This window comes from Streptomyces sp. NPDC002088, from assembly GCF_040296605.1.
In the GTDB taxonomy this organism is placed as follows: Bacteria; Actinomycetota; Actinomycetes; order Streptomycetales; family Streptomycetaceae; genus Streptomyces.
Genome location: NZ_JBEOXO010000009.1, coordinates 113,770 through 170,963 on the forward strand (window position 1 = coordinate 113,770; position 57,194 = coordinate 170,963).

Sequence of the window (57,194 nt, forward strand, 5' to 3'; positions counted from 1 at the left end):
CTTCCCGGTGCAGCACCGCGCGGACGGGCCGCGGTTCGTTTCGGGGTTGGGGGTGACGCGCTGAGGGGGCGCGGTCCGTTCCGGGGCCCCGGGAGTTGTCCACGGGCCGAGCGGTACCGCCGTACCCGCTACGCCGTCTGCTGCGACCCCGCCGCCGTGACCTCCCGTACCCACGGCGTCTTCGCGTCGACGAGGCTGACCTTCTGGACGTCCCAGCTGCCGTAGCGCGGGTTGAGGTTCACGTGGAGTTCCTTGGACGCCTCGGACAGGGCCTTCCAGAAGGCGGGCTGGTCGGTGGCGGTACCGAGGTGGGTGGCGAGCTTCTGGGCCTCCAGCTGGAGGCGGAGGTTGTCGTCGAGGCGCGTCGGCGGGATGTTGTACTGCTGCAGCCAGGCCGCCTCCAGCCCCTCGGCGCCGCCCGCCTGCTGCTCCAGGCCGGCCCGCCTCTGCTGGACCTCGTTGCGGGTGACGCTGACGCCCGCGTCCTGGGCGGCCCGCCGGAGCACCTGGTCCAGGACCATCCCTTGCAGGGTGTCGCGGGTGAGGGTGCCGGAGGTGGCGATGGCGCGCGCGTACTGCGCGTCGTCCGGCACCGCCGCACGCTGCGCCGAGCGCACCTCCTGCACCCTGCTCTCCAGCTGCGAGACGGTGATGCGCTCGCTGCCGACGACAGCCGCGGCGCCGGGATGCGCATCGTTTCCGCAGGCGGTGAGGAAGGGAGCCGCGGCGGCGATCGCGGCGGAGAGGACGAGCGCGGTGCGACGGCGGCGGTGCAAGGGAACCTCCCGAGGAGATTGTGCGACGGTGCACAAAGTCTTGCGGTGATCGATGGTAGGCAGTGGTCAGGCTCTGGCCAACCCATTCGACCAACGATTCGCAAGCACTTCGGGCACCGCCGCGCGCCCGGCGGAAACCGTCAGCCCGTGATGGCCACCGGCCCGTCCCACGCGTCCCGGTCCACGGTGATCGTGTAACCGCCGCGGGTCTCCTTGCTGTTGACCATGTACTGGTGGCCCCGGCTGTGGTTCGTGAACTGGGTCGAGCCGAACGGCCAGTCGGCGGTGGTGGTGTTCTGCTTGTCCCACAGCGCGTACCAGAGGTTGCCCGGCAGGTCCGTCTTGTTGGTGGCGTTGGCGATCGCCTTCGCGCTGGAGCTGGTGAAGCCGTAGTAGCCGCTGCGGTACGTCTTGGCGCGCAGGGCCTTGTCGAAGGCGCGCACATACGTCAGCACGGCGTCGTTGCACGCCTTGTTCGTGATGTCGTACGACTCCATGTCGAGGTAGACCGGGCTGCCGGCCTTCATCCCGAGGGCGGAGGCCTTGGCGACCGCGTCGGCGGCGTCGCTCGCGCCGAGGGAGGCGGCGGTGGAGGCGCTGATCTTCTCGGGGCTGGAGCCGGTCTGGCACGGCGGCTGGGCGCCCACGTAGAGGGGGATGAGCTTCCAGCCGCCGGTGCTGACGGACTTCACCCAGGACGCGGTGAGGTTGGGCTGGGAGCAGCCGCGGTTCTTACCGCCGATGTAGACGGCTGCGGCGCCGTAGAAGCCGTCGGTGTGCCAGGCCTTCATCGCGGACAGGGAGGGCGCGGCGCAGGTGTCGAAGGCGCGGCCCGTGTACGTCTTCTGCGCGGGCCAGGTCGTGGCGGCCATCGAGGTCTGCGCGGCGATGCCGGCCCCGGCGACGACAGCGGCTCCGGCCACCCCCCACGTGATGTATCTGCGCTTCCTCGACTGACGATGGTTGGACATGTGTGACCCCACCCCTGGTTCTGCACTATGCGATACGCGATGTGCGATGCGATATGCGGTAACGGGCGCGCGTGGCGCGAAACGGATCGCAAGCTAACCGGATGCGCTCTGCTGTTCGGGAAAAACGACCCCTAGAAGATCACAAGATTCTCTCAGGGCACAGCAAAATCTAGCCGCGCACCTGCCCCAGCCACTGCAGCGTCCGGCGGATCTCGGCCGCGAGCGGGTGTCCGGGGCCCTGCAGCCGCTCCACGTCGTGCAGCAGCCGGGCCAGCGTGTCGTGGGCGGCGGCGCGGTCGCCGAGCGCCAGCAGCAGGTGGCCGATGCGGCGGCGGACGTCGAAGGAGAGCTCCGGGTCGCCGGCGACGTACTGGTTCTCGTAGTACGGCAGCAGCGCGCGGTACTCGGCGAGCGCCGCCGCCGGTTCGCCCAGCTGCTCCAGGCACTGGGCGGCCTCGTAGCGGTAGCGCAGGGACTGCGGGTCGGCCTGGCCGGCCTCGGCGGCGCGTTCGTCGGCGAGGCGGCGCAGTTCGGGCAGCGCGCGCCGGTACTGGCCGTCGTCCATGAGCGTGGCCGCGTACTGCTTGCGCAGGGTGCGTACGACCGGGGAGTGCTCGCCGTGCTGCTGCGCGGCGGCGGGCAGGATCGCGCCGAGGATGTCGACGGCCTGGGTGATGCGGCCCTCGCCGAGGAGGCGCTTGACGTCGTCGACGGCGCCGGCGACGTCGGGCTGCTCGGCGACCGGTGCGACGGGGGCGGGCTGGGGCGCGGGCGTGCGCGCGCGGTCCGGCCAGGGGGCGTGCGGGCGCAGGAAGGGGCGCGTGGGGTCGAGTGGCGCCCCGGTGGGTGTCCCGCGCGTGGGCAGGAGCGGCGCCAGGTGCTCGTAGACCTCCTGCGCGGAGGCGGGGCGGTGCTGCGGGTCCTTCGCGAGCAGGCGCAGGACCAGGCTCTCGAGCGCCTCCGGGACCTCGGGGCGCAGTCGGCGCACGGACAGCGGCGGCTCGTACAGGTGCCGGTGCAGCACGCCGAGCGCCGTCGAGCCGGCGAACGGCACGTCGCCGCTGAGGAGTTCGTGCAGCAGCACACCGAGGGCGTACAGGTCGGTGTACGGGCCGACCGCACCGCCCATCGCCTGCTCCGGCGCCATGTACGCGGGCGAGCCGATGGGGGTGCCGGTGTGCGTGAGGCGGGTGGTGTCGGCGTCCATGACGGAGGCGACGCCCAGGTCGAGGACGGTGACCGTGCCGTCCTGCTTCACCATCACGTTGCGCGGCTTGAGGTCGCGGTGGACGATCGGCACGGCGTGCACGGCGCTCAGCACGGCGCACAGTTGCGCGGCGACCGCGACCGCCCACTGCCAGGGGTACGGGTCGTGTTCGGCGAGGTGGTCGGAGAGGTCGGCGCCGTCGACGTACTGCATGACGAGGAACAGTTCCTCGCCCTCGCTGCCCGCGTCGTGCACGGTGACCAGACCGGGGTGGTCGACCTGCGCGGTCACCCGGCACTCGCGCACGAACCGGCGGCGCAGTTCGTCCGCCTCCTGGCCGGCGACCTTGTCGGGGCGCAGCAGCTTCACCGCCACACGCCGGTCGAGTCGCTGGTCGTAGGCCGTCCAGACCTGGCCCATGCCGCCCTGCCCGATGAGCGTGGCCAGTTCGTACCGGCCGGCGACGACGCGTCCTGTCGCCACGGTCACCTTCCGCCCTCGTAATTGCCGTCCCTGGGGTCCTCGCGCTTGCGCAGATAGTCACTGAGCTCGTCGAGCTCGGCGCGCACCTGGTCGATACGGGCGGGCGCGGGGCGCTGCGGCGGCGGGGACTGCGGCACGGGGGGCTGCGGCACGGGCATGTCCGGTATGTACGCCTGCACCGTGGGGGGTTGGGGCAGGTGCGGCTGCGGTATGGGGGTGCCCGCGTACGGCGGTGTGGGCGGTGTGGGCTGCGGGTAGCCGTACGGTCCGTGGGCGGTCTGCGCGTGGGGCGGTACGTAGCCCGCGAACTGCTGCCCGTACCGCCTGGCGTTGTGGAACCGGATGTCGGTGGCCAGGAAGTAGGCGGCGCTGCCGGCGCCGAGGATCAGGACCACGGCCAGCGCGACATCGCTCCTGGTGTCGCTCTCCGGCACCGTGCCGACGACCGCGAGCGCGGCGACGGACAGCGGAAGGGACAGCCAAGCCGCCGTCCAGTCGAACCACCGCCCGCGCAGAATCGCGACCCGGAACAGCGGAACACAGGCGAGCAGACCGCACGACAGGATGCCGGCGGCGGCGAACAGTACACGCAGGGTGATGACGGTACCCGTGCTGCGGGTGGGCGGCGCCGCGCCGTGGCCGTACATGACTGCTCCTGGGCCTGGGTTCGATGTCGGAGTTCGAGCGTATAGGCCGACACGGACAAGCGGTCCCGGGTTGTGCTGAACCGTTGTCATGCTGATCACTTCGTACGACGCCGCAGGTGGCGTCGGGGACGGGTCGGGGCCCGAACCGGGGACGGGTCGGGGCCCGAACCGGGGACGGGTCGGGGCCCGAACCGGGGCTCAGCCCGGCGCCACCGTCCCGTCCGTCAGCCCGTCGTACATCCCGCGCACGAGCTGGTCCCCGAGCCGGCCCGCGAGCCTGATCGCCCGCTCGAACTCGTCGAGTGCGCGGAACCGCGCGCCGTAGCGCCGCTGTTCCTCCAGCGGGAGCCGGGGCAGTTGCAGCCGGCGCACGTCGAGGCGGGTGGCGGTGGACGCGTAGCTGCTTGCCTGGCGGTTGTTGGCGGTGCCGCGCAGGAACCCGGCGAGGAACCACGGGTCGAGCGCCGCGGGATCGGGGCGCAGGAGCACGAGGTTGCGCCCCAGGGCGGCGCCCCCGGTCGCGTCGTCGATCACGCGCGCCACCGAGCCGCCGCCGAGCACCGGCACGACCACGTCGCCCGCCTGCGTCAGCACGGCCTCCTCGTCGCTCTCGGGCAGCGTCCCCGAAGGGTCCGTTCCGGCGAGCACGTCGTGGTCGGTGAGGACGGGCACGCGCGCGTGGCCGCCGTTTCCGCCCGTGCGCATCACCAGGGCGCCTCCGCGCGCGAGTTCGCCGATGGTGGTGAGCGGCCAGCGGGTTGGCTGCGCGGTCACGGCGGGGGGCGGGGTGAGGCCGGTGGTCAGGTGCAGGGTCTCGCCGAGGCGCTCGCGCACGGCCATGAGCTGCTCGGCGCCGTCGGCCGCCGTCGGGGGCGGGAGGTGGCGGGCCGGTGCGAGGTCGACGTCGTCGTCGAGGAGTTCGATGACGGGCACGGAACGCGCCAGGCCCGGCCGCTCCTGGAGGGTGCCGGCCCGGTCGTAGCCGCGCCAGGCGTCGAGCACGGCGTCCTTGACGCCCTGCCAGTCGGGCCCGCCGCGCCCCTCTCCGGCGAACTGCCCGGCGTCGGCGAGCAGCACCTCGGGCTGCGCGGGCGCCTTCTCGGGCCGGCGCAGCACCCACAGGTGCAGCGGGATGTTGTACGGGGGTGCCGCACCGACCGGCAGGGCGATGACGGCGCGCAGCGCGCCGCGGCGCAGCAGGTCGGCGCGGATACGGCGCCCGGAGCGGCGGGAGGCGGCGGCGGGCGGCATGAGGAGGACGGCGGTGCCGCCGTCCCTGAGCCGGGCGAGCGCGTGCTGCACCCAGGCCAGTTCGGACTCGGCGCGAGCCGGGAAGCCGTACTCCCAGCGGGGGTCGTAGGCGAGTTCGTCGTGGCCCCAGTTGCGCTCGTTGAACGGGGGGTGGCACAGGACGGTGTCGGCGCGCAGCTGCGGGTAGGCGTCGGCGCGCAGGGTGTCGCCGACGGCGCCGCGCACGGTGGCCCGGCCCTGCAGGGCGAGCCGGAGCGCGGTGAGCGCGGCGAGTTCAGGGGCACTGTCCTGGGCGTAGACCTCCTGGTCGGGGCGCGCGTCGAGGGCGCACAGCAGGGCGCCGGTGCCGCAGGCGGGATCGAGGACGGTGCGGGCGGGTCCGGCGAGGTCGGCCATGAGGCGGGCGAGCTCGGTGGGGGTGAGCGTGTACTGGCGCGGGTTGGCGTCGAGGTGCCGGCCGAGCAGGAACTCGAAGGTCTGGCGGGCGCCCGACTGGGCGGCGAGCTCGGCCGCGCCGCGCAGGAGGGGGGCGGAAGGGAGGAGCTGGGGGCCTGTGGGGAGGTGAACTGCGGGGGCGGTGGGTGCGGTGGGGGCGGTGGGTGCGATGTTGAGAGCCGCCTGGGCGTGGGCGGGCGCCGGAGCACTGACAGGCCCCGGACCGCTGACAGGCACCGGGACGCCGACAGGCACCGATGTGTTCACAGGAACCGGCGTGTCCACGAGGGGTCCGCTGTGAACACCGGCATCGGCTGCGACAGGTGTGTGCAGAGCGGCTGACCCCGCTTGAGCGGCATTCGGAGTGTTCACAGCGGCCGGGCGGTTCACAGCCGGTGCCGCCGCTGCGGATGCTCCGGCGTGAACACCCCGGCCACCACGCGCCGAGCCGAACCGTGGCGTGATCACCTGCTCCAGCGCGGCCGGCAGCATCGCGGCGAGGCGCTCGTCGGAGCCGGCGCTCACCTCCAGCCAGACCGTCGGCCGGTCATGGATGAGCAGCAGTACACAGCCGGCGTGGGCGAGTGCGGTGACCGGCCCCTCGGGGTGGCCCGCAAGCTGCTGCCAGACGCGTTCCCGCAAGGGCACTTCAGCGAGTTTTCCCTGGTGGCGCAGCCAGGCCTCGACCTCGGCGAGCGCGAAGGACGGGCTGGTCTCGGTGCCGCCGACGGGCTTGGGGAAGTCGGCGTGCCGGCGGCGCCAGTTGCTCACGGCCGCGCGGCCGACGCCGGCGAGCCGTGCGATTCCGGCGGCGGTCACCTCTGTCGCGTTGTCCTGCACTCGCCCCGCTCCCCTCGTCCCGACTCGTCCCCTGTGGCGTCGAGCATACCGACGCGTGCAAGAGCTACCCATTCACGACGTGTACCCAAGACACCCTGTGAACCGTGTTGACTCGGTTCACATGCTCTGGTCTTATTGACCCAGCGAACGAGCGGCCGCCAGGGGGGTAGCCGCCACGCCAGGGGAGGGAACAGCCATGGGCATGAAGGGCAAGGTCGCGCTGGGCGCCGTCGTGGGGGTCGTCGTCATCGGTGTCGTCTCGGCGAACGCCGGGGACAACGGCGACGGCGGTACGGCCGACGCCGCCGACAAGGGCTCTTCGGCGTCCGCGGCGCAGCAGCCCGGCGGCAAGAAGGACACCGGCAAGGCCGAGGCGGCCGAGGAGAAGAAGACCGCGTTCGCGGGGGACGGCGAGTTCCAGGTCGGTTCGGACGTCAAGCCCGGCACCTACCGCACCACCGGCAACAGCGACGGCATGTGCTACTGGGAACGCGCCAAGGACGCCTCGGGCGAGATGGACTCGCTGCTGGCCAACGACAACGTCACCGGCACCAGCTACGTCACGATCAAGGCCACCGACAAGCTCTTCAAGTCCAGCGACTGCAAGGACTGGGAGGCCGTCGACACCACGGCCAAGGGCTCCCCCGCCACCACGATGGACGGCGACGGCGGCATGTTCAGAGTCGGCGCGGACATCGCCCCCGGCACCTACAAGTCCACCGGCAACACCGACGACTCCTGCTACTGGGAGCGCACCAAGGACGCCGACCACGGCCTGGACTCGATCATCGCGAACAACAACGTCAGCGGTACGGGCGTCGTCACGATCAGCGCCAAGGACGCCTACTTCAAGACGTCCGGCTGCGGGGACTGGAAGAAGACCGGCTGACCGGTCGTCGCCGTGCGAGGCGCGGCGTCACCACACGACGCCCGCCCGCCGCCTCGGGCCGCGCCCAACAGCACCGCACCCCACCGCACCGCATCTCGTCCCACCACGTCCCACCACGTCCCATCACGTCCCACCAAGGAACTCCCATGCGTCGCACCGCACTCGCCGCCCTCTGCCTCGTCACCGCAGCCACCGCGGGACTCACCGGCTGCCTGTCCGGCCAGGACAAGGCGGACGACAAACCGGGCAAGGCCAACGCGTCCAACGCCTCCGACACCTCCCAGTCCGCCAAGCCGAAGGATCCGTTCGCCGGGCTGACCGGCGGGGAGATCGCCGACCGGGCCCTCAAGGCCACCACCGGCGCCTCCTCACTCCGTATGAAGGGCGATATCGCCGACGACGAGAGCGACGGCACGATCCGGATCGACATGGCCCTGAACAAGCAGAGCGAGTGCGCCGGCACCATGAGCATGGGCGGCCAGGGCAACGCCGACCTGATCAAGACCGGCGACACCGTGTACATGAAGTACGACGAGGCGTTCCTGCGCGCCCAGAGCGAGGGCGAGCCGAAGTCGGACACCGACGCGGCCGTGGCCCTGCTCGCCGGGAAGTGGACCAAGATGGCCGCGAAGGGTCAGGACGCCAAGGACATCGCGGGCTTCTGCGACCTGGACTCGGTGCTCGGCGGCGCGGAGGACGTGAACTCGGACGCGACCCGCGGGCAGACCACCACCGTCGACGGCACACCCGCGATCGTGCTGCACGAGAAGGACGGCAAGGACCGGTACACGCTGTACGTGGCCACCGAGGGCGAGCCGTATCTGCTGCGGATCGACAGCACGACCGCCAAGGACCCGGGGACCCTCACCTTCAGCGACTACGACAAGCCGGTCCCGGCGCAGAAGCCCACGGGCGAGATCCTGGACCTGGACGCGCTCGGCGGCTGACCGGCGCCCCGGGCAGCCGAAGCCCCGCTCAAATGGCGTGCCGCATCCACACGTTGGGCTCGACGTACACCGCGTAGCCGAGCTCCGGCTCGCAGTGCACCGGCACCAGTGCCCCGGGCACCTCGATGTCGCCCCGGGCGTCGAAGGGCAGGCCGGTCCAGGCGCGCCACTCCGCCAGCGAGCCGGACACGGTCATCGACGCCGGCGCCACGGCATGGATCGTGGCGCCGGCCCGGGCGTGGACGCGCAGCCACGGGTCGTGCGGCAGTCCGTCGGCGCGCACGCGGTTCGCGTACTCCTCGATCGGTGTGTGCGGTTCCAGGTGTTTGGCGCTGGGCCGGACGGGGGCGACGACCTCGCGGAAGCCGCGCGTCTGGGCGTTGTCGCGCATCGCGGAGAGCATGAGTGCGGACAGGCCGCGGCCCTGGACGTGCGGGGCGACGACGATCGAGATCGCGCTGACCGTGTCGGGCCGGACGCCGCGGCGCAGGTCGGAGAAGGCCCAGATGAGCACCTGGTCCCAGCCCCGCGGGAAAGCCGATTTCATCCGGCCGCCCGGCCGACGGTCAGTCCGCGTGGAATCGCGCCGGTGCCTCCGTCGGATTGCCCCCCGTGGGGAGTTCCTGGTCCGGGCAGCCGGAGAGCACCTTCTCCATCGCGGCCTTCTCGGCGGCGGTCACCCACAGCTCGTACTTCTTCTTCACGGCGACCTGCGCGGCGACGTACGCGCACCGGTATCCCTTGTTCGGCGGCAGCCAGGTCGCCGTGTCGCCGTCGCCCTTGCCGCGGTTGGTGCTCGCGTCGACGGCGAGGAGATTGAGGGGGTCGTTGGCGAGGGCGATGCGCTTGCTCGGGTCCCAGTACTTCGCGCCCTTCTGCCAGGCGTCCGAGAGGGCGACGACGTGGTCTATGTCGACCTGGCTGCGGCCGCGCCGATAGGTCACGTCCTTACCGGAGTACGGATCCGGCTCGAGGACGCCGGAGGTCACCTTGCAGGTCCCGCCGGTGAACCGGACCTCCTTCAGGTCCCGTTTCAGGATGTCGTCCCGGGTGTCGCAGCTGTTGGAGTCGGTGTCCGCCCAGGCGGTACCGAACCGGTCCCGGTCGTACCCCGTCTTCGGCGCCCGCCCCTTGACGGTCAGTGACTCGGCCGCGGTGAGCGCGGCGCCGCCGCCCGCGGTCTGTTCGGGCCCCGCGGAGCCCGTGGTCTGTTCCGTGCACCCGGCCACGGCGAGCACCGTCACGACGGCGATCGCCGCCCCACCCCTCAGACGCGCCACGGTGCGTCCCTCCCCTTGTTCCCCGGTTCCGCCCCGCACGGACAGTTTTCCCCGTGCGGGGCCGTGCACACCGTAACCGCCAAGAGGACTAGACCAATACCCCGGGGCTATCTGGGCATTTTGCGCAAGTCGGGCGTATCGTCGGTGGAGAGTGTCTCCCTGGAAGGAGCTCTGGATGGGCATCTTCGACAGGTTCAGGAAGAGCAGCCAGGCGCAGGACAAGGCCAAGCAGCTGTCCGACGCCGCGGAGCGGGAGGTCAACGAGAAAACGGGCGGCAAGTACGAGCGCCAGGTCGACGACGCGCAGCAGAAGATCGAAGGCGCACTCGGAATCGACCGCGACCGGCCGGACCAGCGGTAACACCGGCGGCAGGACCAGCGGCAGGGCCACCCGATCCGTGGAGGGTCACGGCCCGCCGGGCCGGCCGAACCGCCCCGGAACTGCAGCCGTCCGCACAGACCCTGTCTGTGCGGACGGCTTCCGCGTTCCCGCACTCGTACGCTTCAGCGCTCCCGCATGCCTCCGCGTTCCCGCGCGCCGCCCGTGCGCTGCCCGCGCGCGGGCGGACGTCACGACCCCAGGATCGACGCCAGGAACTCTCCGACCCATCCGAGCAGTTCCCGCCCGACCAGCGGCTTCCCGCCGACCTTCGCGGTCTTCGGGCGGGGTACCAGGATCTGGTGGACGGCCGGCTTGATGACGGTGCCGGGGTACAGCCGCTTGAGGCGCAGTTCCTGCGACTCGCGCAACTCCACCGGCGCGAAGCGGATGTTGTTGCCCTGGAGCACGATCTCGCCGACGCCGCACGCGCGCGCGAGCATGCGCAGGCCCGCCACCAGGAGCAGGTTCTCCACGGGCTCGGGCAACTTGCCGTAGCGGTCGACGAGTTCCTCGCGGACCGCCTTGACGTCCGCCTCCGAGTTGGCGGAGGCGATCGCGCGGTACGCCTGCAGGCGCAGCCGCTCGCCCGGCGCGTAGTCGTGCGGGACGTGGGCGTCGACGGGCAGCTCGATCTTGACCTCGAGCGGCGGCTCCTCCTCGATCCCGCCCGTCTCCAGCTGCCGCCGGTAATCGGCCACCGCCTCGCCGACCATCCGCACGTACAGGTCGAAGCCGACGCCCGCGATATGGCCGGACTGCTCGCCGCCGAGAAGGTTTCCGGCGCCGCGGATCTCCAGGTCCTTCATCGCCACGTACATGCCCGCGCCCATCTCCGTGTGCTGGGCGATCGTCGCCAGCCGCTCGTGGGCCGTCTCCGTCAGCGGCTTCTCCGGCGGGTACAGGAAGTACGAGTAACCGCGCTCACGGCCACGGCCCACCCGGCCGCGCAGCTGGTGCAGCTGGGACAGGCCGAAGGTGTCGCCGCGCTCCACGATCAGCGTGTTGGCGTTGGAGATGTCGATGCCGGACTCGACGATCGTCGTCGAGACGAGCACGTCGAACTTCTTCTCCCAGAAGTCGACGACGACCTGCTCCAGCGCCTGCTCCGACATCTGGCCGTGGGCGGTGGCGATGCGCGCCTCGGGCACGATCTCGCGCAGCCGGGCCGCCGCGCGGTCGATCGACTCGACCCGGTTGTGGATGTAGAAGACCTGGCCCTCGCGCAGCAGTTCGCGGCGGATCGCGGCGCCGATCTGCTTCTCCTCGTACGGGCCGACGAAGGTGAGCACCGGGTGGCGCTCCTCCGGCGGGGTGGTGATCGTCGACATCTCGCGGATGCCGGTGACCGCCATCTCCAGGGTGCGCGGGATCGGGGTCGCGGACATCGTCAGCACGTCGACGTTCGCGCGCAGCTTCTTCAGCTGCTCCTTGTGCTCGACGCCGAAGCGCTGTTCCTCGTCGACGATGACCAGACCGAGGTCCTTGAACTTCGTCTCCGACGAGAACAGCCGGTGGGTGCCGATGACGACGTCCACCGAGCCCTCCCGCAGGCCCTCCAGGGCGGCCTTCGCCTCCGTGTCCGTCTGGAAGCGGGACAGGGCACGGACGTTCACCGGGAACTGCGAGTACCGCTCGCTGAACGTGCCGAAGTGCTGCTGCACCAGCAGCGTCGTCGGCACGAGGACGGCCACCTGCTTGCCGTCCTGGACGGCCTTGAAGGCGGCGCGGACGGCGATCTCCGTCTTGCCGTAGCCGACGTCGCCGCAGATCAGGCGGTCCATCGGGACCGTCTTCTCCATGTCGTCCTTGACCTCGGCGATGGTGGTGAGCTGGTCGGGGGTCTCCGCGTACGGGAAGGCGTCCTCCAGCTCGCGCTGCCAGGGGGTGTCGGTGCCGAAGGCGTGGCCGGGCGCGGCCATGCGCGCGCTGTACAGCTTGATCAGGTCGGCGGCGATCTCCTTGACCGCCTTCTTCGCGCGTGCCTTCGTCTTGGTCCAGTCGGCGCCGCCGAGCCGGTGCAGGGTGGGCGCCTCACCGCCGACGTACTTGGTGATCTGCTCCAGCTGGTCGGTGGGGATGTAGAGGCGGTCGCCGGGCTGGCCGCGCTTGGCGGGGGCGTACTCCACCACCAGGTACTCGCGGGTGGCGCCCTGCACGGTGCGCTGCACCATCTCGATGTAGCGGCCGACGCCGTGCTGCTCGTGGACGATGTAGTCGCCCGCCTCCAGGGTCAGCGGGTCGATGGTCTTCCTGCGGCGCGCGGGCATGCGGGCGCCGTCCTTGCCGGCCGCCTTCTGGCCGGACAGGTCGGTCTCCGTCAGCACGGCCAGCTTCAGCTCCGGGTCGACGAAGCCGTAGTCGATCGAGCCGCAGGCGACGTGCACGACGGACGGGGAGATCTCGTCGAGTTCCGCGTCGAGGCGGGCCGCGACGCCCTCCCCGCCGAGCACCTCGACCGTACGGGCGGCCGGGCCGTGGGCCTCGGTGACGAAGACCGTGCGCCAGCCGTCGGCGAGCCAGCCCTTGGTGTCGGCGAGGGCCCTGGCCGTGTCCCCGCGGTACGTCTCGGGCGCGTGCATGCCGAGCTTGAGGGTGTCGGCATCCGACTCGTCGTCCGCCGCGAACGGCGACACCGACCACCACATCGTCTCCAGCTCGCGGGCCCGGTCGCGGACGTCCGCGATGGACCACAGGGAGGCCGCGCCGACGTCGATGGGCGCCTCGCCGCCGCCGGCGGTGGCCGCCCAGGAGGCCTGGAGGAACTCCTGCGAGGTCGCCACGAGGTCGGCGGCACGCGTGCGGACCCGCTCCGGGTCGCACACCACGGCCATGGCGCCCTTCGGCAGGACGTCCAGGAGCAGTTCCATGTCGTCGACGAGGACGGGGGCGAGGGACTCCATGCCCTCGACCGCGATGCCCTCGGCGATCTTGCCGAGGAGTTCGCCGAGCTCGGGGTGCTCTTCGGCGAGGGCACGCGCGCGTGCGCGTACGTCGTCCGTGAGCAGCAGCTCGCGGCACGGCGGGGCCCACAGGCCGTGTTCGGCGACCTCCAGGGAGCGCTGGTCGGCGACCTTGAAGTAGCGGATCTCCTCGACGTCGTCGCCCCAGAACTCGATGCGCAGAGGGTGTTCCTCGGTGGGCGGGAAGACGTCCAGGATGCCGCCGCGGACGGCGAACTCGCCGCGCTTCTCGACCAGCTCGACGCGGGAGTACGCGGCGGCGGCCAAGGCTTCCACGACCTCGTTCAGATCAGCCGTCTGACCGGTCCGCAGCGCCACCGGCTCCAGGTCGCCCAGGCCCTTGACCTGCGGCTGGAGCACCGAGCGCACCGGGGCTACGACGACGGAGACCGGGCCGGTCTCGGGGTCGTCGGCGCGCGGGTGGGCGAGGCGGCGCAGGACGGCGAGGCGGCGGCCCACGGTGTCGCTGCGCGGGCTGAGCCGCTCGTGCGGGAGCGTCTCCCAGGACGGGTACTCCGCGATGCCGTCCGGCGGCAGCAGGGAGCGCAGGGCGGCCGCCAGGTCCTCCGCCTCGCGTCCGGTCGCCGTCACCGCCAGCACGGTGCGGCCGGTCTCGCGGGCGAGCGCGGCGATGGCGAGGGGGCGGGCGGCCGGAGGACCGACGAGGTCGACATGCATCCGGTTGCCGTCGGCAGCCGCCTTGATCGCTTCCGCGAGGGCAGTGTCCTTGACCAGGGCGTCGAGCAGACCGTGCAGGCTCATGGAGGGGCGCTTTCCGTCCGGGGTGGGCAACACGAAGGGCCCGACGCGTGTGACGGGCCGGGGGTGTCCAGAGTACGACGGTGTGGCGCTGTGTGCCGGGGCTGTGGATAACCGTGCCGGTGCCGGACGCCGGGTGAGTGAAACGTGCCCGGCGCCGAGGAGTCCCCCAGGACTCCTCGGCGCCGGGCCGTCCCCCGCAACCCCCCTATGTGGTGGCCACTCAGCCGCTGCTCCGTCGCTACTCCGTCGCGATCGCGTTCAGCACGTTCATGCGCCCCGCCCGGAACGCCGGCACGAGCGCCGCGAACAGGCCCACGAAGGCCGAGCCGATGAAGACACCGGTGATCGTCGGCCACGGGATGTCCAGGACGTTCAGGCCCTGCAGAGCCAGCAGCTTCTGGGCGGTCGCCCCCCAGCCCATACCCAGCCCCAGGCCCAGCAGGGCGCCGAAGAGGGCGATGACGACGGACTCCATGCGGATCATGCGGCGCAGCTGGCGGCGCGAGAGGCCGATCGCCCGCATGAGACCGATCTCCCGGGTCCGCTCGACCACGGACAGGGCGAGGGTGTTCACCACACCCAGGACCGCGACGATGATCGCGAGCGCCAGCAGGCCGTAGATCATGTTCAGCAGCTGGCCGATCTGGTCCTTCAGGGCCTGCTTGTAGTCGCTCTGGTCACGGACGGTGTACTGCGGGTAGTCGTGCAGCGCCGACTTCAGCGACTTGTACGCGGCGTCTTGCCGGCCCTCCTTCGCCGTGGCGAAGACCAGCTCGTCGAGCGGCATCTTCTCGGCGGACACGTACTTCGCGACCGTCGAGATGGAGGCGTACATCGCACCCTTGTCGATGACGACGTCGTCGCTGGTGATCGCGCGGACCGTGAGCGACGCGGTGGTGCCGTCCTTGAAGGCGACGTCGACCTTCGAGCCCAGCTTGATGCCGTGGTCCTTGGCGAAGCCCTCGAAGACGGACATCGAGTCGGGGCGGTAGGCGTCCGAGAGGTTGCCCGCCACCGTCTTGGTGCGGAGGTCCGTCGCGTAGGTCGGGTCGGCCGCGTTGATGGTCTCCTTCGCCGACGTCTTGCCGTCCGGGGTCCTCAGGTCGGCGTCCAGCACCTTGTACTCCGTGACGCTCTCCAGCCCCGGCGTCGACTTCACCGCCTGCACGGCCTGCGGGGTGATCTGCTGACCGTTGTCGTTCTGGATGATGAAGTCCGTACCCACGGTCTTGTCGAGCTCGTCCGTGGCGGAGGCGACCATCGAGGAGCCGACCACCGACAGGCACGCCACCAGCGCGAGGCCGATCATCAGGGCGGCGCCCGTGGCCCCCGTACGGCGCGGGTTGCGCAGGGCGTTGCGCTCGGCCATGCGGCCGACGGGGCCGAAGGCCCGCAGGAGTACGGCGCCCAGGACGCGCACCACGCCACTCGCGAGCAGCGGGCCGATCACGACGAAGCCGAGCAGGGACAGCACCACGCCGAGGCCGAGCCAGAGCGAGCCTTCCTTGGCCTTGTCGGCCGCGGCCGCGAGGTAGAGGGCGTAGCCGCCGGCGCCGGTGAGCACCGTGCCCAGCAGGGCCCGTACCCGGCCCGCCCTGGCGTCGGCGGGGGCGCCCGCGTCGCGCAGCGCGGCCATCGGGGAGACCTTGCCGGCGCGCCGAGCGGGGAGGTAGGCGGCCAGGACCGTGACCACCACGCCGAGCAGGAGGCCGATCGCGGGGGTCGTCCAGGCGACGGTCAGGTCGTCCGTCGACAGGTTCATGCCCATCTGGCCCATGAGCTTCATCAGGCCGATCGCGATGCCGACGCCCGCGCCGACGCCGAGCACGGAGCCGACGACACCGAGCAGCAGCGCCTCGACCAGCACCGAGCGGTTGACCTGCTTGCGGCTGGAGCCGATCGCCCGCATGAGGCCGATCTCGCGGGTGCGCTGGGCGACCAGCATCGAGAAGGTGTTGATGATCAGGAAGATGCCGACGAGGAAGGCGATCCCGGCGAAGCCGAGCATCGCGTACTTCATGACGTTCATGAACTCGCCGACGCTCTTCTGGTTGGCGTCGGCGGTCTCCTTGGCGGTCTGCACCTTGTAGGCGCCGCCGAGCTCGGCCGTCACGTTCTTCTTCAGCTGGGCGTCGCTGACCCCGGCGGCGGCGGTGACGTTGACGTTCGTGTAGACGCCGGTCTGCCCGACGAGCGCCGCCTGGGCGGTCTTCGTGTCCAGGTAGAAGATCGCGGCACCGGGGTTGGTGACGGTGAAGGCGGCGACGCCGGAGATCTTCGCGGTGTGCGTGCCGACCGCGCTGATCACGCCGATCTCGTCACCGAGCTTCAGATGGTGCTTGTCGGCGGTGTCCGCGTCGACCATGACCTGGCCGGAGCCCTCGGGCGCCGTACCGGACGTGATCTTCATGGTGCGGGCGTCGTTGCTGTTCCAGCTGCCGACGATGGTCGGGGCGCCGCTGGACGGCGAGAGGTTGTCCTTGTCGGCGTCGACGACGGTGACGGCGCTCGAGAAGACGGTCCCCTCCGCCGACTTCACGCCCTGCGCCTGGCGCACCTTGCCCAGCACGGAGGCCGGCACGACCGGCGGCTTGCCGTTGGCGGAGGTCGTCTCACCGCTGTCGGAGGCGCTCTTCGCGCTGACCGTCACGTCGGAGGAGGTGGCGGCGAACAGCTTGTCGAACGTGGTGTTCATCGTGTCGGTGAAGACGAGAGTGCCGCAGACGAACGCCACCGACAGCAGGACGGCGACGGCCGACAGGGCCATGCGCCCCTTGTGCGCGAAGAAGTTGCGCATCGAGGTCTTCAGGACGGTCATGACGTGCGCCCCCGGGCGTCGAAGTCCTTCATGCGGTCGAGGACGGTGTCGGCGGTCGGCTTGTACATCTCGTCGACGATCCGGCCGTCGGCGAGGTACAGCACACGGTCGGCGTACGAGGCGGCCACCGGGTCGTGCGTGACCATCACGATCGTCTGGCCCAGCTCGTCCACGGAGCGGCGCAGGAAGCCCAGCACCTCCGCACCCGCACGGGAGTCGAGGTTTCCGGTCGGCTCGTCACCGAAGATGATCTCGGGGCGGGCGGCCAGGGCGCGGGCCACGGCGACGCGCTGCTGCTGGCCGCCGGAGAGCTGGGTGGGCCGGTGCTTGAGCCGCCCGGCGAGACCGACGGTCTCCACGACCCGGTCCAGCCACGCCTTGTCCGGCTTCCGCCCGGCGATGTCCATGGGCAGGGTGATGTTCTCGAGGGCGTTGAGCGTCGGCAGCAGGTTGAACGCCTGGAAGATGAAGCCGATCCGGTCCCGGCGCAGCTGCGTGAGCTTCTTGTCCTTCAGGCCGGTGATCTCGGTCTCGTCCAGGTGGATCTGCCCGCTCGTCACGGTGTCGAGCCCGGCGAGGCAGTGCATCAGCGTGGACTTGCCGGAACCCGAAGGGCCCATGATCGCGGTGAACTGACCGCGTGCGATGTCCACGTCGACGTGGTCGAGGGCGACGACACGGGTCTCCCCGGACCCGTACGCCTTGACGACCTGCCGCGCCCGCGCGGCAACGGCCGTTCGCCCGCCAGTACCCCCGTGCCTGGTGATGGTCACAGCCGATGTCACGGTATATCTCCTATGTCGGTCAGCAGTTGGGACGCACCGATCCCTGAGGGGCCGTGTGCGATGGGTCCGTGCGCGCTGGTTCCTGCGTGTGCGCCTCGGTACGTCACTCAGTCTGTCGGCGGGAGAGGGTGCACCGCGCTGGTGCTCGGCACCCTCTTTCCGGGGGGTTAACCCCACCCTCCGGCGGTGGCGGTGGGGCGCCCCGACGGCGTAAAGCCAGATTAAGGACAGCGCGGGGCCCGTCTCCTCCTCCGGCGGTACGAACCCTCCCCGAGCCTTAGTACGGAGATACCCCTAGGGGTGGTCCACCGTCAGGTGGAGATGCCCTCGGGGGTCCGCTCCACCCGTCGGCGCGATCACTCTCCGCCCTGCCGCCGCGTCAGGTTCAAGTGGGAAGCTGTCGTACGGGATAGCTGCAAGGGGCACGGGGAGGGCATCCGGTGGGCGATACGGGCAGCACGGGCAGTGCAGGCGGTACGGGTAGTACGGGCGGTACGGCGCCCGCGATACGCGACACCGCACAGCGCACCGCCACCGGGAGACGGGGCGCGGTGGTCGCCGCGCTCATGCTCTCCATGGCACTGGCGGCCCTCGACTCCACCATCGTCTCCACGGCCGTACCGCAGATCGTCGGCGACCTCGGTGGCTTCTCCGTCTTCTCCTGGCTGTTCTCCGGCTATCTGCTCGCGGTGACGGTCACCCTCCCGGTCTACGGCAAGCTCTCCGACACCTTCGGCCGCAAGCCGGTGCTGGTGGCCGGCGCGGCCGTCTTCCTGCTGGGCTCCCTGCTGTGCGCACTCGCCTGGAACATGGGAGCGCTGATCGCCTTCCGTATCCTGCAGGGCCTGGGCGGCGGGGCGTTGCAGGGCACGGTGCAGACCCTCGCGGCCGACCTCTATCCGCTGGAGGAGCGTCCGAAGATCCAGTCCAAGCTCTCCACCGTGTGGGCGGTGTCGGCGGTCGCGGGCCCGGGTCTCGGCGGGGTGCTGGCGGCGTACGCCGACTGGCGCTGGATCTTCCTCGTCAACCTGCCCATCGGCGCCGTGGCGCTATGGCTGATCGTCCGTCATCTGCACGAGCCGCAGCGGGAGCGGCACGCACGCGCGCGTGTCGACTGGGCGGGCGCGCTGGCGGTGTTCGCGTGCGGCGGCGTACTGCTGGCTGCGCTGGTGCAGGGCGGGGTGGCCTGGCCATGGCTGTCGGCGCCGTCGATCGCCCTGTTCGGTACGGGACTCGCCCTGGTCGGCCTGGTCGTGGTGATCGAACGCCGGGCGGCCGAGCCCATCATCCCGGGGTGGGTGTGGCGCCGCCGTACGATCGCGGCGGTGAACCTCGCGCTGGGCGCGCTGGGCCTGCTGATGGTGGCGCCGAGCGTCTTCCTGCCCACGTACGCGCAGTCGGTGCTGGGCCTGGCACCGGTCGCCGCCGGATTCGTGCTCTCCGTATGGACGTTGAGCTGGCCGCTGTCGGCCGCGCTCAGCCAGCACGTCTACCGGCGGATCGGATTCCGCAACACCTCGATGCTGGGCATCGGCGCGGCGACCCTGATCCTGCTCGCGTTCCCCTTCCTGCCCTACCCCGGCGCGGCCTGGCAACCGACCCTGCTGATGCTGCTGCTCGGCGCCGCGCTGGGACTCTTCCAGCTCCCCCTCATCGTCGGCGTGCAGTCGACGGTCGGCTGGGCGGAACGCGGCACGACCACCGCCTCCGTCCTCTTCTGCCGGCAGACGGGCCAGACGATCGGCGCGTCGGTCTTCGGCGCGGTCGCCAACGGGGTGCTGGCGGCACGTCTGGGCGGCGCGGGCGACCTGGACTCCGTCACCCGGGGCCTGGACGGAGGTACGGCGCCGGAGGCCACACGGCGGGCCATCGCGGACGCCGTGCACGCGGTGTACCTCGGCGCGTCCTGCGCCGCCGCGCTCGCCTTCCTGGTGCTGCTGTTCGTGGCACCGCGCCGCTTTCCGGTACTGCACGGCTCCGGCGACTGAGCCCCACCAGGGTCAACGCGGGTAACACCCCAGGTCGGCCCAGCAAGCGCATACCGACCGCTCAGTTTGGTGAAAAGCCCGCGCACAGGAAACGGCCCGAGTAGCGTGCGTGACCCGCACCCCCCATCTCCCTGCGGTCCGCCGCCACGGACCCGAGCCACGCAAGGAGCCCGGGATGACCCACGACCCGTTCTCGTCGTACCCGTACCCACACCCGCGCCCGCGTCCACAGCACCAGCCGTCTCCCGCCACCTACCCGTGGCAGCCGCCACCGGCGCCCGCCCCACGCCGCCGGCCGCGCCGCGAGGCGCTCGGACACCACAGCGACCTGCGGATCCTGCGCGGCGCCTACCGCCGGCAACGGCGCGTGGCCACGCTCACCGCACTCGGCTACTTCACGCTCTTCCTGCTGCTGTCCGCCCTGGCACCGTCGTTCATGACGAGCACGGTGGCCGACGGCCTGCCCGCGGGCCTGCTGCTCGCCCTGCTCCAGCTCCCCGTCACCTGCCTGGCGATCGCGCTCTACGAACACACCGCCCGCCGCCACGTCGACCCCCTCGCGGACCGCATCCGCAAACTCGCCGAGCTGGACGCCAAGCGGGGAGCCGGCCGATGACCGAGTTCAGCGGCAGCGCCCAGAACATGTCCCTGATCGCCTTCACGGTCGTAGCCACCATCACCCTGCTGCTGTGCGTGATGACCGGCCCGGACAACGACGACCTCGACGAGTTCTACACCGGCTACGGCTCCCTCTCCCCCATGCGCAACGGCCTCGCGATCGCCGGCGACTACATCTCCGCGGCGACCGTACTGGGCACCGGCGGAGTGATCGCCCTGTGCGGCTACGACGGGATCGTGCTCGCGCTGAGCACGGCACTGTCGCTGATGCTGCTGATGTTCCTGCTGGCCGAACCCCTGCGCAACGCGGGCCGGTTCACCATGGGTGACGCGCTCGCCCGCCGGATGCCCGGACGGGCCGTACGGATGGCGGCGTGCGGGGTGACCCTCGCCGCGCTGCTGCCGATGATGCTGGTGCAGCTCGCCGGCACCGGCCAGCTGCTCGCCTTCATGCTCGGCTTCTCCGGCGACTCGCTGAAGACGGCCTGCGTCCTGGGACTGGGCGCGCTGATGATCAGCTACGCGGCGATCGGCGGCATGAAGGGCACCGCCCTGATCCAGATCCTGAAGATCGTGATGCTGCTCGGCTCGGGCGCCGTGGTGTCCGTACTGATCCTGCACCGCTTCGACTGGAACCCGGGAGCACTGTTCGACACGGCGGCGAAGCAGAGCGGGGTCGGTGCCGCCTTCCTGCACTCCGGGCTGGAGTTCGCGGGCGGCCCGTACCCCCGCGTCGACATGATCACGTCCCAGTTGTCGGTGGTACTGGGCTGCGCCTGCCTGCCCCACATCACCATGCGCATGTACACCGCCTCCAGCGCCCGCCAGGTGCGCCGTTCGATGTCCTGGGCGGTGTCGGGCGTGGCCCTGTTCGTCCTCGTCATCACCGTCGTCGGCTTCGGCGCGACCGCGCTGATCGGCCGTGCGGTGATCGCGCAGGCGGACCCGCAGGGCAACACGGCCTACCTGCTGGGCTCGCGCGCGGCCTTCGGCCCCGGCCTCTCGACAGCGGAGACACTGCTGTTCACGACCGTCACCACGGCGATCTTCCTGACGGTGCTCGCCTCCGTCGCCGGGATGATCCTCGCCTGCGCCAACTCCCTCGCCCACGACGTGTTCGCGGCCCGCGTACGGGAGATGACACCCCGCCGCGAAATGCTGCTGGCCCGCGTCTCGGCCCTGGCGGTCGGCGTCCCGGCGGTCCTGCTGGCCACCCAGGTCCAGCACCGCAGCCTCCAGCCCCTGGTCACCCTCTCCTTCTGCCTGGGTGCCTCGGCCATCGCCCCCGCCCTGGTCTACAGCCTCTTCTGGCGCCGCTACACCCGAACCGGCCTGCTGTGCACCCTCATCGGCGGCTCGCTCTCGGTCCTGCTGCTGATGCCCGGCACGAACCTGGTCTCGGGCTCGCCCGTATCCGCCTTCCCCGAGGCCGACTTCAACTGGCTGCCGTTCACCACGACCGGCCTGGTCACCATCCCGCTGGGCTTCGCCCTCGGCTGGCTGGGCACGGTCGCCTCGGGCCGCCGACAGGCGCAGGAGCAGCGCCGGCAGTACGAGGCGGTGGAGGGCTGGATTCTGGCGGGGGCGGTGCGCAGGAACGGGTGAGGGGGAGGTGAGGGGGCGAGGCGAGGTGAGGGGCCGAGGTGAGCGCGTGAGCTGAGGGTGTGGATCCGCGGGCGGGGAAGGGGCTTCGGTGCTATTCCACCGATGCCCGGCCTGTCAGGTCGGCGAGGCTGCTGCGCACATGATCCATGTGGGCGCGTACGTCGTCCCACCGCTCCCCGTGATCGCGCAGCACCTGTTCCGTCTCCCGCGCGATCCGGTCCGCCTGCGCTTGGGCCTGAACCAGCAACTCGGCCGCGCGCGCCTGCGCGTCCTCCTGCAGGCCGTGCACCGACTCGGCGTCGGCGAGCGCCTGCTTCGCCTCGACGACGGCGGCCTCGGCGCGCGCGACCAGGTGGGCGTGGTGCGCGTCGAGCGCGTCCGCGCGTTCGACCGCCTCGCGCTCCGCCTCGGCCCACCGCTCGGCGTGCTCCTTCGTCTGTTCGGCGAGCTTCCCGGAGGTGCGCTGGCGCATCTCGCGCAGTGCGGACAGGACCTCGCCGCGGGACTCCTTCACCTCACGCCGGGTGGTGATCCGGATCTCGTCGACTTCGGCGCGTGCCGCGAGCAGCCGCTGGCGGGCGCGTTCTTCGGCTTCCGCGCGGAGCTCGTCCGCGTATTCCTGCGCCGCCTGGCGCACGCCCAGGGCGTGCGCTTCGGCGTGCGTGATGTGCTGCTGCGCTTCGCTCCGGGCGCGCTCCCGCACGGCCGCCGCCTCTTCCTGCGCGAGCTGGAACAGGCGCCGCGCGCGCTCCCCCAGCGCCTCGTACGTCTGCGGAGCGAGCCGCGCGAGCGTCTCGCGCACCGCGGCCGCCTCCGCCTCCATCTCCTTGGCGAGCACGGTGAGACGGGCGGCACGCTCCCAGGCGGCGTCGCGGTTGTGCGAGAGCGCTTCCGCGTACGCCTCGACCTGTTCGGGGCGGTAGCCGCGCCCCCGGACGGTCACAAAGCCGTGCGGCGACACCGATCCGCTGCTCATCCTGGAGCCCCTCTCCACCAAGCACACACGGAATGATGATTTCGCGCATATCTTGATGTATCGGGCGCAAGTGTTCATAACGCGACACTCCGCAGGCACGTCACGGCCGGAAAGGGTTCACAGCCGAAAGGGTCGGCCCCGGTCCATTCACCGGGGCCGACCCTTTCGATTACTTCATCCGCTTTCGGCTTGGCTGTTGCTCTACGGCTTGGTCAGAGCAGGCCGTCCCACATCTGCTCCAGCAGCACCGACCACCAGCTCTCCGGGGAACCGAGCGCCGCCGGGTCCAGCGAGGCCAGCTGGGCCTGGAAGTCGACGGTCCAGCGGCCCGCCTGCTCCTGGTTCAGGCCGAAGCGCAGTCGCCACATCCGGCCGAGCAGCGCCAGACTGCGCGTGAACTCCGGCAGCCCGGTGTTCACGAACTGCGGCGGCAGCGACGCACCACCCGGCCCCGCCTCCACGGGCACGGCGACGATGTTCGCCGTGCCGTACTGCACACAGATCGCCTTGCCGAAGTCGCTGCCCATCACCAGGTACGAGCCCGCGTCCGGCGCGGGCTGCACACCGCGCTCCTGCGCCAGCTCCGCCAGCGTCGGCACCGGCCGGCCCGGCTGGGCCTGCGCCCAGAAGAACGGGCCCATGTCCAACGGCAGACCCGCCACCACCAGCGTGTGCGCCACGACCGGCGGCACGCCCTGCCGGGACACCGCGGCCCGCTCGAACCGGAACACCCCCGGCCCGAACGCCGCCGCCAGCTCCTGGGCGATCCCCTCCGGCGCGATCGGCGGCGCCGCCTGCACCGGCGGCAACGGAGCACGCACCGGCGCCAGGCGCGCGGGACCGTCCGCCACCTGGTGCAACTCGCCCTGGTGCGCCAGCAACTGCCGCATGCCCTGCTGCCGGCTCGCGTGATCCGTGCCGTACGGCGCGATGCTCGCGATCCGCGCCTGCGGCCACTGCTCCCGGATCATCCGCGCGCAGTACGCACCCGGCAGCTCGCACGACTCCAGCTCCGTGTGCAGTTCGAGCACCTGGCCCGGCGGCACGTTCATGCCTCGCAGCTCGTGGAAGATCTGCCACTCCGGGTGCGGCGTACCCGGCGCCGAACGCCGGATCAGCTGCTGCTCGGAACCGTCCTGCGCGCGGTAGCGCAGCACGGCCTGATAGCCCGGTCCGACCGTCGGCTGGGCAGCGACCGGCGGCGCCGGCTGACCGGGAGGCGGCGGCATCGTGCCAGGCGGCATCGCGCCGGGCGGCATCGCGCCGGGCGGCATTGACTGGGGAGCGCCCGGAGCCATACCGGGGGCGCCAGGAACACCGGGGGCACCGGGAGCCTGCGGCGGCGGGAACGAGCCGGGGGCACCAGGGGCCTGCGGCGGCGGGAACGTGCCAGGGGCACCCACTGGGGGCGCGGCCAGCACGGTCTCAGCCTGATGCACAGCACCACGCGCGTCCCCTGAGGAGCCTTGCCCGCCGGGGGCGCCCGGGACACCTGGGGCGCCCGGAGCCGCCGGTGCGCCGGGGCCGTCCGGCGTGCCCGGGAGACCCGGTGCGCCGGGAGCGCCGGGAGCGCCGTGCAGGTTGGGTGCACCCGGGGCGCCAGGTGGATTGGGGACGCCCGGCGCGGGCGGCATGCCAGGGGCACCCGGAGGCTGCGGAGCGCCCGGACCGACCGGAGGCTGCGGAGCGCCCGGACCGCCCGCGCCGAGCCGACCGGGATCGGCCAGCATCGTGGCGGCGTGGTGAACACCGCCCGGAGGCGTACCGCCGGGCGGGTTCGGCGCACCGGGCGGATTCGGGGCGCCGGGCGGATTCGGGGCTCCAGGCGGGTTCGGTGCGGGCGGGACCCCCGGGGCGCCCGGAGGCTGCGGACCGCCCACCGCACCAGGACCCTCGGGCCCGTCGGGGCCGAGCGCCGACACCAGCTGCGTAGGCACATAGCCGCCGGCAGGCGTCGCCGGAGCACCGGGCGCGGACTGCGGTGCGGGAGGAGGCATGCTGCCCGGCCTCGCACCCGGCACCCCCGGAACGCCCGGCGGAGGCGGCGGCGCACCCGCGCCCCCCGCGCGCCGCGGCGGTGCCGCCTTGCTGGTCGCGGCGTCGGCGATGTCCCCGGCGTTCGGCGGAAGCTGCCGCCCCGGCGCCCCCGGACCGGCCGGCGGCTGGGGCGAGCCCTGCGGATAGCCGTAGGAGGACGCCCCCGGCGCGGGCACGCCCTGCGGCGGACCAGCCGGGGCACCCGGAGCACCGGGCCCCTGCGGGTACCCGTACAACGGAGCACCGGGCGGCGGAGGCGGCGTACCGCCCGGCACCGGCCCCGGCGCGGGAGCACCCGGAGGGGGCGTACCCGGGACAGGCTGCTGCCCCTGCGGATACCCATACGCCACAGCCGGCGGAGGAGGAGGCGGAGGCGGCGTACCGCCCGGCACGGACGCACCCGGAGCGGCCGACCCTTGCGGGTATCCGTACGACGCACCCGGACCACCCGGCGCAGACGCGCCCGGAACAGGCGTACCCGGGGCGGGCTGCTGCCCCTGCGGATACCCGTACGACGCACCCGGACCACCCGGCGCAGGCGCCATACCGCCCGGCGTACCGGGTGCCCCCGGCGTGGACGAGGCGTCGAGAGCCGGTGCCACCGCCGTCGGCGGGAGCTGGCTGCCGCCCGACATCAGCGCCGTCTTGGCGTCCGGCGGCACCGCGGACGGCGTGCTGTCGTCGGCGTCACTCAGCGGCGGCGCGAACACGGTCGCGGGCAGCGGTACGGAACGGTCGTCCCCGGAGTCCCCGTTGGTGTCCGTCCCCGCCCAGGGCGTCGCCCCCGCGGGCACACCCGGCGCTCCGGCACGCGTTCCCGCGCCGTCACCACTCTCCGCCCCCGCGGAAGGCCACGACACGCCACCACCGGACGCGCCGCCCTGCGAGTCCCGCAAGTCCCGCCCGCCCGGCGCACTCGCCCCACCGTGCGCCCCCGACGGACCGGACGCGCCAGATGCACCACCAGATGTACCCGATGCACCAGGCGCACCTGGCGCACCTGGCGCACCGGCGTGCGTCTCCGGAAGCGAACCCCCACCCCCGGACACTGCACCCTCGCCCCGCCGGTCCGGACTACCCAGCTTGTCCGCCGCCTCCTGCAACCACTCCGGCGGACTCAACAAGAACGACGTCTGATTCAGATCCACCCGCGCCGCAGGCGGCACCGCGTCGGCCACCGCGTCCTCGGCACGGCCGTACTCCTCCTCGTACCGGCGGATCACCTCACCCACCGGCAGCGCCGGCCACAACGTGGCCTCCCCGCTGTCCCGCGCGATCACCAGCCGCTGCGCACCCCCGTCCGAACGCGGCCCGTCCGCACGGTCCTCGGCCCACACCACGAACCCGAGCTCGAACTCCCGTACCCGCACCTCACGATGCAAATACGCCGGAACATCCCCGTTGACCCACTCTTCCGCGCGCTCCTGCGCCTGCGCGAACGTCACCATCGCCGAAGTCACTCCCCCACCGAAGCCGCAGACCCGGACTGGGCGGCAGACGCAGACGCAGACGGACCCGCAGCGGACGCCGCCGGCACCACACGCGCGAACCCGCCGTCCACCATCAGGTTCGCCACCGTCTCCAACTCCGGCGGATTACCCGCCAGCCGCGACAGAAAGACGTCGAAGTCCTCACCGCACGGCAGCAGCAACCGCTCCACCCGCTCCGCCGGCGCCCACGTCGGATCCACGTCCCGCACGTCGTCGTACGCGCAGAACCACACCGAACCGATCCGGTCGCCCTTCACCTTCACGGCCAGCAACCCACCCTGGACGAAACCGACACCCAGGTAATCCTTCGTCAAATGGTCACGCAGGCACTTGTTCACATACACCAGGTCATTGACCGCCGCCTCGTCCCGCACCGTGAAGAACGGCTGGTCGATCAACAGCCCCAACTCGGCATCCAACGCCGCACCCACGGGCGCACAACCACCCGCCGCCTTCAAGAACGACCGATACGCACCCGGCAGCCGGTACCCCAGGTCCTCCTCGACCCCCTGCACCTGCTCCTCCGACACCGCCACACCCGACTTCGGCAGCCCGAAATGCGCGGGCCGCGTCTCCTGCAACGGCCGCGTCCCCCGCTTCCCCTGATCCACCGCCGTCGTCGCGATCCCACCGTGATGCCGCAGCAACGCCTTCACCTCGACCGGAACCAACTCCAGCCGCCGCGAACCCACCACGTGATGCCACGCCCAGCCATGCGGAGTGGCCACATCCGCCACCGTGTCCCACAAGTCGTGCCCCGACGCCGCCAACGCCGCGTTCGCCGACACATAGTCCGTCAACCGCAACTCGTCGACCCCGAAACCCTCCGGCGGCTCCGCGATCTCCGCAACCGCACGCGCATACGGCGAGAAGTCCGGATAACCGTGCTCGTCAACCCGCACCCCTCTCGGGTGACGCGCAGCCCGCACCGGATCCGGAAAGTGCACGACCTGCCCGGCATAGGCCGCGTTCGGCGGCGCGGCTTGCCCGAGCCGACCTGTCGTCATGGCGGTTGCCCCCTGCGGCACTCTGTACGGCCCCCAGCGCCCGGTTCCGCTTCCGCTCCCCGGCACACCACGGCCCGTATCGGACTGTCTCCTACGGTCTCCCACGCGCGTTGACCGCGCGCAGCACGGTGCCGACAGCCTATGCGGTACGACGACACCGGTCACCGGGCCTCCACTTCCGTGACCAGCCGTCACCCCGCCGTGACAGCCCGCCCAAACCGGGCGTGTCGCACCGCCCCAGCTTCCGCACCCGCCACGCGATTTGGCACCCTGGGTCCGCCGGGGGGATGCTCGGGAGGGGATGACGATCATGAACGCGACGCAAACGGGACCGCACACCGGGCCCCACACCGCCACATCCGGAGACCCCCGGGTCGGCTGGAGTGCCACCGAAACACCCCACGCCCCCACCCTCCGCCACCGCCGCGACGGCATACTCCCCACCATCGCCGCCGCCCTCTCCGTCCACGGCGCCACCCTCACCGGCACCGCCGCCCGCGGCGACCAGCCCCCCGCCCTGCACCCCCTCGTCCAGGACTTCCTCGACACCCTCACCAGCGCCCAACGCGACCGCTTCACCGGCCGCTGCGCCGAAGCACTCCTCATCTCCCGCCACATCGCCGCCGCCGACGCCACCCGCAGCAAACGCGCCGCCCGCAAACCGATGACCAACGGCGAAGCCCGCAAAATCCTCAAACAGGCCAAACTCACCGCCCGCCGCATCCGCGAGGACGGCGACCCCCTCCACGGCAGCTTCGCCACCCCCTGCCGCGCCTGCACCGCCCTCAGCGCCCACTTCGGCGTACGCATCGTCGACCCCACGGCAACCGCCGACTGACCCCCCACCCCCGCACCAACCCATGAACCCGACGAACGCAGGGCAGATGCACCCCGACCGCACCACGAGCACACGCTTCCCCGCACCCGTCGACGCCGCCCTGCGCGCCGCCGGCTGGCAACCCGGACGCTGGGACATCAGACAAGCCGAGATCTGGGCCGACGCCCTGCGCGAACACACCTCACCCGCCGGACACCGCCACACCGTGTTCCCCGCCGCCGTCGAGGCCTGGGCCGAATTCGGCGGCCTGCACATCACGCCCCCCGGCCCCGGCCGCCAGGTAGCCCCCGCCACCCTCCACCTCGACCCCCTGCACGGCCTCCACATGGCCCGCACCCTCGGCGACCTCGGCCGCGCCCTCGACACCGAGGTCTGCCCCCTCGGCACCGAAACCGACACCCAGGCCGTCCTCACCATCGACACCGAAGGCCGCGTCTACACCCTCGACCACACCGGCGACTGGTACCTCGGCCCCGACATCGACCAGGCCCTCACCGCCCTCGTCTCCGGCATCGAACCCGTACGACTCACCGCCGGCTGAACAGCGCCCCACCGCCGGCCGCACAGCCCCGCGACCGTCGGCCGCACAGCCCCGCGACCGCGCCTACGACGCCGGAATCACCGCCGACACCCGAAAACCCCCCGCATCCGTCGGCCCCGACACGAACACACCCCCGAGCGCCGCCACCCGCTCCTTCATCCCCACCAGCCCATTGCCCCCCGACGGCAACCGAGCCGACGACGCCGACGACACCTCCGGCGGCGGCTCGTTCTCCACCTGCATCGCGATCTCCGACACCCGATGCGCCAACCGCACATACGTCTTCGCACCCGCCGCATGCTTGTGGACGTTCGTCAACGCCTCCTGCACCACGCGATACGCCGTCTGCTCGACCTCCGCGGCATACGACCGCGTCTCCCCCTCCACCGACAGATCCACGACCATCCCCGCAGCCGCCGACTGCCCCACCAACTCCTCCAACTCCGACAGACACGGCCCCTCGGCCTCATCAGCCGCCCGCGAAGCCGCCGCCGCAGCCGCCACCCCCACCGCCACCAACGGCACCGACGACCGCTCCCGCCGCTCCGCCGCACCATCCCCACTGCGCAGCACCCCGAGCATCTCCCGCAACTCGGTCAACGCCTGCCGCCCCATGTCCCCCACCAAAGCGGCATTCCGTACCGCCTTCTCGGGATCCTTCCGCGCCACCGCCTGAAGCGCCGCCGCATGCACCACCATCAGACTCACCCGATGCGCGACGACGTCATGCATCTCCCGCGCGATCCGCGTCCGCTCCTCGTTACGCGCCCACTCCGCCCGCTCCTCAGCCCGCTCGGCCAGCAGCTGAAGCTCCCGCTCCAGGCTGTCGGCCCGCTCCCGAAGACTCTCCATCAACCGCCGCCGCGCCCCCACATACAGGCCCAGCAGAACAGGCGGCGCCGTCAGACCCAGCGACGTCGTGATCGAAGCGAACGGAATGAACCAGTCACCCAGCGCGAAATCCCCCCGCGCCATGTCCTGACGCACCCGCACCAACATCACGATCAACATCCCCACCAGGGACATCCCCGCCAGCGACGCGATGATCCGCCGGGGCAGCTCCGACGCGGCCAGCGTGTACAGCCCCACGATGCCCATCAGATAGCCCATCTGGGCCGGAGTGATCGCGATCGACACCAGCACGACGGCGATCGGCCATTTCCGCCGAATCAGCAGCACGGAGCCGGCCAAAACCCCGAAGACCATCCCCGCGGCCAACGGAATCCCCGCGTCCCGCCCGAACCGCATCCCCTCGAACGCACACTCCGCCGCGGACACCGCCGCCAGCGCCCCGTCCAGCAGGGCACTACGCCACCTCACCCACCACCACGGCCCCGTGCGGGCCTCGGCGTGCTCTTCCCCCGTCGTGGTCATGACTCCAGCCTACGGGCGGCGGGCCGGGCTTTTCCGGCGAGTTTCCGCGACCGGTCCACACCACACTCCCTAATCGAATAACAGCGAAACTCCCCGATATCCCTCGAACTACTGAACCATCGACCGTTCGACCCCGGAGCCATACGACGACCTGAGGCACAAGGCGAGGGAGCTACGTCTCCAGGGCTGGACGTACGACCAGAACCAGGTCGAGCTGGGGTGCTCGAAGAGTTCGATCTCGCTGTAGGTGCGGGATCTGCCGAAGCCGGAGCCGCGCTGCACGCCAGAGGAGCGGCGAGCCCTCGCGAACGAAGGGCTGGCGCATCTGCGCGCAGCCCAGGACCAAGAGCGCGAAGCGACAAAGAGGGCGGCGGCGGCCGAGAGACAGCTGAGGCCTATCGCGGCCGCCTGGTCATCCACGTCACCAAGAGCGCCGAGTTGTACCGTCGCATGGAAGGCGCCTGGTACGGCATAGTGTTGGGTGCCAACTCGGCGACCTGACCAAATGTCCGGTTTAGTCGATATTGTTCCCCCGTGGTGTAATTGGCAGCACTGTGGCTTTTGGTGCCATCTGTCCGGGTTCGAGTCCTGGCGGGGGAGCCATGCTCGGTTCGGGCCCTGACAGCACAGTCAGGGCCCACTCTCATGTCCCCCACGAAACGCCCCGGTATCCTGCGGATGTCCCCACCCCTCCACAGCCGAAGGGCAACCCCGTGAGCGCCATCCGCCCGGCCGCCGTCGTCGTACTCGCAGCGGGTGAGGGCACCCGTATGAAGTCGGCCACACCCAAGGTCCTGCACGACATCTGCGGCCGCAGCCTCGTGGGCCATGTGCTGGCCGCAGCCAGTGAGTTGGCCCCCGAGAACCTCGTCGTCGTGGTCGGTCACGCCCGCGAGAAGGTCACCGCGCATCTCGCCGAGATCGACCCCCAGGTCCGTACGGCCGTCCAGGAGCGACAGAACGGCACCGGGCACGCCGTCCGCATGGCGCTGGAAGAGCTGGGGGGGACGGTGGACGGCACTGTCGTGGTCGTGTGCGGGGACACGCCCCTGCTCACCGGGGAGACCCTCAAGCAGCTCGCCGCGACGCACGCCAAGGACGGCAACGCCGTGACCGTGCTGACCGCGGAGGTGCCGGACGCCACGGGCTACGGCCGTATCGTGCGGGACGGTGCCTCGGGTGCCGTGACGGCGATCGTCGAGCACAAGGACGCCACCGACTCGCAGCGCGCGATCCGTGAGATCAACTCGGGTGTCTTCGCGTTCGACGGTCAGCTCCTCTCCGACGCGCTGGGCAAGGTGCGCACGGACAACAGCCAGGGCGAGGAGTACCTGACGGACGTCCTCGGGATTCTGCGTGAGGCGGGTCACCGTGTCGGTGCCTCGGTGGCCGGGGATCACCGGGAGATCGCGGGTATCAACAACCGTGTGCAGCTCGCCGAGGCGCGTCGCATTCTCAACGACCGGTTGCTGACCGCCGCGATGCTCGGCGGGGTCACGGTGGTGGACCCGGCGACGACCTGGGTGGACGTCACGGTGACGTTCGGACAGGACGTGATCGTGCATCCGGGTACGCAGCTGCAGGGTTCGACGCATCTCGCCGAGGGTGCGGAGGTCGGTCCGAACAGCCGGCTGAAGAACACGACGGTGGGTGCGGGCGCCCGGGTGGACAACACGGTGTCCGACGGGGCGACCGTCGGCCCGCAGGCGACCGTCGGGCCGTACGCCTATCTGCGTCCCGGTACGCGTCTCGGGCTGAAGTCCAAGATCGGTACGTACGTGGAGACGAAGAACGCGTCGATCGGCGAGGGGACGAAGGTGCCGCACCTGTCCTATGTCGGTGACGCGACGATCGGTGAGTACACGAACATCGGTGCCGCAAGTGTCTTTGTGAACTACGACGGCCAGGACAAGCACCACACGACGGTCGGCGCGCACTGCCGCACCGGTTCGGACAACATGTTTGTGGCTCCCGTCACGGTCGGGGACGGTGCCTACACGGCTGCCGGCTCCGTGATCACGAAGGATGTGCCGCCCGGTTCGCTGGCCGTGGCCCGTGGCCAGCAGCGGAATATCGAGGGTTGGGTGGCTCGTAAGCGTCCGGGAAGCGCGGCGGCGAAGGCAGCCGAGGGGGCTTCCCGGCAGCCGGAGAGCGAAGGCTGACCGGAAACGAGTGCGTCTGGGACGGCGTACCGTGATAAGTGCACACCCGCACCCCACCAGCTGAGACGGCCGTTCTTAGTCAGCTGAGCAGGCCTCTCGACACCCAGCTGAGACACCTCTGAGGAGACAGTGCTGTGACCGGGATCAAGACGACCGGCGAGAAGAAGATGATGTTCTTCTCCGGCCGCGCCCACCCCGAGCTTGCCGAGGAGGTCGCCCAGCAGTTGGGTGTCGGGGTTGTCCCGACGAAGGCCTTCGACTTCGCGAACGGCGAGATCTACGTCCGTTATCAGGAGTCGGCGCGCGGCGCGGACTGCTTCGTGATCCAGAGCCACACGGCTCCGATCAACCAGTGGATCATGGAGCAGTTGATCATGATCGACGCGCTGAAGCGTGCGTCGGCTCGCTCCATCACCGTCATCGTGCCGTTCTACGGTTACGCGCGGCAGGACAAGAAGCACCGTGGCCGTGAACCGATCTCGGCGCGTCTGATCGCGGACCTGATGAAGACGGCGGGCGCCGACCGCCTCCTGACCGTGGATCTGCACACGGACCAGATCCAGGGCTTCTTCGACGGTCCCGTCGACCACCTGTTCGCGCTGCCGCTGCTCGCGGACTACGTGGGGCACAAGGTGGACCGCAACAAGCTCACCGTCGTCTCGCCGGACGCCGGCCGGGTGCGGGTGGCCGACCGCTGGTGCGACCGTCTCGGCGCGCCGCTGGCCATCGTGCACAAGCGGCGCGACAAGGACGTGGCGAACCAGGTGACGGTGCACGAGGTCGTGGGTGAGGTCAAGGGCCGGGTCTGCGTCCTGGTCGACGACATGATCGACACCGGTGGGACGATCTGCGCCGCGGCGGACGCGCTGTTCGCGCACGGTGCGGAGGACGTCATCGTGACGGCGACGCACGGTGTGCTGTCGGGTCCGGCGGCGGACCGGCTGAAGAACTCGAAGGTGAGCGAGTTCGTGTTCACGAACACGCTGCCGACGCCGGGCGAGCTGGAGCTGGACAAGATCACGGTGCTGTCGATCGCGCCGACGATCGCGAGTGCGGTGCGTGAGGTGTTCGAGGACGGTTCGGTGACGAGCCTGTTCGACGAGCAGTAGGGATCCGAGCAGCAGGGTCCCAGTGGTAGGGATCCCAGCAGTAAGGATTCGGCACCGGTAGATCCTTTTGGGTGCGGCCTTCCTCTCCGAGTAGACTGTCGAAGTTGCTCGGCGAGGGAGGCCGTTCTCCGTTTGATACGGGGGATCCGGCTGTCCGTTATCGACGCGCTCTTCGTAGCAGGCCGTTCGTGGCCGGGTGACCACGTCCGTCTTCCTAGTTACTACGAGGAGTGATCATGTCCGAGGTCAAGATCTCCGCCGAGACGCGCACCGAGTTCGGTAAGGGTGCCGCCCGTCGTATCCGCCGTGACAGCAAGGTTCCCGGTGTTCTTTACGGGCACGGTTCGGACCCGCTGCACCTGACCCTGCCGGGTCACGAGCTGCTGCTGGCGCTGCGTACGTCGAACGTCCTGATCTCCCTGGACATCGACGGCAAGACCAACGAGCTGGCGATCCCGAAGGCCGTGCAGCGTGACGCGGTCAAGGGCTTCCTCGAGCACGTCGACCTGCAGCTCGTGAAGCGTGGCGAGAAGGTCACCGTCGAGATCCCGGTGCAGACCGAGGGTGAGCTGGCCGCCGGTGGCAACCTGCTCGAGCACGTGCTGAACGCGCTGCCGGTCGAGGCCGAGGCCACGCACATCCCCGAGGCTGTCACGGTGTCGGTGGAGGGTCTGGAGGCCGGTGCCTCGGTCCTCGCCAAGGACATCACCCTGCCGTCCGGCGTGACGCTGACTGTCGACGGGGACACCGTCGTCCTTCAGGTGCTGGCCGCGCAGGCGGAGGAGGCGCCCGAGGGCGCCGAGGGTGAGGGCGAAGCGGCCGCCGAGGCCTGATCCTCGCCGTAGTCGTTTTCTCGTCAGCCGCTGTTCCCTTCAGGGTTCTGAAATGGGGGCAGCGGCTGGCGCGTATCCAAAGGCCTGTCCAAAGGCACATCCGAGGAGACACGCACGTGACGACCGACGCCAACGCCCCGTGGCTGATCGTGGGGCTGGGCAATCCCGGGCCGGAGTACGCGATGAACCGGCACAACGTGGGGTTCATGGTGGCCGATCTGCTGGCCGAGCGGGTCGGGGGGAGGTTCAAGCGGGCGAGCAAGGCGCAGGCGCAGGTCGTCGAGGGGCGGATCGGTCCGCCGGGGCCGGCGAACCGGCGGGTGATCCTGGCGAAGCCGATGTCGTTCATGAACCTGTCGGGTGGTCCGGTGAACGCGCTGCGGGATTTCTACAAGGTGCCGCTTGCGAACGTCGTGGCGGTTCATGACGAGCTGGACATCGACTACGGGGTACTGCGGCTGAAGTTGGGCGGCGGGGACAACGGGCACAACGGGTTGAAGTCGATGACGAAGGCGATGGGTGCGGACTATCACCGGCTGCGGTTCGGGATCGGGCGGCCGCCGGGGCGGATGCAGGTCGCGGATTTCGTGCTGAAGGACTTCTCGTCGGCGGAGCGCAAGGAGCTGGACTTCTTCGTGGACCGGGCGGCGGATGCGGTGGAGTGCTTGGTGATCGAGGGGCTGGAGCGGGCGCAGGGGACGTACAACTCCTGAGGTGGGTCAGGCGGGGGGCAGGTAGGCCGTGAGGTAGGTCTGGATGTCGTCGGTGGCGTCGGGGTGGGCGGCGAGCCAGCGGTCGGCGTGGGCCTGGATCTCGGGGCGGTGAATGGCGGGGGCGTAGTCGGCGAGGGCGCGCAGGAGGTATTTGGCGGCGGCCCGGTAGCCGTTCACACGCAGCCAGGCGAGGGCGACGGGCAGTACGTCGGGATGCGGGGGCGGCATGTCCTTGAGGGCCACGATCAGGCTTTCCAGGACGTAGGAGCCGGGCTGGCCGGCGCCGTGGGGTGAGCGGAGCCAGTTCATCGTGTGCCGGACGGCCTCGCGCTGTGTGTCGGGCGACGTCTGGCGCAGTCTCAGGAGTCCGCCGAGCAGTTTGTCGTCCGTTTTGGTGGGCGCGTAGGCCTCCAGCCAGTCGAGGGTGGCCCGGATCACCTCGGGGTCGAGGGTCTCGGTCCGCACGCATCGGTACAGGAGCACACGCAGGACCCGGTCGTCGCTCGGGGCGGGGTGGTCGAGGTCCAGTCTGTTTCTCGCGAACAGGACGATGTCTTTCTCCATGTCCCCGTCCATCGGGCCGCTGAGCAGCAGTGCGTTCAGTACGGCGTTCTCGGATGCCTCGGTCTCCGGTGTGCGGTGTCGTACGGCGAGCCATGCGCGCACGGCGTCGAGGGTCTGGTCTCTGCCGTCGTCGCCGAGGTCGTCGGGCCGTCTGACCGCCTGGACGAGGAGGCGGGTGCTGCTGTCGTGTGCGGGCCAGGTCAGCGCCCAGTTCAGGGTGTGGCGGGCCACGAGGTGCTCGACGGCCGATGTGTCGAGGCCGGCGGTGGCGTTGTGCCGGGCGGGGCGGAGCTTCTCCAGTACGTAGCCGGCTTCTTCGGTGGCGCCGTGTTGCCCCAGCCACCGCAGGGCCCGGTCGATGCCGGACTCCAGGGCGTCCGCGCGGTCGCCGCGGTGGGCGCACAGCAGGTAGGAAGCGAGGACCGAGGAGGCCGCGGGGCTGTCGAGGTGGGCGTCGATCCAGGACAGTGCGTGGCGCAGGGCGTCGTCGAGCTGGGTTTCGGGCAGTTCGTTGATCAGCAGCAGTCTGCTGAGCACGTAGCTGTCGGCGGGTTCGGTCCGGGGGGTGTCGCTCATGCGTGTGAGTGCGGCGTCCGCGGCTTGGATCCGCTGTTCCTGTGTCATCTCGTGCCGTCGGGCGAGGAGGGCGGACAGGAGCTGTCGGTCCCAGGTGTCGTGTGTGTCGAGCCAGTTCAGGGCCGCGGTGAGGGCGGTGGCGGTGACCGTGGCGCGGTCGGGGTCGGCGGTGGCGTTGTCCTGGTACTTCAGCAGGTTGATCAGGACGTAGCTGGTCTCGGGCAGCAGGGGGTGCCGCCGGAGCCAGGCGAGTGCGGCGGCCGCGCCGGCGGCGGCCTGGTCGGGGGCGGCCTGGAGGTTGGTCTCGTGGAGCAGGGGGGCGAGGACGAAGGAGGCGTCGGGATCCCGCGCGTTCTTTTCGTCGCCGAGCCAGGTGCGGGCGCGGGTGACGGCCTGGCGGGCGATGAGGGGGGACAGCCCGGCCTTGAGCAGGGCTCTGAGGACGAAGCTGGCGACGGGTTTGTCGCCGTGGTAGAGCAGCCATTCGAGGGCGAAGGAGGCGACGGGGGTGGCGTCGGGGAGCAGTGGGCTGTTGAGCGCGGCGGTGTAGATGTAGCTGGTCACTTCGTGGGTGCCGTATCTGGCCATCCAGTCGTGGGTGGCGTTGGCGAGCCGGAAGCGGTCGGCGGGGGGGATGTGCGCGTTGCGCAGCAGGGTGGTGAGGAGGCGTTCGGTGGCGAATTCGTGGCGGAGCTCGTAGGCCAGTTCGACGGCGGCGTGGGCTGCTCGGGCGGCGACGGCGGGGCTGTGGCCGGTGTGGTTGAGGACGGTGTGGATGCGGCCGCGGCTGGCACGGCTGAGGCCGTGGTGCTCCAGCCAGGCGAGTGCGTGGGCGGCGACGTACTGCTCGTAGTGGTCGGTGCGGTCGTCGGGGTCGATGCCGGTGTGGGCGAGGGCGTTGATGAGGTGGATGGCGCCGGGGTCGGTGGCCGTGTGTTGGGTGAGCCAGTCGTGGGCGGCTTCGAGGAGTTCGGTGGGGGCTTCGCCGCAGTTGAGGGCGGCGTCGGTGAGGAAGGCGCGGATGCGTTCGGGTTCGGCCCCGTCCAGCCAGGGGGTGACGAGGGTGTTCCAGTGGGTGACGACGGCCTGGCGCCAGGGGGCGGCGGAGATCATCGCGACGAGGGTGCGGGTGCCGTCGTGGGGGGATTGACGGAGCAGGGCCAGGACGTCGGTCCGGTGGTTCTTGAGCCAGGCGGAGCAGGCGCGGGCGAGGTCGTCGGTGGCGCGGCCCTTCAGGTCGGTTCCCCAGCGGTTGAGGTGTCCGACGGCTCGGCGCAGGGTGTGCAGGTCGCCGTGGAGGGCGTCGAGGAGCTCGCCGGGGGTGTCGGGGTCGAGGGTGTAGCCGTCGGGGAGGCAGGTCTCGTCGAGGAAGAGGTCGGTGACGATGTCGTGGATGGTGTCGAGGGTGTCTTCGGTGCCGGGGGTGTCGGGGTCTTCGGCGGTGAGCAGCCATCCGTGCGCTGTGAGGCGGTTGACGACGTGCGCGCCGGTGGTGGTGCCGGGGTGGTGGCGCAGGACGGTGTCGGCGGCTTGTTCGACGGCGTCGCGGGTGTGGACGCAGGTGAGGGCCGCGGCGGTCGCGGCGAGGAGTTCGGCCGGGTCGGAGGTGGGGCCGAGGTCTTCGTGGGTACGTCGGTCGAACCAGTCGACGAGGGCGCCGGGGCGGGGTACGTCGGCGGCTTCCGGGTCGAGGGTTCCGTCGTCGGCGAGTCGCTCGAGTTCGAGGGCGAGGAGCAGGGCGAGGACGGGGTGGGTGGTGCAGAGTTCGGCCATCTTGTCGTAGCCGAGTGTGGTGCGGGCTTTGAGGGCGACCGTGTGGAAGATGTGCTCGGCGAGGTCGTGCTGGCGGGTCTTGTCGCTGCGGAGTTCGACGACGGCGAAGAGGCTGCGGTAGCCGCGGTTTCGGAGGTCCTTGAGGGCGCCGGGACGTACGGAGGCGACGCAGGCGACGCGCAGGCCGTGTTCGGCTTCGGTGTGCAGGTGGTCGGCGAGTACGCGCAGGTCGAGGCTGTGGTAGCGGTCGAGGTAGTCGAGGACGAGGAGGACGGGGCTGTCGGGGGTGTGGGTGATGGCTTCGCGGATGCCGTCGAGGAGTTGTTCCGCGTCCAGGCCGTTGTCCTGGCGGGGGTGGAAGACCTGCCAGTTGCGGTCCAGGGCGAGTTGGGCGACCTCCAGGCAGGTGCGGGTCTTGCCGGTACCGGCGGGGCCGGTGAGGAGGACTCCGCGCAGCGGATCGTGGTAGCCGGTGGAGTCGGAGGAGTGGGTGAGGCGGGCGAGGATGCGGTCGGGGGCGGTCTCGTGGCCGGGGGCGGGCGGGAGGTAGGGCAGGCGGGTGTCGGTGAGGAACTTGCCCTTGGCGCCGAGCCGGGTGAGGGCCTCCTGGTGGGTGCGCAGCGACTCGGGCCGGTTGGCGAGCGGGGCGGGGCGGAAGCGGGCGCCGGTCCAGTGCTCGTCGTCGGGGCGGGCGAGGGCCTGGCGGCCGTCGGCGCGCAGGACGGCCGCGATCGCGTCGGCGAGGTCGGCGGGGTCGGGGGGCCAGCCCTGGGTGTCGCGGAGTTCTCGTAGGAGGGTGCGGGTGAACAGGCCGCCGCTGGGGTCGCTGTAGGCGACGCTGCCCGACTGGGTGGCTTTCAGCATCAGCAGTTCGGTGCGTGGCCTGGGGCGGTGGACGGTGCCGGGGAACTGGATCTGTCCGTAGCTGTGGGCCTGTGCCCGGAACAGTCGGCAGGCGTCTATGAGGAGCACCTTGCGGGCGATGCCGTCGTTGGCCGGGTTGTGCAGCAGGAAGTCGCGGACGCTGGTGGTGGGCAGGGCCATCGCACCGTCGGCGAAGGGGAGGAGTTCGCCCTGTCCGTCCGGTGCCTGAACGCCGTGTCCGCTCCAGGAGAACCACAGCAGGTCGGCCGTCAGGCCGCGGAGTTGCTTCTGAAGGACGTCTCGGACGTCCGTCTCGCCGGCGGTGCGGCAGTGGGTGATGCCGAGCCGTTCGGCCTCCGATCGGACGTGCTCGCGGTTGCTGTCCAGGGGGGACACGCACAGCCGGATGTGGTCGGCGGGTACGCCGTTGTCCATCAGCCACCGGGCGTGGCCGAGTGCGTCGGCGGCGGCTCCGGGGAGCGGCTGGAGTCCGGCCTCGTACTGTTCGATGCCGACGAGGAGGGCGTGCGTGCGTCGCGGGTCGACGTCGGGCAGGGTCCTGGTCACGCCGAGCCGTCCCGGACGACCTGCGCGAGGAGCCGAAGCACGTCGGGGTTGCGGAAGTAGGCGCTGTGGGATGCCTTGAAGGGCTGTCCCGAGGTGAGTTCCCGGTCCTGTACGCGGCCGGGGAAGGCCGGTTCGGCGAGGAAGGCGAGCAAGTCGCGCCGGTCGTAGACGTTGGTCCAGCGGGGGAAGTGGTCGGGCAGGGGGGCGCCGGGGTCGAGGCAGGGCAGGGCGCCGAGTTCGTGGAGATGTGCGGCCTGGGAGCCGATGGTGACGAGGTGGCGCACGGCGGGGAGGTCCTGCGCGGCGAGGAGGTCGACGGCGGCGATGCCACCGAGGCTGTGGGCGAGGAGCACGAGGGGGCCGTGTGCCGCGGCGACCTCGGCGACGCGCTCCTCGATGAAGGTGCGCAGCCGGTCGCCGCGGGCGAGGTACTTGAGGATGTCGGCGGCTCTGGGGTGGGCCTTGTCCATCAGTGTGGGGCGTTTCCACATGAGGTAGCGCATTCCGCCGAGGGGGGCGACCACCTTCCAGGTGCCGCTCAGGACACCGCGGGTGTCGCCGCCGCCCAGCGCCGCGGCGAGGATGCCGATGGCCTCGTCGCGCCGTTCGGGGGTCCAGCGCAGGGGTCTGCCCTGGCGGGCGATGGCGGCGAGCACGTGGGCGACGGCGGCGGTGGCGAGGGCGGTCGGCAGTTCGCCCGGGGGCAGGCCCTGCGTGAGGGCGTCGCGGCCGGCAGGGCTGTCGAGCACGGCGGTGACGGCGAGCCGGAACTCCTCGTGGGCGCCTGCTTCTTCCAGGAGTGCGGCGAGCTCGTCAGGAGGGGTGGCGGCGATGTCCCGGGCCCGGTGTTCGAGGCGGGGGTCCGGGGGTTCGTCGTAGATGCCGTCGGCTTCGCCGGTGGTGCGGCGGAGCGGTGCCAGGGGGTCTTCGTAGAGCAGTTCCCAGGTGAGGGCGTCGCGGTCACGCTCGGACAGCCCGGACGACTCGGATGATTCGGCCAACGCGGCGGAGGGGTCGGTCCACGGGCCGGCCGCGGGGACGGCGGGCGACAAGGCGGACGGCAGGGCGGGCGACAACGCGGACGGCAGGGTCGCGGCTCCCGCGCCTTCGGGGACGCCGAAGACGTCTCCCCAGTAGCACTCATGGACCTGGAGGTCCGCGTCGACGTCGGCCAGGCCCTTGCGCAGTTCGGCGATCGTCTCGTCGTAGGCCGCGCGTCGCACACCGGTCCCATGGACGAACAGCAGCGCGCTCATCCCGCCCCCCTCGCATGCCTGTCGTTCTCATCTCTCGTTCACCTTAAGAACGTTGGACGCCCCCGTCCCTGGTTCCCGCCCGAACGACATTGACTTTCCGCAAGGCGATGGCCAAGGATCGCGGCCATGCCTTCTGCCGTCGCTTCCAGTCAAGGTGCCCAAGCCGTGCTGCGGTTCGGGCGGTTCACGGCGATGGGTACGGTCGCCGTGCTGATCCTGATCGCGGGCGTGTGGGCGTCCTGGGGGACCGCGCAGCACGTGATGCTGACCAAAGGCCGGGAGAGCGGGACGATCGCGGTGACGCGCTGCGGTGCGGACACCTGCTCGGGCCCCTTCACGCCGGTGTCGCAGGGGGCGGAAGCCCGTGCGCGCGTCGTGATCGAGAAAACGGTCGCGGTGAAGAAGGGGCAGACGTACACGGTCGTGGTGAAGCCGGGCAGCGACGACGTGGTCCGCTCGGGTCCGGCGGGGATCCTGTACGCGTGGGTGCCGATGGGCGGTGCCCTGTTGCTGGCGTCCGTGGTGGTGGCCGGCGGGCTACGGCGGACGCGGGTCGCGTGGGTCATGGCAGGGTCCGGGGCCGTGCTGCTCACGGCTGCTTTCGTGGTGCTCTGACCCTGCCTGGGCGGGTTCACAGCTGTGGAGAGTCTGTTCGTTCTCTGTTCGTGATTGACCAGCGGTCAGTCGGGGCTGGAAGCTGAGCCGCCCCCTCCACATCTTCCCGATCTTCCCCGTTCGCATCTCGAAGATGGACTGCCCATGCGTACCCTCACTCGCGCCGGCGTGCTGACCGCCGTCGCCTCGGCGGCGCTTTTCGCCGCTCCCTCCGCGCACGCCACCGCCCCCGGAGACAACGGCACCGTGAAGATCCACGACGCCACCACCGGGGAGGAGCCGCGTCGCAACGAGCCGCACGTCTGCACCTTCTATCTCGACGCCTTCGGCTTCGACGCCGCCCAGCAGGTCGACTGGCACATCGAGGCCTGGGCCCCGACCGCCGCGACGAAGGGCGAGACCGTGAAGTCCGGCGCCATCACACTGGACGCCGACGGCCACGGCCGTACGGAGGATCTGTCGCTGCCCGACGGGCACTACAAACTGTTCTGGAACTTCGCGGGCGAGAAGGGCGCCGCCAAGCACAAGGTGTTCTGGACGGACTGCGCCGACGACGAGGGTTCGCAGCCCGGTTCCACGCCGAGCGCCTCGGCCTCGTCGAGCGCGTCCGCCGCCGCGTCGGCCTCGGGCTCCACGCCCTCCGGGTCCGCCGCCGCGTCGTCCTCTCCCTCGGCGCAGGGTGCCACCGGCGACCTCGCCGAGACCGGCAACGGAGCTCCGGTCGGGCTGCTGGGCGGCCTGGCGGCCGCGCTGGTCGCGGCCGGCGGTTACCTGGTGTTCCGTCGCCGTAAGGCCTGATCACGTACATGGCGGTGCCCCCGAACCTCCACGAGGCTCGGGGGCACCGCCATGTGCACGAGGACCGTCAGCCGGTGTTGCGCAGGCCCGCCGCGACGCCGTTGACCGTCAGGAGCAGGGCCCGGGCCAGCAGCGGGTCGGACGGCTCGCCGGCCGCCGCGGCGTCGCGCTGTCGCTTGAGCAGGGCGACCTGAAGGTAGGAGATCGGGTCGAGGTAGGCGTCACGGATGGTGAAGGTCTGCCTCAGGACCGGTGTCGCGTCGAGCAGTTCCTGCTCCCCGGTGACCCGCAGCACCTCGCGCACGGTCAGTTCGTGCTCGGCCCTGATGGTGTCGAAGACGTGCTTCAGCTCGTCCGGGACGAGGGTGTCGACGTAGTGCTGGGCGATGCGCAGGTCGGTCTTCGCGAGGGTCATCTCGACGTTGGAGATGAAGTTGCGGAAGAAGTGCCACTGTTCGTGCATCTCGTCGAGCACGGTGTCGAGGCCGGCCTCGCGCAGTGCCTTCAGGCCGGAGCCGACGCCGTACCAGCCGGGGACGATCTGCCGGGACTGGGTCCAGCCGAACACCCACGGGATGGCACGCAGGCCGTCCAGCCCCGCGCCCGAGTCGGGGCGGCGGGAGGGGCGGGAGCCCAGGTGGAGGTCGGCGAGCTGGTCGACCGGGGTGGAGGCGAAGAAGTACGCGGGCAGGTCCGGGTCCTCGACCAGCGTGCGGTAGGCGCCCTCGGCGGCGTTGGACACCACGTCCATCGCGGCGTCCCAGCGGGCCAGGGACTCCTCCGACTGGCGGGGCGCGGTGTGCAGAGCGGAGGCCTGGAGGGTGGCCGCGACGGTCAGCTCCAGGTTCTCCCGGGCCAGGGAGGGGATCAGGTACTTGTCGGAGATGACCTCGCCCTGCTCGGTCACCTTGATCTCGCCCTCCAGGGTGCCCCAGGGCTGGGCGAGGATCGCGTCGTGCGAGGGGCCGCCGCCGCGGCCGACGGTGCCACCGCGGCCGTGGAAGAGGCGCAGGCGGACACCGTAGCGGTGGGCGACGTCGCGCAGGCGACGCTGGGCTCGGTGGATCTCCCACTGGCTGGTGGTGATGCCGCCGAACTTGGAGGAGTCGGAGTAGCCGAGCATGACCTCCTGGACGTCCCCGCGCAGGGCGACGAGGCGCCGGTAGGAGGGGTCGGAGAGCATGTCCTCCAGGATCGTGTCGGCGGCCTTCAGCTCGTCGGTGGTCTCCAGCAGCGGCACGATGCCGATCTTCGCCCAGCCGCCGTGCAGGTCGATCAGGCCGGCCTCGCGGGCCAGGACGGCGGCGGCGAAGACGTCGTCGGCGCCCTGGCACATGGAGATGATGTAGGACTCGATGACCTCGGGTCCGAAGACCTCCAGAGCCCGCTTGACGGTCTGGAAGACGCCGAGGGTCTTGGCGCCGGCCGCGTCCACGGGCGCCGGGGTCGGGCCCAGCGGGCGGCGCGAGCGCAGCTCCTTGGCCAGCAGCTTCGTACGGTAGTCGCGGGGCATGTCCACGTACCGCCAGGACTCCTCGCCGAGCCGGTCGAAGAGCTGGCCGAGGGCGTGGTGGTGGGCGTCGGCGTGCTCGCGGACGTCCATGGTGGCGAGCTGGAGGCCGAAGGCGGCCAGCGTCCTGATGGTGCGGTCCATGCGGCCGTCGGCGAACAGGCCGCCGCGGTGTTCCCGCAGGGAGGTCTGGATCAGCGTCAGGTCGTGCAGCAGCTCGGCGGTGCCCAGGTAGTCGTGGCCGGGGTCATGAGGCGTCCCCTTGGCCAGGCGCTGCTTGGTGTTCTCCAGCTTCTGCCGGATGCAGGTGGCCTTGAGCCGGTAGGGCTCCTCGGCGTTGAGGCGCTTGTAGCGGGGGCTGATCTCGGGCAGGCGTTCGAGGTCGGTCTGGAGGGACTCCAGGAGCTCCTCGGTGGCGCCGGCGTAGCGGATGGAGTTCGACAGGAAGCCGCGCAGCTCGTCGATCATCTCCAGGGCGTCGTTGATGCCGTGCTCGTGCTGGAGGATCAGCACGTCCCAGGTGACCTCGGGGGTCACGTTGGGGTTGCCGTCGCGGTCGCCGCCGATCCAGGTGCCGAAGGTGAGCGGGCGGGTGTCGTCGGGGAGCTTGACGCCGACGCGCTCCAGTTCCGCCGTGAGGTCCTCCAGGACGTCACCGACGGCGCCCGCGTGCAGCTCGTCCAGGTAGTAGATGGCGTTGCGGGCTTCGTCGGCCGGTTCCGGGCGTACGACGCGCAGCTCGTCGGTCTGCCACACCAGGTCGATGTTCTCGGCCAGACGGGTGTCGTAGCGGCGCCGGTCGGACTCGATGACCGGGGTCTCCAGGAGCTCGGCGATGCGCCGGAGCTTGTTCAGTACGGACCGGCGTGCGGCCTCGGTCGGGTGTGCCGTGAACACGGGACGAACGTTGAGGTGCTTGACCGTCTCGCGCAGGTGCTCGGGGTCGGCGTCCTTCAGCCGGTCGGCCGTGCGGGCGAGCAGGCCGCCCTCGGCGGCGCGGCGGGCGCGCAGTTCGCGGCCGCGGTGCACCTGCTCGGTGACGTTGGCCAGGTGGAAGTAGGTGGAGAAGGCGCGGACCAGCTTGGCCGCGGTGTCCAGTTCGGTGCCGCGCAGCAGCTCGGCGGCGGCCTCGCCGTCCTCGCGGGTGAGGCGGCGGACCTTCTCGACCAGCTCCAGGAGCTCGGGACCCTCCTGCCGGACGAGGGTCTCGCCGAGGAGGTCACCCAGTCGGCGGATGTCGGCGCGAAGTTCACTGCTGGTCGTCGTGGTCTGGTCGTCGGCACTGCTCACAGGTGCGGCTCCTTGCAGTGTTGAAGCTCGTCCGGGCGGGAACCCGGATGTACGTCTCGCGCGGCGGCTGCCGCATACGGGCCGGGCATCCGGGAAGGAATGAGAGCGGACCGCGCTGTCCGACCGACTCCAAGGATAGGTGTCCATGCGGACGCGCAGGCTGTCGGGCTCTTGCCGCCGGACAACGCGCTGCCATACTTACGACGCCGTAGGTTACGGAACCGTAGGAAGCGGTGCACGGTTCCCGTAAACCGCACTCCTCTCCACCCTCGACCCCACAGGGGACGCCCATGACCACACGCCCCGACGTGATCAAAGACGCCCCGAAGGCGCCCGGTGACGAGCCCATGCCTTCCGCCACGCTCGGCGGCGAGCGGAAGGGTTCGGTCGAACAGATCACCCTTCTGCTGTTCATCGTCGTCCCGTTCCTCGCGCTCCTCGCCGCGGTACCGCTGGCGTGGGGCTGGGGGGTGAGCTGGCTGGACATCGGCCTGATGGTGTTCTTCTACTACCTGGGCTGTCACGGCATCACCATCGGTTTCCACCGTCACTTCACGCACGGTTCCTTCAAGGCCAACCGGCCCCTGAAGATCGCTCTGGCGATCGCGGGGTCGATGGCGGTGGAGGGCCCGCTGGTCCGCTGGGTCGCGGACCACCGCAAACACCACAAGTTCTCCGACGCCGAGGGCGACCCGCACTCCCCCTGGCGCTACGGCGAGACGGTCCCGGCACTGATGAAGGGCCTGTGGTGGGCGCACATCGGCTGGATGTTCGACGAGGAGCGGACCCCGCAGGACAAGTACGCACCGGACCTGATCAACGACCGGACGCTGCGGGCGATCTCCCGGCAGTTCATCCTGTGGACGATGCTGTCGCTGGGACTGCCCGCGCTGATCGGCGGCCTGGTGACGATGTCCTGGTGGGGCGCGTTCACCGGTTTCTTCTGGGGTTCGCTCGTCCGGGTGGCGCTGTTGCACCACGTCACGTGGTCGATCAACTCGATCTGTCACGCGGTCGGCAAGCGCCCGTTCAAGTCGCGGGACCGCTCGGGCAACGTGTGGTGGCTGGCGGTGCTGTCCTGCGGCGAGTCCTGGCACAACCTGCACCACGCCGACCCGACCTCCGCGCGGCACGGTGTGGAGCGCGGGCAGCTGGACTCCTCCGCGCGTCTCATCCGCTGGTTCGAGCAGCTGGGGTGGGCGTACGACGTGCGCTGGCCGTCACGCTCGCGTATCGATTCGCGCCGGAAGACGGGTGACGACGGCGCCCGAAGGAGGAGGGTGACCGCCGACGCGGCATGATTGACGGCGTGGCGACCGATCCCAGCAGTACCCCCAGCAATGAGAAGCCCCGGCGCGCACGTCGCACCCGTATGACGGGCGCGGAGAGGCGCCAGCAGCTCCTTGAGATCGGTCGCACCCTGTTCGCGGCGAAGGGCTTCGAGGGCACCTCCGTGGAGGAGATCGCGGCGAAGGCGGGGGTGTCCAAGCCGGTGGTGTACGAGCACTTCGGCGGCAAGGAGGGCCTGTACGCGGTGGTGGTGGACCGCGAGATGCGGCGCCTGCTGGACATGGTCACCGGCTCGCTCACCGCCGGTCACCCGCGCGAACTGTGCGAGCAGGCGGCCTTCGCCCTCCTGGACTACATCGAGGAGTACACGGACGGCTTCCGCATCCTGGTCCGCGACTCCCCCATCCCCCAGTCGACGGGTTCCTTCGCGTCTCTCATCTCGGACATCGCCACCCAGGTGGAGGACATCCTGGGCCGCGAGTTCAAGAGCCGCGGCTTCGACCCCAAGCTGGCCCCTCTCTACGCCCAGGCCCTGGTCGGCATGGTCGCCCTGACCGGCCAGTGGTGGCTGGACGTACGCCGCCCGAAGAAGGCGGAGGTCGCGGCGCATCTGGTGAACCTGGCGTGGCACGGGCTGGACGGGCTGGAGGCGAAGCCCCGGCTGATAGGCCACCGGAAGAGCTGAGCCGAACTGATGAACCAATAGACCACATGGTTAATCTTGTGAAACCATGTGGTCATGACTGAGATCGCGATCAGCGCAGCCCGTTCCCAGCTCGGCGACCTGGTCCGGCGCGCGGCCCATGGACGCGAGACCATCGCCCTCACCGACCATGGGCACGTCGCCGCACTTCTCGTGTCTCCTCAGGTGATAGAGGACTTCGAAGACGCCCTGGCGATCGCCGACTACCAGCGACGCAAGGCCGAGGGAACGCTCGAGCCGGGCATCCCCATGGCAGAGGTGCGCAAGCGACTGGGGCTCGACGGCCAGTGACCTACGAGATCGTCTTCGAACCGCGCGCCCTCAACTCCGCAGCCCGGTTCCTGAAGGAGGACCCGAGCGGCCTCGCGTTGGTCCTGGACACCATCGACAAGCTCGCCGACGACCCCCGTCCGGCCACCTCGATGCCGTACGGCTCCCCCAACCTCCGCCGCCTGCACATCGCCGACTACCGGGTCCTGTACGTCATCGATGACGACGTGATCCACATCCTCGTCACCCACCTGGGCCGGACACCATGACGCTGTGACGTCAGCCGGCGTCCTTGCGGGCGACCGCGAAGATGCGGCGGAACGGGAACGGGGTGCCGTGGGTGCCGGCCGGATAGGCCTCGCGCAGGGCGGCCCGGTATTCGGCGACGAACTCCTCGCGGGCCTCCAGGTCCTCGGCGAGGGCGGTGAGGACGGGGCGCAGTCCGGTGCCCTTCACCCAGTCGAGGACGGGGTCCTCGCCGGCCAGCAGATGGACGTACGTCGTCTCCCACACGTCCGCCGTGCAGCCGAGGTCGGCCAGGCGCTCCAGGTAGGTCTCGGGGGCGAGGACGGCGTCGTCGTGGCGCAGGGTCTCGGCCAGGCGGTCCTTCCAGCGGGCGGAGTGGGCCAGGGCGCGCATCAGCCGGTGGCTGGGGGCGTCGAAGTTGCCGGGCACCTGGAAGGCGAAGGTGCCGCCGGGCGCGAGGGCGGCGAGCCAGTCACCGAACCGGTCGATGTGCCCGGGCACCCACTGCAGCGTGGCGTTGCTGATGATCAGGTCGTACGTCTCCGTGGGCGTCCAGGTGCCCACGTCGGCGTGGGCGAAGTCGAGGCGGCCGCCGCCCGGGGTGGGGCCCGCGTACGCCTCCGCCCGCGCCAGCATCTCCGCGGAGTTGTCGTAGCCGGTGATGCGGGCGGTGGGCCAGCGTTCGGCGAGTACCGCGGTGACGTTGCCGGGGCCGCAGCCGAGGTCGGCGATGCGGGGCGGGCCTGCGGGCAGGTCCGGGACGCGGGCGAGGAGGTCGGCGAAGGGGCGGGCGCGGTGGCCGGCGTGACGCAGGTACTGGGCGGGGTCCCAGACGGGGCTGGTGGCAGGCATGGGTGGGCCTCCTCGGAAGTCACCGGACGTGAGGATCCGTCTCGATCTCCAGCCTGCCCCGCCAAGTATCTTGACGTCAAGAGACTTCATGTCGACACAACCACTACACTGATCGTCATGGAGGACGAGGTCGATCGGCTGGTCGGAGCATGGCGCCGCGAGCGCCCGGACCTCGACGTGGAACCGCTCGAGGTGCTGAGCCGGGTGAGCAGGCTGGCCCGGCACCTGGACCGCGCGCGCCGCCTCGCGTTCTCCGAACACAGCCTGGAGCCCTGGGAGTTCGACGTCCTGACCGCGCTCAGGCGCGCCGGAGCCCCGTACCAGCTCTCGCCGGGGCAGCTGCTCACCCAGACCCTGGTCACCTCCGGCACGATGACCAACCGCATCGACCGGCTGACGAAGAAGGGCCTGGTGGAGCGACTGCCGGACCCCAGCGACCGCCGTGGCGTGCTGGTGCGTCTCACGGCCGAGGGCCGGGACCGCGCGGACCAGGCGCTCGCCGGACTCCTCGAGCAGGAACGGGCGATCCTCGCCGAACTCTCCCACGCACAGCGCGCTGAACTGGCCGCACTGCTGCGCCAGTTGACCGCCCCGTTCGACAACATCCCTGGCTAGGACACGGCTAGGACACGGCTAGGACCTGGCCGGCCGATCACGCCGCAGAGGCGGGGCCGGCACGAACTCCCCCCCGCTCTCGGCTTCGCTCACGCAGACCGGGTCAGGCGCTGCTGCTTTCCTCCACCCCGATCCGCCCGGCAGGGCCCAGGTCGACCGGGCCGACCCCGGCCCGCCGCGCGAGCGCGACGGCGGCGAGGGTGGAGTGCACGCCCAGCTTCCCGAGGACGTTCTGCATATGGGTGCGCACGGTGTGCGGGGAGAGGAACAGCCGCTCGGCGACGGCCTTCCGGCCGAGCCCCGCGACCATGCAGCGCAGCACCTCCCGCTCGCGCGGCGTGAGGGACTCCACCAGTCGTTCGCTCTCGGTGCGGTGCTTACGGGCGGCCGTCAACTCGCGCAGGACGCCGGTGAGCAGGGCGGGCGGCAGATGCGTCTCGTCGCGCAGCACACCGCGGATCACGGTCAGCAGGCGCGACAGCGAGCAGTCCTTGGCGACCCAGCCGGAGGCCCCGGCCTGCAGGGCGAGCGCGGCCCGCCGCGGATCGTCCTTCTCGGCGAGGACGACCGTACGCACATGGGGCTGGCCGGAGCGGACCCCGGCGACGAGGGATATCCCGTCGACGAGCCCGTCCTCGCCCACCTCCTGCACGGACACCGCCGGCCGTATGCCCGGCACGCTGCCGCCCAGATCGGCGTCCACGAGCAGCACGTCGTACCGGCGGCCCTCGGCGGCCGCGCGCTCCAGGCTGCGCAGTGCTGCCGGGCCGCTGCCGGCCGCGGAGACGTCGACGTCCGGCTCCGCCGCCAGTGCCGCGGCGAGCGACTCGGCGAAGATACGGTGATCATCGACGACCAGGACTCGGATACGAACCACGAAACCCCCTTCCCCAGGCTCCCGAAGAGCGGGGGACACCCCACCGTCCGGAGGACGCCGACCGGCGCGGTTACGACGCCCGGGGACGGCGCCACCGCACGGCCGCCGCCGTGCAGAAACTGCTACCCCCATTGCGGGCGTCGTACCCGACTGTCTCGCCCCCTGATCAGCACCGGCCCCCACCGGTGCTGTCCATCAGAGTACGGCCGGGGGCCCACAGCGGAAGCGGATTTGCAGAACTGGTTGGCCAGGCCGTTTATGGTGTGCCGCATGTTTCGTATTGAGGCAGAAGTCGACAAAGAGCGGCGCGATCTGCTCCGTACGCGCCTGCGCGACACGAACACGGCTGCCTCCCCGGTGTTGCGCGCGTTGCGCAGCGCGACTGGCGACCGTCACATCCCCTTGCACGTCTGGGCGTCGGACAACACGGGCGAGCTGGCCGGCGGCCTGGTCGGCCACACCTGGACGACCTGGCTGCACGTCACCTACCTGTGGGTCGACGAACGCCATCGGGGGACGGGGCTGGGCTCCCGGCTGCTGGCCCGGGCGGAGCGCATCGCGCGCGACAAGCGGGACTGCCGGGGGGCGCGGGTGGAGACCTGGGACTTCCAGGCGCCCGGGTTCTACCGCAAGCGGGGGTACGAGGTGGTGTGCGTGATCCCCGACTATCCGCCGGGGATCACGGAGTACACGCTGACGAAGCGGCTCGGCTGAGCGTGTGCTCAGGCGCAGCTCAGCCGGATCTCAGACACGGCCCCTAGCGTGCGCCGCATGAGCATGCTGCGGAAGCTGAACTCCAAGCTCGCCGAGACGACCGGTTACCAGGTGCGCCGGCTGCCCGCCCCGACCAGCCCCCCGACCAGCCCCTCGGGCTCCCTGGGAGCGATACCCGAACCACGCGGACCGCGTCCGGCGAAGCCCGGCCCCGCGCCCCGGCACCTCGTGGACCCGGTGACCGACCGGCTGCTGGACCGGCCCGTCCCCGACGCCCTGCGGCGCATCTGCGGGGCGTGGGGTTATCTCTGACAGGTGCTCTGCTGACGGGCGCCCCGGTGTGCGACGCCCGGCCGCACAGCCGGGCTGAGGGTCCGGGAACCGGGTTCCCGGACCCGGCGTTCAGCCCAGCCGGGCAGCACCCGCCGAAGGCACCGCCTCGAACACCCGCGGCGTGGTGAAGCCGGCCGTGGCGAAGGCGTCCTCGACCGCCTTGGTGATGGTCTCGACGTCGGCCTCCTCGGCCAGGACGATCGCCGAGCCGCCGAAGCCGCCGCCGGTCATCCGGGCGCCCAGGGCGCCGGCGGACACCGCCGTGTCGACGACCAGGTCCAGCTCCGGGCAGGAGACACGGAAGTCGTCCCGCAGGGAGGCGTGGCCCTCGGTCAGGACCGGGCCGATCGCGCGGGTGTCGCCGGCTCGCAGCAGCGCCACGACCCGCTCCACGCGCTGGTCCTCGGTGACGACGTGGCGCACCAGGCGGCGCACCTCCTCCTCGTCGCCGAGCCGCTCCAGCGCCGCGTCGAGGTCGGCGTACGCGATGTCCCGCAGGGCGGTGACGCCGAGCAGGTCCGCGCCCTTCTCGCAGCCGGCGCGGCGCTTGCCGTACTCGCCGTCGCTGTGGGCGTGCTTGACCTGGGTGTCGACGACCAGCAGGCGCATCCCCAAGGCGGCCAGGTCGAAGGGGATCTGCTGCTGGGACAGGTCGCGGGTGTCGAGGAACAGGGCGTGGCCGGCCTCGCAGCAGGCCGACGCGGTCTGGTCCATGATGCCGGTGGGGGCGCCGACGTACACGTTCTCGGCGCGCTGGCACAGGCGGGCCAGCTGCCAGCGCTGAAGGCCGAGTTCGTACAGGTCGTTCAGGGCCAGCGCGACGACGACCTCCAGGGCCGCCGACGACGACAGGCCGGCGCCCGACGGGACCGTCGAGGACAGGTTGATGTCGGCGCCGGTGACGGCGTGGCCGGCCTCGCGCAGGGCCCAGACCACACCGGCGGGGTACGCCGTCCACCTCTTGTCGCTCTCCGGCGCGAGGTCGTCCAGGGACAGCTCGACGACGCCGCCCTCGACGTCCGCCGAGTGCAGCCGCAGACGGCCGTCCGTGCGCCGCGAGACCGCCGCGACCGCGGTGTACGGCAGCGCGAAGGGCATGACGAAGCCGTCGTTGTAATCGGTGTGCTCGCCGATGAGGTTGACCCGGCCCGGCGCCGACCAGACTCCCTCGGGCTCGGCCCCGTACAGCTCGGCGAAGCCTTCCCGGACCTGAACCTGCTGTGCCCCCACTACTGCTCCCTTGCGGTGCTTGCGATGTGCTGCGCGAACTCCCACGCGTCCGCGACGATCCCGGCGAGGTCCGCGCGGGACGGGTTCCAGCCCAGCTTCTCGCGGGCGGTGGCGGCCGAGGCCACCAGGACCGCGGGGTCGCCGCCGCGGCGCTCGGCGGCCACCTCGGGGATCGGGTGGCCGGTGACCTGGCGGACCGTCTCGATGACCTCGCGGACGGAGAAGCCGTTGCCGTTGCCGAGGTTGCAGATCAGGTGCTCGCCGGGCCGCGCGGCCTCGACCGCCAGCAGGTGGGCCTCGGCCAGGTCCGCGACGTGGATGTAGTCGCGGATGCAGGTGCCGTCGGGCGTCGGGTAGTCGTCGCCGAAGACCGAGATCGCGTCCCTGCGGCCCTGCGCGACCTGCAGGACGAGGGGGATCAGGTGGGACTCGGGGTCGTGGCGCTCGCCCTGCGCGCCGTAGGCGCCGGCCACGTTGAAGTAGCGCAGGGAGACCGCGCCCAGGCCGTGGGCGGCCGCCTCGCCGGTGATCATGTGGTCGACGGCGAGCTTCGAGGCGCCGTACGGCGAGGTCGGGGCCGTCGGGTCGGTCTCGGTGATCGGGCTGCTGACCGGCTCGCCGTAGGTGGCCGCCGTGGAGGAGAACACCAGCTTGCGCACGCCGGCGTCGCGCATGGCGCCGAGCAGCGCCATCGTGCCGCCGACGTTGTTGTCCCAGTACTTCTCCGGCTTCACGACCGACTCGCCGACCTGGGAGTAGGCGGCGAAGTGCAGGACCGCGTCGTAGGAGGAGTCCAGCCATTTGGCGGCGTCGCGGATGTCGCCCTCGATGAAGGCGGCACCGGCCGGCACGCCCTCGCGGAAGCCGGTCACGAGGTTGTCGAGGACGGTGACCTCGTCGCCGGCCTCCAGCAGGTGCTGGGCGACCACACTGCCGACATACCCCGCGCCACCGGTGACCAGGTACTTCCCACTCATGAACTCGCTACCTCTCGCAGTCGCTCGGCCGCGCGCTCCGGCGGCACGTCGTTGATGAACACGTTCATGCCGGACTCGGAACCCGCGAGGAACTTCAGCTTGCCGGAAGTGCGGCGGATGGTGAAAAGCTCGAGGTGAAGCGCGAAGTCGTCGCGATTGACCCCGTCGAACTCCTCCAGCGCGCCGAACGGTGCCTGATGCCAGCCGGCGATGTAGGGCGTCGGAGGCTCGCCTTCCCCGAAGATCCGGTCGAAGCGCCTCAAGAGTTCCAGATAGACCTGGGGGAACTCTGTGCGCGCCGCCTCGTCGAGCGCGAGCAGGTCGGGGACGCGGCGCTTCGGGTACAGGTGGACCTCGTACGGCCAGTGCGCCGCGTACGGCACGAAGGCCACCCAGTGTTCACCCTCAAGGACGACCCGCTCATCGGCGAGTTCCCGCTCCAGGACGGCGTCGAAGAGGTTCTCGCCGCCGGTCGCCTCCTTGTGTGCGGCCACTTGGCGGAGCATCAGGGCGGTGCGGGGGGTGGTGAAGGGGTAGGCGTAGATCTGCCCGTGCGGGTGACCGAGGGTCACTCCGATCTCGGCTCCGCGGTTCTCGAAGCAGAACACCTGTTCCACGGAGGGCAGATGCGACAGCTCGGACGTCCGGTCGGTCCACGCGTCCAGCACCAGGCGCGCCTGCTCCTCGCTCAGGTCGGCGAAGGAGGCGTTGTGGTCGGAGGTGAAGCAGACGACCTCGCAGCGGCCGGAGTCGCCGGCCAGCGAGGGGAAACGGTTCTCGAAGACGACGGCGTCGTACGACGAGTCCGGGATCTCGCTCAGCCGGTCGCCCTGCGAGGGGCACAGCGGGCACTCGTCGGCCGGGGGGTGGTAGGTGCGGCCCTGGCGGTGCGAGGCGACGGCGACCGAGTCGCCGAGCAGGGGGTCCCTGCGCACCTCCGAGGTGGTGACCGTGGGGTCCAGCGGACGCCGGTCCACCGCGTCGCGCACCGAGTCGTCCCGCAGGTCGTAATAGATCAGCTCACGACCGTCTGCCAGCCGGGTCGAGGTCTTCTTCACCGCGGCACTCCATCCGTACACCAAGCGAAGCATCAAACAGAACCGAACACATCAAACCACAAAACCCCACGCAGGTCACCCTCACAACCAAACAAAGAACACCAAGCAAGGTGAGCTCTGGATGCAAACCCCCACACCCCTGGCAGCGGAACTGACCCTGCCCACCAACGCCCTCGACTACGTGATCATGGCGATCTACTTCGTCGTCGTACTCGGCATCGGATTCGCGGCCCGCCGCTCGGTGAAGACCAGCCTCGACTTCTTCCTCTCCGGGCGCTCCCTGCCCGCCTGGATCACCGGTCTGGCGTTCGTCTCGGCCAACCTGGCCGCCACCGAGATCCTGGGCATGGCCGCCAACAGTGCCCAGTACGGGGCGTACACCGTGCACTGGTACTGGATCGGCGCCATCCCGGCGATGGTGTTCCTGGGCCTGGTGATGATGCCGTTCTACTACGGCTCGAAGGTCCGCTCGGTCCCCGAGTTCCTGCTGCTCCGCTTCGACAAGGGTGCCCACCTGCTGAGCTCGGCCCTGTTCGCCTTCGCCGCCATCCTGATCTCCGGCGTCAACCTCTACGCCCTCGCGATCGTCGTCGAGGCGCTGCTCGGCTGGCCGCAGTGGGTGGCCATCGTCGTCGCCGGCTTCTTCGTCCTCGCGTACATCACCCTCGGCGGCCTGTCCTCGGCGATCTACAACGAGGTCCTCCAGTTCTTCGTGATCCTGGCGGCCCTCATCCCGCTGTCGATCCTCGGCCTGAAGAGGGTGGGCGGCTGGGGTGGCCTGACGGACTCCCTGACGAAGACCCACGGCGACAACTTCGTCACCGCCTGGGGCGGCACGGGCATCGGCAGCGAGAACCCGCTGGGCGCGAACTGGCTGACGATCGTCCTGGGCCTCGGCTTCGTCCTGTCCTTCGGCTACTGGACGACGAACTTCGCGGAGGTGCAGCGCGCCCTGTCCGCGAAGAACCTCTCCGCGGCCCAGCGCACCCCGCTGATCGCCGCGTACCCGAAGATCTTCATCGTGTTCCTGGTGATGATCCCGGGCCTGGTGGCGGCGGTCCTGGTCCCGAAGATCGGCACGGCCGGCTCGGGCCTCCAGTACAACGACGCCATCCCCTATCTCATGCAGGAGCTGCTGCCCAACGGCGTGCTCGGCATCGCGGTGACCGGTCTGCTCGCCGCCTTCATGGCCGGCATGGCGGCCAACGTCTCGTCCTTCAACACGGTGTTCACCAACGACATCTGGGCGAGGTACGTGGTCCAGGGCCGGGAGGACACCTACTACGTCCGCTTCGGCCGGCTCATCACCGCGATCGGCGTCTTCGCGTCGATCGGCACGGCCTTCCTGGCCTCCTCCTTCTCCAACATCATGGCCTACCTCCAGACGCTGTTCTCCTTCTTCAACGTGCCGATGTTCGTGGTCTTCATCGTCGGCATGTTCTGGAAGCGCGCGTCGGTGAAGTCCGGCTTCTGGGGCCTGCTGGCAGGCACCACGGCGGCGATGATCAACTACTTCGTCATCTACAAGCAGGGCATCATCGACATCCCCACCGACCAGGGCGCCAACTTCGTCTCGGCGATCGCCGGATTCGTCGCGGGCGCGGTCGTCATGGTGGCGGTGTCCCTGTTCACCGCACCGAAGCCGGCCGACGACCTCCAGGGCCTGGTCTACGGCACCGTCTCCCCCGGCATGGCCGAGCCGCCCGCCGTCGGCGACGACGCCTGGTACCGCAAGCCGGCCCTGCTGGGCTGGGGTGCGGTGATCCTGGCCGTCATCTGCTACATCCCGTTCTCGTTCTGATCGCGGGAGGATGGAGAGACCATGTCCGAACACCACGGCTACTCCGAGAAGGACGTCCAGCGCGAGGTCACCGACCTGGAGAGCAAGTCCGCCACCGCGGCCCGGATCTTCGACCTGCGCCGGATCATCGGCGGCCTGTTCGTGATCTACGGCATCATCGTCATGATCGCCGGATTCACCGCGTCCGACGCCTCCCTCAACAAGTCCGAGGGCGTCAACATCAACCTGTGGACGGGGCTCGGCATGCTGCTCCTGGGCCTGTTCTTCCTGGCCTGGCTGAAGCTGCGCCCGATGGCTCCGCCGGCTGCGCCACCGGAGGCGCCGCCGGAGGAGAGTGCGTCCGAGTAGCGCGCGTAGGGGTTTACGGGGTTGGAGTCGGGTTGGCGGCTTCGGCCCCGCAGGGCAGCGCGGGGTCCTTCTACGCCACCCCCAGCTCACACCACACGTACTTGCCCCGGTTGCCGAACCTGGACAGCGGATGCCAGCCCCAGACGTCCGCGCAGGCACGTGCGAGCACCATGCCCCGGCCGCCTTCGGCGTCGTCCGTGAGGTCCTCCAACCTCCCCGGCGGCTCGGGCGGTTCGGGGTCCGCGTCCCACGCGCCGATGCGCAGGACACCGCCCGACCAGCGCACCCGCAGGGCCGCGGGGCCTTTGGTGTGCAGTACGGCGTTGGAGATCAGCTCCGAGGCGATGAGTTCCGCTGTGTCGGCAAGGCCGATCAGGCCGTGCATCGTCAGGATGAGGCGGAGGGTGCGGCGGCTGATCGTGACGGCTCGGGGGTCGTTGGGGATGTAGAGGGAGTACTCCCAGGAGTCAGGGACGGTTTCGGGCATGGGTCAGCTCCAGGTCGGGGTGGATGAGTGGGGGTACGGGCGGTGGCAGTGCCGCATCCGTCATGGCAGGACGGAGTGGTGCGCTTCCGCAGCGTGAATGTCGCGTCACTGAAGGTAGGGCAACAATTTCTGCCCGTGCAACCTCTTGCCGTAATCTGGCACCCGAACGAGGCACCACGACAAGGACGTTGGGGAGTACATGGCGGCGAGGAGCCATCCCACCGCGCGGCAGGTGCGCCTGGGGACTGAATTGCGCAAGCTGCGTGAGGCCGCCGGCCTGAAAGCCCGCGAGGTGGCGGCATTCCTGAACTCGACCTCGGCGCAGATGAGTCAGGTGGAGGCGGGCATCGCGGCCGTCAGCGCGGAACGCATCCGCCGACTCGCAGCCCATTACGCCTGCACGAACGAGGCATTGATCGATGCACTCGCGGACATGGCCGGTGATCGCAAACGCGGCTGGTGGGACGACTACCGGGGAGTGTTGCCTCAGGTGAACCTGGACGTGGCGGAGGCGGAGCACCATGCGACGTTCCTGCGCGAGGTCGTCATCACCCACGTTCCCGGGCTGCTCCAGACCCCCGACTACGCCCGAGCGGTCTTCCGATACATGCGCCCTGAGCTACCCGAGAGCGAGTTGGCGCCCCGGGTGGAGCACCGGATGCGGCGACGCGCCGTCATTGAGGGCGACAGCGCCACGCCGTACGAGACGATCGTCCACGAGTTCGCCTTGCGCATCCGGGTTGCCGACCGCCAGGCGTCCCTCAATCAACTCCGTTGGATCCTCGACCAGATCGAGCAAGGTCATGCGACCGTACGCGTCATCCCTACCGACCAGGACGGCTTCGCCGGCGCCGAC

The 57,194-nt window shown here is 70.8% G+C and carries 47 protein-coding genes, 1 tRNA gene and 1 pseudogene (2 of these 49 only partly in view); 26 read left to right on the top strand and 23 right to left on the bottom strand.

From position 1 onward, the window contains the following. Positions 1–64: the final stretch of a hypothetical protein gene (locus ABT114_RS21020; RefSeq protein WP_351144320.1), read on the top strand. Its footprint begins 125 nt before the window's first position; 64 of the gene's 189 nt are visible here — the last part of the coding sequence; its start codon lies beyond the left edge, outside the window; it ends in the stop codon at positions 62–64. Positions 65–128: 64 nt separating this feature from the next. On the opposite strand, the gene ABT114_RS21025 is transcribed toward ABT114_RS21020, so the two are convergent. The 5 genes from ABT114_RS21025 to ABT114_RS21045 all read right to left on the bottom strand — a co-directional run bounded on the left by ABT114_RS21025 (position 129) and on the right by ABT114_RS21045 (position 6,610). Then, positions 129–776, bottom strand: a complete 648-nt coding sequence (locus ABT114_RS21025) for a SurA N-terminal domain-containing protein (RefSeq protein WP_351144321.1) — start codon at positions 774–776, stop codon at positions 129–131. A 140-nt stretch (positions 777–916) separates the two neighbouring features. Continuing rightward, positions 917–1,747 carry a glycoside hydrolase domain-containing protein gene (locus ABT114_RS21030; protein WP_351144322.1) on the bottom strand — a complete coding sequence of 277 codons (831 nt, stop codon included), beginning with the start codon at positions 1,745–1,747 and terminating at the stop codon, positions 917–919. 169 nt (positions 1,748–1,916) lie between these two features. Beyond that, entirely contained in the window at positions 1,917–3,401 is a 1,485-nt protein-coding gene (locus tag ABT114_RS21035) for a serine/threonine-protein kinase (RefSeq protein ID WP_351144530.1), read from the bottom strand. 38 nt (positions 3,402–3,439) lie between these two features. Next, complete coding sequence (locus ABT114_RS21040; protein ID WP_351144323.1) at positions 3,440–4,084, bottom strand: hypothetical protein; 645 nt, start codon at positions 4,082–4,084, stop codon at positions 3,440–3,442. A 198-nt stretch (positions 4,085–4,282) separates the two neighbouring features. After that, positions 4,283–6,610: an N-6 DNA methylase gene (locus ABT114_RS21045; RefSeq protein WP_351144324.1), complete on the bottom strand. Its 2,328-nt coding sequence runs from the start codon at positions 6,608–6,610 to the stop codon at positions 4,283–4,285. Between the two features lie 196 nt (positions 6,611–6,806). On the opposite strand from ABT114_RS21045, the gene ABT114_RS21050 reads away from it, so the two are divergent. Together ABT114_RS21050 and ABT114_RS21055 are read left to right on the top strand one after the other, a co-directional pair. Then, positions 6,807–7,499, top strand: coding sequence for an Rv1352/Rv1906c domain-containing protein (locus tag ABT114_RS21050; RefSeq protein WP_351144325.1), 693 nt, complete (start codon positions 6,807–6,809; stop codon positions 7,497–7,499). A gap of 146 nt (positions 7,500–7,645) precedes the next feature. Beyond that, complete coding sequence (locus tag ABT114_RS21055; RefSeq protein ID WP_351144326.1) at positions 7,646–8,446, top strand: hypothetical protein; 801 nt, start codon at positions 7,646–7,648, stop codon at positions 8,444–8,446. 28 nt (positions 8,447–8,474) lie between these two features. Here the strand turns inward: ABT114_RS21055 and ABT114_RS21060 are convergent. Beyond that, positions 8,475–8,975, bottom strand: a pseudogene (locus tag ABT114_RS21060) (GNAT family protein); the annotation flags it as partial. 37 nt (positions 8,976–9,012) lie between these two features. Beyond that, positions 9,013–9,726 carry an HNH endonuclease family protein gene (locus tag ABT114_RS21065; RefSeq protein ID WP_351144327.1) on the bottom strand — a complete coding sequence of 238 codons (714 nt, stop codon included), beginning with the start codon at positions 9,724–9,726 and terminating at the stop codon, positions 9,013–9,015. A gap of 175 nt (positions 9,727–9,901) precedes the next feature. Here ABT114_RS21065 and ABT114_RS21070 point away from each other — a divergent pair, with 175 nt between their 5' ends. Further along, positions 9,902–10,087 carry an antitoxin gene (locus ABT114_RS21070; protein WP_351144328.1) on the top strand — a complete coding sequence of 62 codons (186 nt, stop codon included), beginning with the start codon at positions 9,902–9,904 and terminating at the stop codon, positions 10,085–10,087. 209 nt (positions 10,088–10,296) lie between these two features. Here ABT114_RS21070 and mfd read toward each other — a convergent pair whose 3' ends face one another. The 3 genes from mfd to ABT114_RS21085 form a co-directional block, all read right to left on the bottom strand. Continuing rightward, the gene (gene mfd, locus ABT114_RS21075) at positions 10,297–13,830 is read right to left on the bottom strand and encodes a transcription-repair coupling factor (RefSeq protein ID WP_351144329.1); all 3,534 of its coding nucleotides are present in this window, start codon (positions 13,828–13,830) and stop codon (positions 10,297–10,299) included. 238 nt (positions 13,831–14,068) lie between these two features. Further along, positions 14,069–16,648: an ABC transporter permease gene (locus ABT114_RS21080; protein WP_351144330.1), complete on the bottom strand. Its 2,580-nt coding sequence runs from the start codon at positions 16,646–16,648 to the stop codon at positions 14,069–14,071. Next, on the bottom strand, positions 16,645–17,433 hold the full coding sequence (locus tag ABT114_RS21085; RefSeq protein ID WP_351144331.1) for an ABC transporter ATP-binding protein: 789 nt from the start codon (positions 17,431–17,433) through the stop codon (positions 16,645–16,647). Before ABT114_RS21085 ends, ABT114_RS21080 begins: the two co-directional genes overlap by 4 nt. A 440-nt stretch (positions 17,434–17,873) precedes the next feature. Between ABT114_RS21085 and ABT114_RS21090 the strand changes: the two genes are divergently transcribed. The 3 genes from ABT114_RS21090 to ABT114_RS21100 all read left to right on the top strand — a co-directional run bounded on the left by ABT114_RS21090 (position 17,874) and on the right by ABT114_RS21100 (position 21,644). After that, the gene (locus ABT114_RS21090; RefSeq protein WP_502988354.1) at positions 17,874–19,421 is read left to right on the top strand and encodes an MFS transporter; all 1,548 of its coding nucleotides are present in this window, start codon (positions 17,874–17,876) and stop codon (positions 19,419–19,421) included. A gap of 175 nt (positions 19,422–19,596) precedes the next feature. Further along, positions 19,597–20,037 (top strand): DUF485 domain-containing protein, encoded by a 441-nt coding sequence (locus tag ABT114_RS21095; protein ID WP_351144332.1) that lies wholly within the window; start codon positions 19,597–19,599, stop codon positions 20,035–20,037. Beyond that, on the top strand, positions 20,034–21,644 hold the full coding sequence (locus ABT114_RS21100) for a sodium/solute symporter (RefSeq protein WP_351144333.1): 1,611 nt from the start codon (positions 20,034–20,036) through the stop codon (positions 21,642–21,644). The genes ABT114_RS21095 and ABT114_RS21100 overlap by 4 nt, the downstream gene beginning before the upstream one ends. A gap of 91 nt (positions 21,645–21,735) precedes the next feature. On the opposite strand, the gene ABT114_RS21105 is transcribed toward ABT114_RS21100, so the two are convergent. From ABT114_RS21105 to ABT114_RS21115, 3 genes are all read right to left on the bottom strand, one after another. After that, positions 21,736–22,620 (bottom strand): coiled-coil domain-containing protein, encoded by an 885-nt coding sequence (locus tag ABT114_RS21105; RefSeq protein WP_351144334.1) that lies wholly within the window; start codon positions 22,618–22,620, stop codon positions 21,736–21,738. A gap of 212 nt (positions 22,621–22,832) precedes the next feature. Then, positions 22,833–26,105, bottom strand: a complete 3,273-nt coding sequence (locus tag ABT114_RS21110; RefSeq protein ID WP_351144335.1) for an SUKH-4 family immunity protein — start codon at positions 26,103–26,105, stop codon at positions 22,833–22,835. An 8-nt stretch (positions 26,106–26,113) separates the two neighbouring features. Further along, the gene (locus ABT114_RS21115) at positions 26,114–27,154 is read right to left on the bottom strand and encodes an SMI1/KNR4 family protein (RefSeq protein ID WP_351144336.1); all 1,041 of its coding nucleotides are present in this window, start codon (positions 27,152–27,154) and stop codon (positions 26,114–26,116) included. A gap of 301 nt (positions 27,155–27,455) precedes the next feature. Between ABT114_RS21115 and ABT114_RS21120 the strand changes: the two genes are divergently transcribed. Both ABT114_RS21120 and ABT114_RS21125 read left to right on the top strand, forming a co-directional pair. Next, entirely contained in the window at positions 27,456–27,992 is a 537-nt protein-coding gene (locus ABT114_RS21120; RefSeq protein ID WP_351144337.1) for a YwqJ-related putative deaminase, read from the top strand. 46 nt (positions 27,993–28,038) lie between these two features. After that, a complete protein-coding gene (locus ABT114_RS21125) occupies positions 28,039–28,533 on the top strand; it encodes an SUKH-3 domain-containing protein (protein WP_351144532.1) in 495 nt (164 codons plus the stop codon). 63 nt (positions 28,534–28,596) lie between these two features. Here the strand turns inward: ABT114_RS21125 and ABT114_RS21130 are convergent, their stop codons facing one another. Further along, positions 28,597–29,907, bottom strand: coding sequence for a sensor histidine kinase (locus ABT114_RS21130; RefSeq protein WP_351144338.1), 1,311 nt, complete (start codon positions 29,905–29,907; stop codon positions 28,597–28,599). Positions 29,908–30,435: 528 nt separating this feature from the next. Between ABT114_RS21130 and ABT114_RS21140 the strand changes: the two genes are divergently transcribed. The 5 genes from ABT114_RS21140 (at position 30,436) to pth (ending at position 34,724) form a co-directional block, all read left to right on the top strand. Further along, positions 30,436–30,510 (top strand) — tRNA-Gln (locus tag ABT114_RS21140). 110 nt (positions 30,511–30,620) lie between these two features. Continuing rightward, entirely contained in the window at positions 30,621–32,069 is a 1,449-nt protein-coding gene (gene glmU, locus ABT114_RS21145) for a bifunctional UDP-N-acetylglucosamine diphosphorylase/glucosamine-1-phosphate N-acetyltransferase GlmU (protein ID WP_351144339.1), read from the top strand. 134 nt (positions 32,070–32,203) lie between these two features. Continuing rightward, positions 32,204–33,178 carry a ribose-phosphate diphosphokinase gene (locus ABT114_RS21150; protein ID WP_351144340.1) on the top strand — a complete coding sequence of 325 codons (975 nt, stop codon included), beginning with the start codon at positions 32,204–32,206 and terminating at the stop codon, positions 33,176–33,178. Between the two features lie 236 nt (positions 33,179–33,414). After that, complete coding sequence (locus tag ABT114_RS21155; RefSeq protein WP_351144341.1) at positions 33,415–34,011, top strand: 50S ribosomal protein L25/general stress protein Ctc; 597 nt, start codon at positions 33,415–33,417, stop codon at positions 34,009–34,011. A 116-nt stretch (positions 34,012–34,127) separates the two neighbouring features. Beyond that, complete coding sequence (pth, locus tag ABT114_RS21160) at positions 34,128–34,724, top strand: aminoacyl-tRNA hydrolase (RefSeq protein WP_351144342.1); 597 nt, start codon at positions 34,128–34,130, stop codon at positions 34,722–34,724. A 6-nt stretch (positions 34,725–34,730) separates the two neighbouring features. Here pth and ABT114_RS21165 read toward each other — a convergent pair whose 3' ends face one another. Both ABT114_RS21165 and ABT114_RS21170 read right to left on the bottom strand, forming a co-directional pair. After that, positions 34,731–39,068: a caspase family protein gene (locus ABT114_RS21165; protein ID WP_351144343.1), complete on the bottom strand. Its 4,338-nt coding sequence runs from the start codon at positions 39,066–39,068 to the stop codon at positions 34,731–34,733. Further along, positions 39,065–40,324 (bottom strand): lipase family protein, encoded by a 1,260-nt coding sequence (locus tag ABT114_RS21170; protein WP_351144344.1) that lies wholly within the window; start codon positions 40,322–40,324, stop codon positions 39,065–39,067. Before ABT114_RS21170 ends, ABT114_RS21165 begins: the two co-directional genes overlap by 4 nt. A 126-nt stretch (positions 40,325–40,450) precedes the next feature. On the opposite strand from ABT114_RS21170, the gene ABT114_RS21175 reads away from it, so the two are divergent. Both ABT114_RS21175 and ABT114_RS21180 read left to right on the top strand, forming a co-directional pair. Then, entirely contained in the window at positions 40,451–40,939 is a 489-nt protein-coding gene (locus ABT114_RS21175) for a hypothetical protein (RefSeq protein WP_351144345.1), read from the top strand. A gap of 144 nt (positions 40,940–41,083) precedes the next feature. Next, positions 41,084–41,737 (top strand): LPXTG cell wall anchor domain-containing protein, encoded by a 654-nt coding sequence (locus ABT114_RS21180; RefSeq protein WP_351144346.1) that lies wholly within the window; start codon positions 41,084–41,086, stop codon positions 41,735–41,737. Between the two features lie 67 nt (positions 41,738–41,804). Here ABT114_RS21180 and ppc read toward each other — a convergent pair whose 3' ends face one another. Further along, complete coding sequence (gene ppc / locus ABT114_RS21185) at positions 41,805–44,537, bottom strand: phosphoenolpyruvate carboxylase (protein ID WP_351144347.1); 2,733 nt, start codon at positions 44,535–44,537, stop codon at positions 41,805–41,807. Positions 44,538–44,827: 290 nt separating this feature from the next. On the opposite strand from ppc, the gene ABT114_RS21190 reads away from it, so the two are divergent. From ABT114_RS21190 to ABT114_RS21205, 4 genes are read left to right on the top strand one after another with little or no spacing between them, the layout of a single operon-like run. Continuing rightward, entirely contained in the window at positions 44,828–45,838 is a 1,011-nt protein-coding gene (locus ABT114_RS21190; RefSeq protein WP_351144348.1) for an acyl-CoA desaturase, read from the top strand. Continuing rightward, entirely contained in the window at positions 45,835–46,512 is a 678-nt protein-coding gene (locus tag ABT114_RS21195; protein WP_351144349.1) for a TetR family transcriptional regulator, read from the top strand. Before ABT114_RS21190 ends, ABT114_RS21195 begins: the two co-directional genes overlap by 4 nt. A 54-nt stretch (positions 46,513–46,566) precedes the next feature. Then, complete coding sequence (locus ABT114_RS21200) at positions 46,567–46,821, top strand: type II toxin-antitoxin system Phd/YefM family antitoxin (RefSeq protein ID WP_351144350.1); 255 nt, start codon at positions 46,567–46,569, stop codon at positions 46,819–46,821. Then, on the top strand, positions 46,818–47,069 hold the full coding sequence (locus ABT114_RS21205) for a type II toxin-antitoxin system RelE family toxin (RefSeq protein WP_351144351.1): 252 nt from the start codon (positions 46,818–46,820) through the stop codon (positions 47,067–47,069). Before ABT114_RS21200 ends, ABT114_RS21205 begins: the two co-directional genes overlap by 4 nt. Before the next feature lie 10 nt (positions 47,070–47,079). On the opposite strand, the gene ABT114_RS21210 is transcribed toward ABT114_RS21205, so the two are convergent. Continuing rightward, entirely contained in the window at positions 47,080–47,898 is an 819-nt protein-coding gene (locus tag ABT114_RS21210) for a trans-aconitate 2-methyltransferase (RefSeq protein WP_351144352.1), read from the bottom strand. A gap of 117 nt (positions 47,899–48,015) precedes the next feature. Between ABT114_RS21210 and ABT114_RS21215 the strand changes: the two genes are divergently transcribed. Beyond that, entirely contained in the window at positions 48,016–48,513 is a 498-nt protein-coding gene (locus tag ABT114_RS21215) for a MarR family winged helix-turn-helix transcriptional regulator (RefSeq protein ID WP_351144353.1), read from the top strand. 103 nt (positions 48,514–48,616) lie between these two features. Here ABT114_RS21215 and ABT114_RS21220 read toward each other — a convergent pair whose 3' ends face one another. Next, entirely contained in the window at positions 48,617–49,390 is a 774-nt protein-coding gene (locus ABT114_RS21220; RefSeq protein WP_351144354.1) for a LuxR C-terminal-related transcriptional regulator, read from the bottom strand. A 258-nt stretch (positions 49,391–49,648) separates the two neighbouring features. On the opposite strand from ABT114_RS21220, the gene ABT114_RS21225 reads away from it, so the two are divergent. Further along, a complete protein-coding gene (locus ABT114_RS21225; protein WP_351144533.1) occupies positions 49,649–50,104 on the top strand; it encodes a GNAT family N-acetyltransferase in 456 nt (151 codons plus the stop codon). 57 nt (positions 50,105–50,161) lie between these two features. After that, positions 50,162–50,416: a hypothetical protein gene (locus tag ABT114_RS21230; RefSeq protein ID WP_351144355.1), complete on the top strand. Its 255-nt coding sequence runs from the start codon at positions 50,162–50,164 to the stop codon at positions 50,414–50,416. A gap of 90 nt (positions 50,417–50,506) precedes the next feature. On the opposite strand, the gene galK is transcribed toward ABT114_RS21230, so the two are convergent. Genes galK through galT form a run of 3 tightly spaced genes read right to left on the bottom strand, consistent with a single transcriptional unit; the run spans position 50,507 to position 53,702 of the window. Then, positions 50,507–51,667 (bottom strand): galactokinase, encoded by a 1,161-nt coding sequence (galK, locus tag ABT114_RS21235; RefSeq protein WP_351144356.1) that lies wholly within the window; start codon positions 51,665–51,667, stop codon positions 50,507–50,509. Then, entirely contained in the window at positions 51,667–52,644 is a 978-nt protein-coding gene (gene galE / locus ABT114_RS21240) for a UDP-glucose 4-epimerase GalE (RefSeq protein ID WP_351144357.1), read from the bottom strand. The genes galK and galE overlap by 1 nt, the downstream gene beginning before the upstream one ends. Beyond that, entirely contained in the window at positions 52,641–53,702 is a 1,062-nt protein-coding gene (gene galT / locus ABT114_RS21245; RefSeq protein ID WP_351144358.1) for a galactose-1-phosphate uridylyltransferase, read from the bottom strand. Before galT ends, galE begins: the two co-directional genes overlap by 4 nt. Before the next feature lie 121 nt (positions 53,703–53,823). Here galT and ABT114_RS21250 point away from each other — a divergent pair, with 121 nt between their 5' ends. Both ABT114_RS21250 and ABT114_RS21255 read left to right on the top strand, forming a co-directional pair. Continuing rightward, positions 53,824–55,503, top strand: a complete 1,680-nt coding sequence (locus tag ABT114_RS21250) for a sodium:solute symporter family protein (RefSeq protein ID WP_351144359.1) — start codon at positions 53,824–53,826, stop codon at positions 55,501–55,503. Between the two features lie 21 nt (positions 55,504–55,524). Next, positions 55,525–55,851: a hypothetical protein gene (locus ABT114_RS21255; RefSeq protein WP_351144360.1), complete on the top strand. Its 327-nt coding sequence runs from the start codon at positions 55,525–55,527 to the stop codon at positions 55,849–55,851. Positions 55,852–55,921: 70 nt separating this feature from the next. On the opposite strand, the gene ABT114_RS21260 is transcribed toward ABT114_RS21255, so the two are convergent. Beyond that, positions 55,922–56,338, bottom strand: a complete 417-nt coding sequence (locus tag ABT114_RS21260) for an ATP-binding protein (RefSeq protein ID WP_351144361.1) — start codon at positions 56,336–56,338, stop codon at positions 55,922–55,924. 199 nt (positions 56,339–56,537) lie between these two features. Between ABT114_RS21260 and ABT114_RS21265 the strand changes: the two genes are divergently transcribed. Beyond that, positions 56,538–57,194, top strand: partial view of a helix-turn-helix domain-containing protein gene (locus ABT114_RS21265; RefSeq protein WP_351144362.1) — the 5' portion only. The gene runs 195 nt beyond the window's last position; only the first 657 of its 852 coding nucleotides appear in the window; the start codon lies at positions 56,538–56,540; its stop codon lies beyond the right edge, outside the window.

What these genes read in the sequence shown, in the direction of transcription:
- ABT114_RS21030 (WP_351144322.1), bottom strand. Translation starts at nt 1,747, where the DNA reads ATGTCCAACCATCGTCAGTCGAGGAAGCGCAGATACATCACGTGGGGG.
- ABT114_RS21040 (WP_351144323.1), bottom strand. Translation starts at nt 4,084, where the DNA reads ATGTACGGCCACGGCGCGGCGCCGCCCACCCGCAGCACGGGTACCGTC.
- ABT114_RS21050 (WP_351144325.1), top strand. Translation starts at nt 6,807, where the DNA reads ATGGGCATGAAGGGCAAGGTCGCGCTGGGCGCCGTCGTGGGGGTCGTC.
- ABT114_RS21055 (WP_351144326.1), top strand. Translation starts at nt 7,646, where the DNA reads ATGCGTCGCACCGCACTCGCCGCCCTCTGCCTCGTCACCGCAGCCACC.
- ABT114_RS21070 (WP_351144328.1), top strand. Translation starts at nt 9,902, where the DNA reads ATGGGCATCTTCGACAGGTTCAGGAAGAGCAGCCAGGCGCAGGACAAG.
- mfd (WP_351144329.1), bottom strand. Translation starts at nt 13,830, where the DNA reads ATGAGCCTGCACGGTCTGCTCGACGCCCTGGTCAAGGACACTGCCCTC.
- ABT114_RS21080 (WP_351144330.1), bottom strand. Translation starts at nt 16,648, where the DNA reads ATGACCGTCCTGAAGACCTCGATGCGCAACTTCTTCGCGCACAAGGGG.
- ABT114_RS21095 (WP_351144332.1), top strand. Translation starts at nt 19,597, where the DNA reads ATGACCCACGACCCGTTCTCGTCGTACCCGTACCCACACCCGCGCCCG.
- ABT114_RS21100 (WP_351144333.1), top strand. Translation starts at nt 20,034, where the DNA reads ATGACCGAGTTCAGCGGCAGCGCCCAGAACATGTCCCTGATCGCCTTC.
- ABT114_RS21105 (WP_351144334.1), bottom strand. Translation starts at nt 22,620, where the DNA reads ATGAGCAGCGGATCGGTGTCGCCGCACGGCTTTGTGACCGTCCGGGGG.
- ABT114_RS21110 (WP_351144335.1), bottom strand. Translation starts at nt 26,105, where the DNA reads ATGGTGACGTTCGCGCAGGCGCAGGAGCGCGCGGAAGAGTGGGTCAAC.
- ABT114_RS21115 (WP_351144336.1), bottom strand. Translation starts at nt 27,154, where the DNA reads ATGACGACAGGTCGGCTCGGGCAAGCCGCGCCGCCGAACGCGGCCTAT.
- ABT114_RS21120 (WP_351144337.1), top strand. Translation starts at nt 27,456, where the DNA reads ATGACGATCATGAACGCGACGCAAACGGGACCGCACACCGGGCCCCAC.
- ABT114_RS21125 (WP_351144532.1), top strand. Translation starts at nt 28,039, where the DNA reads ATGCACCCCGACCGCACCACGAGCACACGCTTCCCCGCACCCGTCGAC.
- ABT114_RS21130 (WP_351144338.1), bottom strand. Translation starts at nt 29,907, where the DNA reads ATGACCACGACGGGGGAAGAGCACGCCGAGGCCCGCACGGGGCCGTGG.
- ABT114_RS21155 (WP_351144341.1), top strand. Translation starts at nt 33,415, where the DNA reads ATGTCCGAGGTCAAGATCTCCGCCGAGACGCGCACCGAGTTCGGTAAG.
- ABT114_RS21170 (WP_351144344.1), bottom strand. Translation starts at nt 40,324, where the DNA reads ATGAGCGCGCTGCTGTTCGTCCATGGGACCGGTGTGCGACGCGCGGCC.
- ABT114_RS21175 (WP_351144345.1), top strand. Translation starts at nt 40,451, where the DNA reads ATGCCTTCTGCCGTCGCTTCCAGTCAAGGTGCCCAAGCCGTGCTGCGG.
- ABT114_RS21180 (WP_351144346.1), top strand. Translation starts at nt 41,084, where the DNA reads ATGCGTACCCTCACTCGCGCCGGCGTGCTGACCGCCGTCGCCTCGGCG.
- ABT114_RS21190 (WP_351144348.1), top strand. Translation starts at nt 44,828, where the DNA reads ATGACCACACGCCCCGACGTGATCAAAGACGCCCCGAAGGCGCCCGGT.
- ABT114_RS21195 (WP_351144349.1), top strand. Translation starts at nt 45,835, where the DNA reads ATGATTGACGGCGTGGCGACCGATCCCAGCAGTACCCCCAGCAATGAG.
- ABT114_RS21200 (WP_351144350.1), top strand. Translation starts at nt 46,567, where the DNA reads ATGACTGAGATCGCGATCAGCGCAGCCCGTTCCCAGCTCGGCGACCTG.
- ABT114_RS21210 (WP_351144352.1), bottom strand. Translation starts at nt 47,898, where the DNA reads ATGCCTGCCACCAGCCCCGTCTGGGACCCCGCCCAGTACCTGCGTCAC.
- ABT114_RS21215 (WP_351144353.1), top strand. Translation starts at nt 48,016, where the DNA reads ATGGAGGACGAGGTCGATCGGCTGGTCGGAGCATGGCGCCGCGAGCGC.
- ABT114_RS21225 (WP_351144533.1), top strand. Translation starts at nt 49,649, where the DNA reads ATGGTGTGCCGCATGTTTCGTATTGAGGCAGAAGTCGACAAAGAGCGG.
- ABT114_RS21230 (WP_351144355.1), top strand. Translation starts at nt 50,162, where the DNA reads ATGAGCATGCTGCGGAAGCTGAACTCCAAGCTCGCCGAGACGACCGGT.
- galE (WP_351144357.1), bottom strand. Translation starts at nt 52,644, where the DNA reads ATGAGTGGGAAGTACCTGGTCACCGGTGGCGCGGGGTATGTCGGCAGT.
- ABT114_RS21250 (WP_351144359.1), top strand. Translation starts at nt 53,824, where the DNA reads ATGCAAACCCCCACACCCCTGGCAGCGGAACTGACCCTGCCCACCAAC.
- ABT114_RS21255 (WP_351144360.1), top strand. Translation starts at nt 55,525, where the DNA reads ATGTCCGAACACCACGGCTACTCCGAGAAGGACGTCCAGCGCGAGGTC.
- ABT114_RS21260 (WP_351144361.1), bottom strand. Translation starts at nt 56,338, where the DNA reads ATGCCCGAAACCGTCCCTGACTCCTGGGAGTACTCCCTCTACATCCCC.